Source organism: Priestia sp. YIM B13552 (assembly GCF_042787775.1).
Classification (GTDB): domain Bacteria; phylum Bacillota; class Bacilli; order Bacillales; family Bacillaceae_H; genus Priestia; species Priestia megaterium_E.
The window spans coordinates 971,825-1,029,495 of the sequence record NZ_JBHZOU010000002.1 but is presented as its reverse complement, the minus strand read 5'-3'; the positions used below and the strand labels follow the sequence as shown (position 1 = coordinate 1,029,495).

The 57,671-nt window shown below is 39.2% G+C and carries 58 protein-coding genes, 1 tRNA gene, 1 riboswitch and 3 other annotated features (2 of these 63 running past the window's edge); of the genes, 53 read left to right on the top strand and 6 right to left on the bottom strand.

All coding sequences use genetic code 11. From position 1 onward, the window contains the following. From thrS to ACFX40_RS11350, 5 genes are all read left to right on the top strand, one after another. On the top strand, positions 1 to 1,380 hold the 3' portion of the coding sequence (gene thrS, locus ACFX40_RS11370; RefSeq protein WP_153253804.1) for a threonine--tRNA ligase. Its footprint begins 579 nt before the window's first position; only the last 1,380 of its 1,959 coding nucleotides appear in the window; its start codon lies beyond the left edge, outside the window; the stop codon is at positions 1,378 to 1,380. Positions 1,381 to 1,551: 171 nt separating this feature from the next. Beyond that, positions 1,552 to 1,674 (top strand) — a sequence feature (ribosomal protein L20 leader region). 69 nt (positions 1,675 to 1,743) lie between these two features. Then, positions 1,744 to 2,247, top strand: a complete 504-nt coding sequence (gene infC / locus ACFX40_RS11365; RefSeq protein WP_013059427.1) for a translation initiation factor IF-3 — start codon at positions 1,744 to 1,746, stop codon at positions 2,245 to 2,247. Between the two features lie 21 nt (positions 2,248 to 2,268). Further along, the gene (gene rpmI, locus ACFX40_RS11360) at positions 2,269 to 2,469 is read left to right on the top strand and encodes a 50S ribosomal protein L35 (protein ID WP_013059426.1); all 201 of its coding nucleotides are present in this window, start codon (positions 2,269 to 2,271) and stop codon (positions 2,467 to 2,469) included. Between the two features lie 39 nt (positions 2,470 to 2,508). Continuing rightward, positions 2,509 to 2,868 carry a 50S ribosomal protein L20 gene (gene rplT / locus ACFX40_RS11355; RefSeq protein ID WP_013059425.1) on the top strand — a complete coding sequence of 120 codons (360 nt, stop codon included), beginning with the start codon at positions 2,509 to 2,511 and terminating at the stop codon, positions 2,866 to 2,868. 60 nt (positions 2,869 to 2,928) lie between these two features. Further along, complete coding sequence (locus ACFX40_RS11350; protein ID WP_028410530.1) at positions 2,929 to 3,189, top strand: DUF1294 domain-containing protein; 261 nt, start codon at positions 2,929 to 2,931, stop codon at positions 3,187 to 3,189. A gap of 18 nt (positions 3,190 to 3,207) precedes the next feature. Here the strand turns inward: ACFX40_RS11350 and ACFX40_RS11345 are convergent, their stop codons facing one another. Beyond that, a complete protein-coding gene (locus tag ACFX40_RS11345; protein WP_016765696.1) occupies positions 3,208 to 3,585 on the bottom strand; it encodes a hypothetical protein in 378 nt (125 codons plus the stop codon). Between the two features lie 132 nt (positions 3,586 to 3,717). Here ACFX40_RS11345 and ACFX40_RS11340 point away from each other — a divergent pair, with 132 nt between their 5' ends. Continuing rightward, positions 3,718 to 4,206: a dUTP diphosphatase gene (locus tag ACFX40_RS11340; RefSeq protein WP_028410531.1), complete on the top strand. Its 489-nt coding sequence runs from the start codon at positions 3,718 to 3,720 to the stop codon at positions 4,204 to 4,206. 77 nt (positions 4,207 to 4,283) lie between these two features. Beyond that, complete coding sequence (locus ACFX40_RS11335) at positions 4,284 to 5,369, top strand: M42 family metallopeptidase (protein ID WP_028410532.1); 1,086 nt, start codon at positions 4,284 to 4,286, stop codon at positions 5,367 to 5,369. A gap of 57 nt (positions 5,370 to 5,426) precedes the next feature. Here ACFX40_RS11335 and sspI read toward each other — a convergent pair whose 3' ends face one another. Then, positions 5,427 to 5,633, bottom strand: coding sequence for a small acid-soluble spore protein SspI (sspI, locus tag ACFX40_RS11330; RefSeq protein WP_013059420.1), 207 nt, complete (start codon positions 5,631 to 5,633; stop codon positions 5,427 to 5,429). A gap of 140 nt (positions 5,634 to 5,773) precedes the next feature. On the opposite strand from sspI, the gene ACFX40_RS11325 reads away from it, so the two are divergent. The 3 genes from ACFX40_RS11325 (at position 5,774) to pheT (ending at position 10,339) form a co-directional block, all read left to right on the top strand. Next, complete coding sequence (locus tag ACFX40_RS11325; protein ID WP_176526108.1) at positions 5,774 to 6,538, top strand: TrmH family RNA methyltransferase; 765 nt, start codon at positions 5,774 to 5,776, stop codon at positions 6,536 to 6,538. A gap of 48 nt (positions 6,539 to 6,586) precedes the next feature. Then, positions 6,587 to 6,822, top strand: a binding site (T-box leader). Between the two features lie 54 nt (positions 6,823 to 6,876). Next, positions 6,877 to 7,911: a phenylalanine--tRNA ligase subunit alpha gene (pheS, locus tag ACFX40_RS11320; RefSeq protein ID WP_014458064.1), complete on the top strand. Its 1,035-nt coding sequence runs from the start codon at positions 6,877 to 6,879 to the stop codon at positions 7,909 to 7,911. A 13-nt stretch (positions 7,912 to 7,924) separates the two neighbouring features. Then, positions 7,925 to 10,339: a phenylalanine--tRNA ligase subunit beta gene (pheT, locus tag ACFX40_RS11315; RefSeq protein ID WP_028410534.1), complete on the top strand. Its 2,415-nt coding sequence runs from the start codon at positions 7,925 to 7,927 to the stop codon at positions 10,337 to 10,339. 33 nt (positions 10,340 to 10,372) lie between these two features. Here the strand turns inward: pheT and rnhC are convergent, their stop codons facing one another. Next, positions 10,373 to 11,287, bottom strand: coding sequence for a ribonuclease HIII (gene rnhC, locus ACFX40_RS11310; RefSeq protein WP_182003617.1), 915 nt, complete (start codon positions 11,285 to 11,287; stop codon positions 10,373 to 10,375). Between the two features lie 143 nt (positions 11,288 to 11,430). Between rnhC and zapA the strand changes: the two genes are divergently transcribed. The 5 genes from zapA (at position 11,431) to ACFX40_RS11285 (ending at position 17,128) form a co-directional block, all read left to right on the top strand. Then, positions 11,431 to 11,691, top strand: a complete 261-nt coding sequence (gene zapA, locus ACFX40_RS11305) for a cell division protein ZapA (RefSeq protein WP_013059415.1) — start codon at positions 11,431 to 11,433, stop codon at positions 11,689 to 11,691. Next, a complete protein-coding gene (locus tag ACFX40_RS11300) occupies positions 11,688 to 12,245 on the top strand; it encodes a CvpA family protein (protein ID WP_014458067.1) in 558 nt (185 codons plus the stop codon). The genes zapA and ACFX40_RS11300 overlap by 4 nt, the downstream gene beginning before the upstream one ends. A 198-nt stretch (positions 12,246 to 12,443) precedes the next feature. Then, positions 12,444 to 14,156, top strand: coding sequence for a DNA polymerase/3'-5' exonuclease PolX (gene polX / locus ACFX40_RS11295; protein ID WP_377254948.1), 1,713 nt, complete (start codon positions 12,444 to 12,446; stop codon positions 14,154 to 14,156). A gap of 19 nt (positions 14,157 to 14,175) precedes the next feature. Continuing rightward, positions 14,176 to 16,539: an endonuclease MutS2 gene (locus ACFX40_RS11290; protein WP_060745468.1), complete on the top strand. Its 2,364-nt coding sequence runs from the start codon at positions 14,176 to 14,178 to the stop codon at positions 16,537 to 16,539. Between the two features lie 181 nt (positions 16,540 to 16,720). Continuing rightward, positions 16,721 to 17,128, top strand: coding sequence for a DUF350 domain-containing protein (locus ACFX40_RS11285; RefSeq protein WP_013059411.1), 408 nt, complete (start codon positions 16,721 to 16,723; stop codon positions 17,126 to 17,128). Positions 17,129 to 17,279: 151 nt separating this feature from the next. On the opposite strand, the gene ACFX40_RS11280 is transcribed toward ACFX40_RS11285, so the two are convergent. Beyond that, positions 17,280 to 18,386: a 5-methyltetrahydropteroyltriglutamate--homocysteine S-methyltransferase gene (locus ACFX40_RS11280; RefSeq protein WP_377254945.1), complete on the bottom strand. Its 1,107-nt coding sequence runs from the start codon at positions 18,384 to 18,386 to the stop codon at positions 17,280 to 17,282. A 219-nt stretch (positions 18,387 to 18,605) separates the two neighbouring features. On the opposite strand from ACFX40_RS11280, the gene ACFX40_RS11275 reads away from it, so the two are divergent. The 8 genes from ACFX40_RS11275 (at position 18,606) to ACFX40_RS11240 (ending at position 27,989) form a co-directional block, all read left to right on the top strand. Further along, positions 18,606 to 20,297 carry an AMP-binding protein gene (locus ACFX40_RS11275; RefSeq protein ID WP_098433352.1) on the top strand — a complete coding sequence of 564 codons (1,692 nt, stop codon included), beginning with the start codon at positions 18,606 to 18,608 and terminating at the stop codon, positions 20,295 to 20,297. Positions 20,298 to 20,409: 112 nt separating this feature from the next. Next, positions 20,410 to 20,994: a fatty acid metabolism transcriptional regulator FadR gene (locus ACFX40_RS11270; protein WP_013059408.1), complete on the top strand. Its 585-nt coding sequence runs from the start codon at positions 20,410 to 20,412 to the stop codon at positions 20,992 to 20,994. 80 nt (positions 20,995 to 21,074) lie between these two features. Then, the gene (locus tag ACFX40_RS11265) at positions 21,075 to 21,848 is read left to right on the top strand and encodes an enoyl-CoA hydratase (RefSeq protein WP_013059407.1); all 774 of its coding nucleotides are present in this window, start codon (positions 21,075 to 21,077) and stop codon (positions 21,846 to 21,848) included. Positions 21,849 to 21,866: 18 nt separating this feature from the next. After that, positions 21,867 to 22,640, top strand: coding sequence for an electron transfer flavoprotein subunit beta/FixA family protein (locus ACFX40_RS11260; protein WP_098331521.1), 774 nt, complete (start codon positions 21,867 to 21,869; stop codon positions 22,638 to 22,640). Positions 22,641 to 22,673: 33 nt separating this feature from the next. Next, positions 22,674 to 23,654 (top strand): electron transfer flavoprotein subunit alpha/FixB family protein, encoded by a 981-nt coding sequence (locus ACFX40_RS11255; protein WP_028410542.1) that lies wholly within the window; start codon positions 22,674 to 22,676, stop codon positions 23,652 to 23,654. Between the two features lie 412 nt (positions 23,655 to 24,066). Then, entirely contained in the window at positions 24,067 to 24,381 is a 315-nt protein-coding gene (trxA, locus tag ACFX40_RS11250) for a thioredoxin (protein ID WP_013059404.1), read from the top strand. 224 nt (positions 24,382 to 24,605) lie between these two features. Further along, positions 24,606 to 26,372, top strand: a complete 1,767-nt coding sequence (uvrC, locus tag ACFX40_RS11245) for an excinuclease ABC subunit UvrC (RefSeq protein ID WP_060745466.1) — start codon at positions 24,606 to 24,608, stop codon at positions 26,370 to 26,372. A 65-nt stretch (positions 26,373 to 26,437) separates the two neighbouring features. Beyond that, a riboswitch (Lysine riboswitch) is annotated at positions 26,438 to 26,615 on the top strand. A gap of 141 nt (positions 26,616 to 26,756) precedes the next feature. Next, positions 26,757 to 27,989 (top strand): aspartate kinase, encoded by a 1,233-nt coding sequence (locus ACFX40_RS11240; RefSeq protein ID WP_028410544.1) that lies wholly within the window; start codon positions 26,757 to 26,759, stop codon positions 27,987 to 27,989. 51 nt (positions 27,990 to 28,040) lie between these two features. On the opposite strand, the gene ACFX40_RS11235 is transcribed toward ACFX40_RS11240, so the two are convergent. Next, on the bottom strand, positions 28,041 to 28,568 hold the full coding sequence (locus tag ACFX40_RS11235; protein WP_013059401.1) for a YslB family protein: 528 nt from the start codon (positions 28,566 to 28,568) through the stop codon (positions 28,041 to 28,043). A gap of 489 nt (positions 28,569 to 29,057) precedes the next feature. Here ACFX40_RS11235 and ACFX40_RS11230 point away from each other — a divergent pair, with 489 nt between their 5' ends. From ACFX40_RS11230 to ssuD, 13 genes are all read left to right on the top strand, one after another. Continuing rightward, positions 29,058 to 29,666 (top strand): succinate dehydrogenase cytochrome b558 subunit, encoded by a 609-nt coding sequence (locus ACFX40_RS11230; protein WP_013059400.1) that lies wholly within the window; start codon positions 29,058 to 29,060, stop codon positions 29,664 to 29,666. Between the two features lie 29 nt (positions 29,667 to 29,695). Further along, positions 29,696 to 31,483 (top strand): succinate dehydrogenase flavoprotein subunit, encoded by a 1,788-nt coding sequence (gene sdhA, locus ACFX40_RS11225; RefSeq protein WP_013059399.1) that lies wholly within the window; start codon positions 29,696 to 29,698, stop codon positions 31,481 to 31,483. A 3-nt stretch (positions 31,484 to 31,486) separates the two neighbouring features. Further along, positions 31,487 to 32,260: a succinate dehydrogenase iron-sulfur subunit gene (gene sdhB / locus ACFX40_RS11220; RefSeq protein WP_013059398.1), complete on the top strand. Its 774-nt coding sequence runs from the start codon at positions 31,487 to 31,489 to the stop codon at positions 32,258 to 32,260. Positions 32,261 to 32,323: 63 nt separating this feature from the next. Next, positions 32,324 to 32,773 (top strand): acyl-CoA thioesterase, encoded by a 450-nt coding sequence (locus tag ACFX40_RS11215; RefSeq protein ID WP_028410545.1) that lies wholly within the window; start codon positions 32,324 to 32,326, stop codon positions 32,771 to 32,773. Between the two features lie 173 nt (positions 32,774 to 32,946). Next, the gene (gene gerE, locus ACFX40_RS11210; protein WP_013059396.1) at positions 32,947 to 33,171 is read left to right on the top strand and encodes a spore germination transcription factor GerE; all 225 of its coding nucleotides are present in this window, start codon (positions 32,947 to 32,949) and stop codon (positions 33,169 to 33,171) included. A 200-nt stretch (positions 33,172 to 33,371) separates the two neighbouring features. Next, a complete protein-coding gene (locus ACFX40_RS11205) occupies positions 33,372 to 33,701 on the top strand; it encodes a hypothetical protein (protein ID WP_253351894.1) in 330 nt (109 codons plus the stop codon). A 148-nt stretch (positions 33,702 to 33,849) separates the two neighbouring features. After that, positions 33,850 to 34,350 carry a cation:proton antiporter regulatory subunit gene (locus ACFX40_RS11200; RefSeq protein WP_013085158.1) on the top strand — a complete coding sequence of 167 codons (501 nt, stop codon included), beginning with the start codon at positions 33,850 to 33,852 and terminating at the stop codon, positions 34,348 to 34,350. Beyond that, positions 34,351 to 35,562: a cation:proton antiporter gene (locus ACFX40_RS11195; protein WP_025750630.1), complete on the top strand. Its 1,212-nt coding sequence runs from the start codon at positions 34,351 to 34,353 to the stop codon at positions 35,560 to 35,562. 190 nt (positions 35,563 to 35,752) lie between these two features. After that, a complete protein-coding gene (locus ACFX40_RS11190; RefSeq protein ID WP_377255026.1) occupies positions 35,753 to 36,496 on the top strand; it encodes an ABC transporter ATP-binding protein in 744 nt (247 codons plus the stop codon). 33 nt (positions 36,497 to 36,529) lie between these two features. Further along, positions 36,530 to 37,516 carry an aliphatic sulfonate ABC transporter substrate-binding protein gene (locus tag ACFX40_RS11185; RefSeq protein WP_217598420.1) on the top strand — a complete coding sequence of 329 codons (987 nt, stop codon included), beginning with the start codon at positions 36,530 to 36,532 and terminating at the stop codon, positions 37,514 to 37,516. A gap of 10 nt (positions 37,517 to 37,526) precedes the next feature. Continuing rightward, positions 37,527 to 38,381: an ABC transporter permease gene (locus ACFX40_RS11180; protein WP_050688585.1), complete on the top strand. Its 855-nt coding sequence runs from the start codon at positions 37,527 to 37,529 to the stop codon at positions 38,379 to 38,381. 69 nt (positions 38,382 to 38,450) lie between these two features. Further along, positions 38,451 to 39,005, top strand: a complete 555-nt coding sequence (gene ssuE / locus ACFX40_RS11175) for an NADPH-dependent FMN reductase (RefSeq protein ID WP_098333395.1) — start codon at positions 38,451 to 38,453, stop codon at positions 39,003 to 39,005. After that, positions 39,002 to 40,126: an FMNH2-dependent alkanesulfonate monooxygenase gene (gene ssuD / locus ACFX40_RS11170; RefSeq protein ID WP_377254942.1), complete on the top strand. Its 1,125-nt coding sequence runs from the start codon at positions 39,002 to 39,004 to the stop codon at positions 40,124 to 40,126. Before ssuE ends, ssuD begins: the two co-directional genes overlap by 4 nt. A 66-nt stretch (positions 40,127 to 40,192) precedes the next feature. Here the strand turns inward: ssuD and ACFX40_RS11165 are convergent, their stop codons facing one another. Further along, positions 40,193 to 40,399, bottom strand: coding sequence for a hypothetical protein (locus ACFX40_RS11165; RefSeq protein ID WP_013059387.1), 207 nt, complete (start codon positions 40,397 to 40,399; stop codon positions 40,193 to 40,195). Positions 40,400 to 40,639: 240 nt separating this feature from the next. Between ACFX40_RS11165 and ACFX40_RS11160 the strand changes: the two genes are divergently transcribed. From ACFX40_RS11160 to leuC, 17 genes are all read left to right on the top strand, one after another. Beyond that, on the top strand, positions 40,640 to 42,658 hold the full coding sequence (locus ACFX40_RS11160) for a penicillin-binding transpeptidase domain-containing protein (RefSeq protein WP_377254939.1): 2,019 nt from the start codon (positions 40,640 to 40,642) through the stop codon (positions 42,656 to 42,658). Between the two features lie 442 nt (positions 42,659 to 43,100). Continuing rightward, positions 43,101 to 43,733, top strand: a complete 633-nt coding sequence (locus ACFX40_RS11155) for a DUF47 domain-containing protein (RefSeq protein WP_218039679.1) — start codon at positions 43,101 to 43,103, stop codon at positions 43,731 to 43,733. 15 nt (positions 43,734 to 43,748) lie between these two features. Then, entirely contained in the window at positions 43,749 to 44,747 is a 999-nt protein-coding gene (locus ACFX40_RS11150; protein ID WP_013059384.1) for an inorganic phosphate transporter, read from the top strand. Positions 44,748 to 44,861: 114 nt separating this feature from the next. Continuing rightward, complete coding sequence (locus tag ACFX40_RS11145; RefSeq protein ID WP_013059383.1) at positions 44,862 to 45,476, top strand: PH domain-containing protein; 615 nt, start codon at positions 44,862 to 44,864, stop codon at positions 45,474 to 45,476. A 211-nt stretch (positions 45,477 to 45,687) separates the two neighbouring features. After that, a complete protein-coding gene (locus tag ACFX40_RS11140) occupies positions 45,688 to 46,131 on the top strand; it encodes a MarR family winged helix-turn-helix transcriptional regulator (RefSeq protein WP_013059382.1) in 444 nt (147 codons plus the stop codon). 10 nt (positions 46,132 to 46,141) lie between these two features. After that, positions 46,142 to 46,936: a glutamate racemase gene (gene racE, locus ACFX40_RS11135; RefSeq protein WP_025601441.1), complete on the top strand. Its 795-nt coding sequence runs from the start codon at positions 46,142 to 46,144 to the stop codon at positions 46,934 to 46,936. 113 nt (positions 46,937 to 47,049) lie between these two features. Next, entirely contained in the window at positions 47,050 to 48,135 is a 1,086-nt protein-coding gene (locus tag ACFX40_RS11130) for a GerMN domain-containing protein (RefSeq protein ID WP_025601439.1), read from the top strand. A 134-nt stretch (positions 48,136 to 48,269) separates the two neighbouring features. Further along, positions 48,270 to 49,016 (top strand): ribonuclease PH, encoded by a 747-nt coding sequence (gene rph, locus ACFX40_RS11125; protein ID WP_013059379.1) that lies wholly within the window; start codon positions 48,270 to 48,272, stop codon positions 49,014 to 49,016. 9 nt (positions 49,017 to 49,025) lie between these two features. After that, entirely contained in the window at positions 49,026 to 49,619 is a 594-nt protein-coding gene (locus ACFX40_RS11120) for an XTP/dITP diphosphatase (protein WP_025601437.1), read from the top strand. Between the two features lie 15 nt (positions 49,620 to 49,634). Further along, positions 49,635 to 50,147 (top strand): metallophosphoesterase, encoded by a 513-nt coding sequence (locus ACFX40_RS11115; RefSeq protein ID WP_013059377.1) that lies wholly within the window; start codon positions 49,635 to 49,637, stop codon positions 50,145 to 50,147. 125 nt (positions 50,148 to 50,272) lie between these two features. After that, positions 50,273 to 50,346, top strand: a tRNA-Arg gene (locus ACFX40_RS11110). Between the two features lie 324 nt (positions 50,347 to 50,670). Beyond that, positions 50,671 to 50,924 (top strand) — a binding site (T-box leader). Positions 50,925 to 50,992: 68 nt separating this feature from the next. Further along, on the top strand, positions 50,993 to 52,720 hold the full coding sequence (ilvB, locus tag ACFX40_RS11105; protein WP_153254654.1) for an acetolactate synthase large subunit: 1,728 nt from the start codon (positions 50,993 to 50,995) through the stop codon (positions 52,718 to 52,720). Continuing rightward, positions 52,717 to 53,229, top strand: a complete 513-nt coding sequence (ilvN, locus tag ACFX40_RS11100) for an acetolactate synthase small subunit (RefSeq protein WP_013059375.1) — start codon at positions 52,717 to 52,719, stop codon at positions 53,227 to 53,229. The genes ilvB and ilvN overlap by 4 nt, the downstream gene beginning before the upstream one ends. A 64-nt stretch (positions 53,230 to 53,293) precedes the next feature. Next, complete coding sequence (gene ilvC / locus ACFX40_RS11095) at positions 53,294 to 54,319, top strand: ketol-acid reductoisomerase (RefSeq protein ID WP_013085141.1); 1,026 nt, start codon at positions 53,294 to 53,296, stop codon at positions 54,317 to 54,319. Further along, positions 54,306 to 55,841, top strand: a complete 1,536-nt coding sequence (locus ACFX40_RS11090; RefSeq protein WP_025750618.1) for a 2-isopropylmalate synthase — start codon at positions 54,306 to 54,308, stop codon at positions 55,839 to 55,841. Before ilvC ends, ACFX40_RS11090 begins: the two co-directional genes overlap by 14 nt. Before the next feature lie 19 nt (positions 55,842 to 55,860). Then, positions 55,861 to 56,970, top strand: a complete 1,110-nt coding sequence (gene leuB / locus ACFX40_RS11085; RefSeq protein ID WP_013059372.1) for a 3-isopropylmalate dehydrogenase — start codon at positions 55,861 to 55,863, stop codon at positions 56,968 to 56,970. Positions 56,971 to 57,028: 58 nt separating this feature from the next. Continuing rightward, a protein-coding gene (gene leuC / locus ACFX40_RS11080; protein ID WP_013059371.1) for a 3-isopropylmalate dehydratase large subunit crosses the window boundary here: on the top strand, positions 57,029 to 57,671 show its beginning. Its footprint extends 773 nt past the window's final position; 643 of the gene's 1,416 nt are visible here — the first part of the coding sequence; its start codon is at positions 57,029 to 57,031; its stop codon lies beyond the right edge, outside the window.

The following is a 57,671-nucleotide window of genomic DNA, read 5'->3' as shown; positions in this document are numbered from 1 at the left end:
CGAGGCGTGCACGTGCCGTCAACAGGTAAAATTAAAGAATTTAAACTATTAAGCGTGGCGGGTGCTTATTGGCGCGGAGACAGCGATAACCAAATGCTGCAGCGTATTTATGGTACAGCATTCTTTACAAAAGCAGATTTAGACGAGCATCTTCGTCTTCTTGAAGAAGCAAAAGAACGTGATCACCGTAAACTTGGTAAAGAGCTAAACTTATTTACAAATTCTCAAAAAGTAGGACAAGGTCTGCCTTTATGGCTTCCAAAAGGTGCGACAATCCGCCGTATTATCGAGCGTTATATCGTAGATAAAGAAGTAAGCCTTGGTTATCAGCACGTTTACACTCCAGTGCTCGGAAGTGTAGAACTTTACAAAACGTCTGGTCACTGGGAGCACTACCAAGATGACATGTTCCCTGCAATGGAAATGGATAACGAAGACCTTGTGCTTCGTCCAATGAACTGTCCTCATCACATGATGGTTTACAAACAAGGTATTCACAGCTATCGTGAGCTTCCAATCCGTATTGCTGAGCTTGGAACGATGCACCGCTACGAAATGTCAGGAGCATTATCAGGACTTCAGCGTGTTCGAGGCATGACGCTAAATGATGCGCATATCTTTGTACGTCCGGATCAAATCAAAGAAGAATTTATTCGTGTGGTTCGCTTAGTTGAAGCGGTTTATAAAGATTTTGGGTTTGAAAATTATTCATTCCGTCTATCTTACCGTGACCCTGAAGATACAGAAAAATACTTTGACGATGATGCAATGTGGGAAAAAGCACAAAGCATGTTAAAAGACGCAATGGATGAGCTTGACCTTGATTATTATGAAGCTGAAGGCGAAGCGGCATTCTACGGTCCAAAATTAGACGTTCAAGTTAAAACGGCTCTTGGTAAAGAAGAGACGCTATCTACGGTTCAACTGGATTTCTTACTTCCTGAACGATTTGATTTAACGTATGTAGGGGAAGACGGAAAACAACATCGACCGGTTGTTATTCACCGCGGCGTGGTGTCAACAATGGAACGTTTTGTAGCTTTCTTAATCGAAGAATACAAAGGAGCTTTCCCAACGTGGTTAGCACCTGTACAAGTTCAAGTGATTCCGGTATCACCTACGGTTCACCTTGAGTATGCAAAAGAAGTACAAGAACAGCTTCAGCTTGCCGGTATTCGTGTGGAACTTGATTCTCGCGATGAGAAAATTGGCTATAAAATCCGTGAGGCTCAAATGCAAAAAATTCCTTATATGCTTGTTGTAGGGGATAAAGAAGTAGAGGATAAAGCAGTAAACGTACGTAAATATGGTGAGCAGAATTCAGAAACAGTGGATTTCCAAGCCTTTTTACAAAATGTAAAAGCAGAAGCATCTCGTTAATGAAGAAAGCAGAGAATTGAAATTCTCTGCTTTTTTATCTAACATTTATAAAAAACTGTTGCATAAATGTTTTTCCTTTGATACAATAACTTTTGTTGTGAAAAAAGAACGAAATCATTGACTTTTGTCTTTGTTGATACTATAATAGCTTAAGTAATTGAATACTTGTTTATACAGAAGAAGAAGCACCCGCTTCTCACCTGAGTGACGCATAGAGCAGTTAGCAGGTACATCGTATCTTAATTAAAACGATAGAAGTGTGGGTGCAGTATGTACTCACACTTTTTTGTGTGAGTTAATAATCGGTCTAAGCAAGCGTATTCGCTCATTAAACCTTGGAGGTGGCTACTTATTAGCAAGGACATGATGGTAAACGAGGGCATTCGAGCTCGCGAAGTTCGTCTAATTGATCAAAACGGTGAACAATTAGGAATTAAATCAAAAAATGAAGCATTAGAAATTGCTTCACGAGTAAATCTTGACTTAGTAATGGTTGCTGCAAATGCGAAACCGCCGGTATGTCGTATTATGGACTACGGTAAATTCCGCTATGAGCAACAACGTAAAGAAAGAGAAGCTCGTAAAAACCAAAAAGTTGTAAACTTAAAAGAAGTTCGTTTAAGTCCAACAATTGATGAACATGATTTTAACACTAAACTTCGTAACGCACGCAAGTTCCTTGAAAAAGGTGACAAAGTGAAAGCGTCTATTCGCTTTAAAGGTCGTGCCATTACTCATAAAGGGATTGGCCAAAAAGTACTTGAACGTTTTTCACAAGCTTGCGAAGATGTAAGTTCAGTTGAATCGGCTCCTAAAATGGAAGGCCGCAGCATGTTCTTAGTCTTGGCACCTAAAAACGAAAAGTAATAGAACGAGGAGGAACACCCCATGCCAAAAATGAAAACACATCGTGGCGCTGCAAAGCGTTTCAAAAAGACTGGAAGCGGTAAATTAAAACGTGCTCGTGCTTACACAAGCCATTTATTCGCTAACAAATCTACAAAACAAAAGCGTAAATTACGTAAAGGTTCTTTAGTAAGCAAAGGTGACTTCAAACGTATCCGTCACTTATTAGATAACATTAAGTAATTTGGGTTGAGATAGAAACAATACAGGAGGTAAACAATTATGCCACGCGTAAAAGGCGGTACAGTAACACGCAAACGTCGTAAAAAAGTTTTAAAATTAGCTAAAGGTTTCTTCGGTTCGAAGCATAGATTATATAAAGTTGCTAATCAGCAAGTTATGAAATCTCACATGTATGCTTATCGTGACCGTCGTCAGAAAAAACGTGACTTCCGTAAATTATGGATCACACGTATTAATGCAGCTGCTCGTATGAACGGTCTTTCTTACAGCCGTTTAATGCACGGTTTAAAATTAGCAGGTATTGAAGTTAACCGCAAAATGCTTGCTGACTTAGCTGTAGCTGATGAAAAAGCATTTGCTGAATTAGCAACTGCTGCTAAAAAAGGCTTAGATAAGTAATGAATATAAAGTCTCGTCATCTTTAGATGATGAGGCTTTTTTGCTATTGGAGGACATATCATGAATGAACTGCTGCTTACCTATTTTATTATTATTAATATCGTAGGGGTAGGAATGATGTATAGAGATAAACAAAAAGCGAAAAGACATGAGTGGCGAATTGCCGAAAGCACACTGTGGACGGTAGCTGCTATCGGAGGAGCTCTTGGAGGACTGATTGGTATGTATTGCTATCGTCATAAAACGAAGCACACATCGTTTACAGTAGGTTTTCCTATTCTTGCTGCTCTTGACTTACTTTTCTTTTTTGTTATCAGCTGAGCACAAATGATTTTGTGCTCAGTGTAAAAATTCTCGAACGGGGCTTTTCCAGCGAATAGGAGCATTTGGATACATGTCGTGTACGTGGCTTTCCAGCAGCTTGAAATCTTGTTTTTGCAGTTCGTGTAACCGAGATGGATCTGTTAACACCATTGTAATTGACAAAGATTCTGGTTCATTGGGATTGCTGTATTTTTCTCCTTCAAATAAAATACCTTTATACGTTAGTAGAAAATTTTTGCGGATATTCGTTTTTTCATCAACGACAAAAAATTGCTGATGTTCCTGAGCTGCTACAAGCTTCCGCTTTGGACTGCGAAAATGCTGAACCAGCTTTAATAGTGTGTAAGCAACAAGCGCGAAAATGAACACGCGAACGATAACAATAACAAACATAACGCTCCCTCCTTTACAAGGCACAGTTTTCTTACTTTACGTTCGAGTTTCTAAAAAGTTTCATGATTTTTGATATAATTTCTTTATTGGTTTAAAAAGAAGAAGATATACATAATTACAGGAGTGATTACATTGAATTTACAACAGCTATTTACCATGCAGCGCCAGCTGGATCAGCATATAGAGGATAAGCATGAGCTTCATAAGGAAGATTTGATTCCGAGAAAGCTTTTAGCACTGCTTGTCGAAATCGGAGAGCTGGCAAACGAAACACGCTGCTTCAAATTTTGGAGCGTCAAACCTCCGGCTGAAGATGCTGTTATTTTAGAAGAATTTGTGGACGGCGTACATTTTATCCTTTCTTTAGGGATTGAAAAAGGATACGATGATTTAACTGAGTTACCAAATGCAAAAGCAAGTGATTCAAAAACAGCACAATTTTTACAGGTATTTGCACAAGTTGCAGCTTTCGAGCAGGATCAGTCGAAAGAAAACTATGTGGACATGTTTGTATCTTACATGACGCTTGGCGATATGTTTGGTTTTTCCGCTGAACATATTGAAGAAGCATACATCTCAAAAAATGAAGTGAATTTTAAACGCCAAGAACAAGGATACTAGAAATAAAGGGATGGGAAATTTTACTTCAACCTCTTTTTAGCTATAATAGAGGTATACATATGAAAGGGGTAATCCATATGACAAAGTTAGATGAAACATTGACAATGCTTAAGGCACTAACAGATGCAAAAGGAATTCCTGGAAATGAGCGTGAACCGCGTGAGGTTATGAAGAAATATATTGCACCTTATGCAGATGAAGTAACGACGGATGGGCTAGGCAGTTTGATTGCAAAAAAAGTAGGCAACGAACAAGGGCCTAAAATTATGGTAGCCGGTCACTTAGATGAAGTAGGCTTTATGGTAACTCAAATTGATGAACGCGGCTTTATTCGTTTTCAAACGGTCGGCGGATGGTGGTCTCAAGTGATGCTTGCTCAACGCGTAACCATCGTTACATCTAAAGGAGAAGTAACGGGGATTATTGGCTCAAAGCCTCCTCATATCCTGCCTCCAGAAGTTCGTAAAAAGCCAGTTGATATTAAAGATATGTTCATCGATATTGGTGCTTCTAGCAGAGAAGAAGTAGCGGAGTGGGGAGTGAAACCTGGTGATCAGGTTGTGCCTTATTTCGAATTTACGGTTATGAACAACGAAAAGATGCTGCTAGCGAAAGCTTGGGATAATCGTATTGGCTGTGCAATCGCTATTGATGTATTAAAAGCTTTAAAAAATGAAAAACATGAAAATGTTGTGTATGGTGTAGGAACGGTGCAAGAAGAAGTTGGACTTCGAGGTGCAAAAACATCCGCTAACTTTATTGAACCGGATATTGCATTTGCTGTTGATGTCGGAATCGCTGGAGATACACCTGGTGTTTCTGATAAAGAAGCATCTTCTAAAATGGGAGATGGTCCGCAAATCATTTTATATGATGCTTCCATGGTTTCGCATAAAGGACTTCGAGATACAGTGGTAGATGTGGCAGATGAATTAAATATTCCATATCAATTTGATGCAATCGCTGGAGGCGGTACGGACTCAGGTTCTATCCATATTTCAGCTAACGGGGTTCCAGCACTTTCAATTACGATCGCAACTCGTTATATCCATTCTCATGCAGCGATGCTTCATCGTGATGATTATGAAAATGCAGTCAAATTAATTGCCGAAGTAATTAAACGCTTAGACCGAAATACGGTTAACGCAATTACGTATAATTAAAAAAAAGCTCATTCTCCTAGGAGAATGAGCTTTTTGCTGTACAGAGGAAAAGGCTATTTATTTTAAACCGTTTTCAAGTGTTGTCAAAATTTCTTCTTTTTCTGATTCTGGAGACTTTTCCCAAAGCACCTCAAATAAAACACCAAGTCCAGGGAGCATTTTTTCTTCGCCGCTTTGAATAGCGTCAGAAATTGTAGCTTCAAGCTCTTCTTTTGAGTTTCCTGAAACGTTTGCAATAACAGCATTTCGTAAATTAAGATCCATCATTTTCACCTCAGCTATCGTAAAGTTACCAATAGTTTTTGTTTTCTTTGCGATTTCTATGTACAATAAAGTGAAACTTATCTAATGATTATTGAGCAAAATGTAATCGAACTATTTATTTTTATATAGATAAAGGAGTTATGTTTGTGAAACAAATTGATTCAGTTAAAAATCCGCAGGTAAAAGCGTGGAAAAAGCTGCATAATAAAAAAGACCGTGATAAACAGGGCCTTTTTATGGTAGAAGGCTTTCATTTAGTCGAAGAAGCTATCAAAAATGAGGGTTGCGTAAAGGAACTAATTATACGCCAATCGATCGAAGTGCCAGCACAGTGGAACATAGACGGTATTGAAATAACCGTTGTCAACGAAGCAATAATCAAATTATTATCTGACACCGAAACACCTCAAGGAATTATCGCTGTGTGTTTTCAAACGAAGCATGCAGAAATCATTCATACAGCACAGAAAGTATTGCTTTTAGATGCGGTGCAAGATCCAGGTAACCTAGGTACGATTATTCGAACCGCTGATGCTGCCGGAGTGGACGCTATTATCGTTGGAGAGGGCAGCGTGGATGTGTACAACCCAAAAGTCGTTCGGTCAACGCAAGGAGCGATTTTTCATCTTCCAATTGTAAAAGGTGATTTACTCGAAATGATTTCACTGTTAAAAGAAAGAGGAATAGCAGTTTATGGCACGTCGCTACAAAATGGAAAGGTCTATACACACATAAAACCTTCAAACGAATTTGCGCTGATTGTAGGAAATGAAGGAAACGGCGTAAGCGAGAAAGTGCTGGAACAAACGGATCAGAATCTGTACATTCCCATCTATGGAAAGAGCGAGTCGCTAAATGTTGCCATCGCTTCTGGAATCTTACTTTATTATTTACGCGGAATGTAGTTGCATCGAGAACGTGTTTTCACTATAATAATACAATAGTTACATATGTAAAAAACGATGAAAGAGAGCAGTAGCTTATGTCCGTTTATGCAGGGAGAAAATGCCGTGACTGAAAGCATTTTTATAAATGTAATAAGTGAATTCACCTCTTGAGTTGACACTTAGACCATCTTACATAGATGTAAAGGTGTTCCGGAGATTCCGTTAACTTGAATGAAGTGAACTGTATACGTCTGCGTATATAGTTAACAAGGGTGGTAACGCGACTAATCCTCGTCCCTTTTTTGGGAGGAGGTTTTTTTATTTGTCATTTTTTACGTTAAAAGGAGGAATAAGTGATGAAAGAACGTTTACAAGAACTTCAACAAGAAGCAATTGCAAAAGTCGAAGCAGCAAGTGCTTTAAAAGAATTAAACGACGTACGCGTAGCTTATTTAGGAAAGAAAGGCCCTATCACAGAAGTACTTCGCGGTATGGGAAAACTTTCAGCTGAAGAGCGTCCTGTAATGGGAGCACTTGCAAATGAAGTGCGTGAAGCTATTGCATCTAAAATTGAAGAAAAACAAACGGCGTTAGAAGCAGCTGAGGTAGAGCGTAAACTTGCTTCAGAAACAATCGACGTAACGCTGCCAGGACGCCCTGTTAAAGCAGGTACGCATCACCCGCTAACAAGCGTGGTTGAAGAAGTAGAAGATTTATTCTTAGGAATGGGCTATGAAGTAGCAGAAGGACCGGAAGTAGAGCAGGACTACTATAATTTCGAAGCGCTGAACTTGCCAAAAGGTCACCCAGCACGTGATATGCAAGATACGTTCTATATTACGGAAGAAACACTTCTTCGTACGCATACATCAACTGTTCAAGCTCGTGTTATGAACAAGAATGAAGGCAAAGGACCTGTTAAAATTATTTGCCCGGGTAAAGTGTACCGCCGCGATGACGATGATGCTACGCATTCTCATCAATTCATGCAAATTGAAGGTCTTGTAGTAGACGAAAACATTCGTATGAGCGATTTAAAAGGCACGCTTGAAGTATTTGTGAAAAAGATGTTCGGTGCAGACCGTGAAATTCGTCTTCGTCCAAGTTTCTTCCCGTTCACTGAGCCGTCTGTAGAAGTAGACGTATCGTGTGCAAAATGTGGAGGTAAAGGCTGTAATGTATGTAAACAAACAGGCTGGATTGAAATTTTAGGAGCAGGCATGGTTCATCCAAATGTCCTTGAAATGGCTGGATACGATTCAACTAAATATCGTGGTTTTGCTTTTGGAATCGGTGTAGAGCGTATTGCTATGTTAAAACACGGCGTGGATGATATTCGTCACTTCTATACAAATGATGTTCGTTTCTTAGATCAATTTAAACAAGTATAAAGGAGGGGCTACGATGTTTGTATCTTATCGTTGGTTACAAGAGTATGTTGACTTATCAGGCGTAACGGCAGAAGAGTTAGCAGATAAAATCACAAAAAGTGGAATTGAAGTTGAAGGTGTAGAAAACTTAAATAAAGGCATCAGCGGAGTGGTAATTGGTCACGTTGTAGAACGTGAACAGCATCCAAATGCTGATAAATTAAGCCGCTGTCAAGTAGATCTTGGCGGAGGAGAAATCGTTCAAATCGTGTGCGGAGCACCAAACGTGGCACAAGGTCAAAAAGTAGCGGTTGCAAAAGTGGGAGCTGTACTTCCAGGTAACTTTAAAATCAAGCGTGCTAAGCTTCGCGGTGAAGAATCGAACGGTATGATTTGTTCTCTTCAAGAGCTTGGCATTGAAAGCAAGCTTGTGGCAAAAGATTATCAAGAAGGCATCTTCGTGTTCCCAAGCGATGCTGAAGTAGGAGCGGATGCACTAGATGCATTAAACTTAAACGATGAAGTATTAGAACTAGGGCTAACACCAAACCGTTCAGACTGCTTAAGTATGTTAGGCGTAGCACATGAAGTGGCTGCTATTTTACGTCGTGAAGTGAAGTATCCGTCAGTAAACGTGCAAACGTCTGATGAGCAAGCAGCTGATTATCTTTCCGTTAAAGTAGAGGCAAAAGAAGACAATCCGCTTTACGTAGCGCGCGTTGTGAAAAACGTAAAAATTGCTCCGTCACCATTATGGATGCAAACGCGTTTAATGGCAGCTGGTATTCGACCTCATAACAACGTTGTTGATATTACCAACTATATTTTGCTTGAATACGGCCAGCCGCTGCATGCTTTTGACTATGATCGTCTTGGTTCAAAAGAAATTGTTGTACGTCACGCGTCAGAAGGCGAAAAGTTTGTAACACTTGATGATCAAGAGCGCGTATTAAAAGGCAATCAGCTTGTCATTACAAACGGCAGTGAGCCGGTAGCTCTTGCAGGTGTAATGGGCGGAGCGAACTCCGAAGTAAAAGACGATACGGTAAATGTTCTCATTGAATCAGCTTACTTCAAAGGCTTAACGGTTCGCCAAGCTTCAAAAGACCACGGTCTTCGCAGTGAGGCAAGCGCTCGTTTTGAAAAAGGAATTGATCCTAACCGTACGCGTGTAGCTGCTGACCGCGCAGCAGAATTAATGGCTGAATACGCTTCAGGTGAAGTGGTAAGCGGTACTGTAGAAGTAGATACACTAACTGTGGAACCTGCTGTTGTAGCTGTGTCACTTGGCCGTATTAACGATGTGCTTGGTACAGAGCTATCAATGGAAGAAGTACAAGACATTATGAACCGTCTTCAATTTGAAAACAAAGTGGAAGACGAAACCATTGTTGTAACAGTGCCAACTCGTAGAGGCGATATTACAATTGAAGAAGATATCGTCGAGGAAGTAGCGCGTATGTATGGCTATGACAACCTTCCTACAACGCTTCCTGTAACAGTGGCAACTCCAGGAAAACTAACAGAGTATCAGCTTGGACGCCGTAAAGTTCGCCGTTTCTTAGAAGGTGCGGGACTAGCACAAACAACAACATATTCGCTAACGAGCGCTGAAAAAGCTACTCAGTTTGCACTAAATGCAACAAGTACGATTGGTCTAGCAATGCCGATGAGTGAAGATCGCAGCATCCTTCGTCAAAGCTTAGTGCCTCATTTGCTAGAAGCAGTGAAGCATAATAATGCTCGCCAGTCGGATTCTATTGCACTATACGAAACAGGCTCAGTGTTCTTATCTAAAGGTGAAGGAGAATTACCGGATGAGCAGGAGCGCGTAGCTGGTGCAATCACGGGTCTATGGCATGCTCACGGCTGGCAAGGTGAAAAGAAAGTCGTTGATTTCTATGTGATTAAAGGTGTACTAGAAGGGTTATTTGCACAGCTTGGTTTAGAGAAACGAATCTCATATGCTCCTGTTAAAAAAGACGGTATGCACCCTGGACGTACAGCGGCTGTATGGTTAGATGAAAAAGAAATTGGATACGTAGGTCAAGTTCATCCTATTGCTCAGAAACAGTATGGTCTTCGTGAAACATACGTATTTGAATTACACCTTCAAGAGTTATTAGCTGCAGATGTCGAAGAAGTTCGTTATTCAGCTATTCCAAGATTCCCATCTATTACACGTGATATTGCACTTGTGGTAGATAAAAACGTTCTTGCAGGAGAAGTTCAGCGCGTCATCTATACGACGGGCGGAGAACTTTTAAAAGACGTGACGGTATTTGATCTATATGAAGGCGAGCGTATGGAAGAAGGCAAGAAATCTGTAGCTTTCTCTTTACGATACTTAGATCCTGAACGTACATTAACTGATGAAGAAGTAGCAAAAGCACATGGTGCAGTGTTAGAGGCTGTAGAAAAAGAATTTGGTGCAACGCTTCGTTCATAAGAATAAAAAAAGAGATGTGGATTTCCACATCTCTTATTTTTTAGCTAATTTTAAAGCTTTTTCCGTATTAGCAAAATGAATTTTAGCTAAGGAGTTCAGCGCATTCACGCCATGTTTCTTAATGATTTTAGCAGCGGCGATATCAACTTGTGCGCCAGCTCCCCGAGGAATAACCATCCCGGTCTTTTCCGTCAGCAAATCCATTTGTTTTAAAAATGCGTATCTGGCAATAATGGAAGCAGCAGCTACAGATAAATGAACGCTTTCTCCTTTTGTGCTGAAAAAGACATTTTCTTTGATAATTTCTTTTTCCTTTACCACGTGTTTATAATAGGTGTTTTTTTCGACAAACTGGTCAATTAAAATGGCATCGGGTTTTTCAGGATCCAATTTTTTTAACACGTTGGATAAAGCTTTGTTATGCAACAGAGCTTTCATTTTACCTTGTGACATGCCTTTTTCTTGAAATGCATTATACTTTTCGTTATGTAAAACAAGCAAACTATAGGGAATAAACGAAACAAGCTGCTTGGCAATTTCAATAATTTTAGCATCCGTTAACTCTTTTGAATCTCGTACTCCTAATTCTTTTAATAAAGGAAGCTGCTCTTTTTGAACATAGGCAGCAACTACGGTCATAGGACCAAAATAATCTCCCGTTCCTACCTCGTCAGAACCGATGACCGATAGTGAGCTGAAGTTTGATGGGAGGTGTGAGACAGGAGCCTTTTTCGCAGCATCTAAAGGACCTCCCCACTTAGCCGCTTCTGTTTCAGCTTCTTTTCCTTGAAAAAGTACTTTTCCAGAGCGGTACGCAGTGATAGAACAGCCTGGAGTTTTAGCTGCAAAAATACTTCCCTGCGGAAGTTTGGGCTGTAGATAGGATGTGTAATGAAGCTTCATTTTAGCCATTTGATCAGCTGATACTTTAATAACAGCATGTGACATAATGCTTCACTCCTTTCGGGGTATTTTAGTTTACTTTATAAGCACTATCCCTTATGATAGCTTAAATATAGATATGTTTCCATTGAAGTCTTCTTCGTGGTATGATAGGGATTAGGATTTTTCGTGGAACGGAGGATTTTCTCGTGTCAAGACAAGATAAAACACGTGCGACAGTTGACATCTTTGGTCAGCAGTACAGCATCGTCGGTAGCGAAAGTACAAGCCATATTCGACTTGTCGCCTCTATAGTGGATGAAAAAATGCGTGAAATCAGTACTAAAAACCCTTCTTTAGATATCAATAAATTAGCAGTATTAACAGCCGTGAATGCTGTACACGAATATATAAAACTGAAAGAAGACTATGAGAGACTTGAACAAAAACTTTATGGAAAAGAGGAATGACTGAGTCAATGCTTAATATCATTTTAATTATATTGCTTCTTTTAGGCTTTGTAACAGGTCTTAAAAGAGGATTTATTTTGCAGCTCATTCATATTGTCAGTTTTGCGGTTTCGTTTATCGTCGCTTATATGTTTAGTGGAGATTTGGCAAGCCGACTTCGCTTGCTGATTCCGTTTCCGGACAATATTCAGCAGCAAAGTGTCGCATCGTTTGTATTTGATTCTGGAACGATAGAAGACGCTTTTTATCGAATGATTGCATTTGCGATTTTATTTTTTGCTACTCACATTGTACTTCGCCTTGCAGGCTCTGTTTTAACGGCTTTAACCGAACTGCCAATTCTGCGCCAGTTAAATAAATGGGGCGGAGGTGCACTTGGATTCGTTGAAGTGTATATCATCGTTTTTATTTTGTTATACATTGGAGCCGTGATTCCTGTAAGTGAAATTCAAACGCCAATTCAACAGTCTTCAATTGCAATCAATATCGTACAAAATACTCCATACTTATCGTCTGCGATTCAAGATTTGTGGACTCAGTATGGTGTAATGTAATGAAATTACAATAGCTTGTTGAGAGGGTGTGTCGAAAGTGTCATAATACTTTTGAGATACCCTCTTTTTTTATCGCAGTCTGACCTGCGGTTTTCATGAGGATAAAAATATGTCTAGATGAAAATTTGGGAGAGTACATATGTCACTCATCATGTTTTTGAAAGTTTCGTTATTATGATAATAGGCTGGTGAAAAGAGATGAATAAAAAGGATATTATTAAATTGTTAGAAACAATTGCTACATATATGGAATTAAAGGGAGATAACCCTTTTAAAATTTCCGCTTTTCGAAAAGCAGCTGCAGCGCTAGAAACGGACGAAAGAACGCTGACAGAGATTGAGGATTTTACCAAGCTCCAAGGGATTGGAAAAGGAACGGCTGCAGTCATTACAGAGTATATGGAAACAAATGAGTCAAGCGTATTAGAAGAACTAAAGCAAGAAGTTCCTGAAGGACTTATTCCTTTGCTTAAGCTGCCGGGGCTTGGAGGTAAAAAAATCGCTAAATTATATAAAGAGCTAGATATTCGAGATATGGAATCACTGCATCAGGCCTGTATGGAAGATCGAGTGCAGGGACTAAGCGGTTTTGGTAAAAAGACGGAAGAAAAAATTATCGCTGCCATTGAAGAGTTTGGGAAGCGTCCTGATCGTTTGCCTCTTGCTTTTATGCTTCCAATAGCGGAAGAAATTTTAGAAGCCCTTAAACAGATGCATAGCATTGAGCGTTTTTCTCAAGCAGGGAGCATTCGCCGCATGAGGGAGACCGTAAAAGATCTTGATTTTATTATTTCAACAGCTGAGCCTCATGCTGTCCGTGAACAGCTAGTATCGCTGCCAAATGTGAAGGATATCATTGCAAATGGAGATACAAAAGTATCGGTAACGTTAGCCTATGAGTACGATGTGTCTGTGGATTTTCGTCTTGTAGAAGATAAAGCGTTTGCCACAACGCTTCACCATTTTACAGGATCAAAAGATCATAATGTGCGTATGCGTCAATTAGCAAAAGAACGCGGTGAAAAAATTAGCGAGTATGGCGTTGAAAATGCGGAGACAGGCGAAGTTATGACTTTTGAGTCTGAACAAGCATTCTATGAACATTTTGGCCTGTCTTTTATTCCGCCTGAACTTCGTGAAGATGGAACGGAAGTAGATGCATTTATAAAGCCTCAAACCCTTGTGACCTACGGTGCCGTAAAAGGTGATTTGCATATGCACTCCACGTGGAGCGACGGGGCGTATTCGATTGAAGAAATGGCGGAAGCATGTCGCGCGCGAGGCTATGAGTACATGGCGATTACAGACCATTCTCAGTATTTAAAAGTAGCTAACGGTCTAACGCCTGAACGCATTCGTAAACAGCGTGAAGAAATTAATCGTTTAAACGCACAGTTCGATGATTTTACAATACTAGCAGGAATTGAAATGGATATTTTGCCTGATGCAACACTTGATTATGATGATGAAATGCTAGCTGAGCTAGATTTTGTTATTGCGTCCATTCACTCTAGTTTTTCGCAATCACGCGAAGAAATTATGAATCGCTTAAAGCAAGCGTTAAACAATGTTCATGTAGATTTAATCGCTCATCCGACGGGTCGTTTGATTGGTCGCCGCAACGGATATGATGTAGATATTGATATGCTAATTGAATTAGCTAAAGAAACAAAAACGGCTCTTGAACTAAACGCGAATCCAAACCGTTTAGATTTAGCCGCTGAACACATAAAAAAAGCCCAAGAGGCAGGAGTTAAAATTGCTATTAATACAGATGCTCACAATCTAGACATGCTAGAGCATATGGAAATTGGAATATCTACGGGAATTAAAGGCTGGCTTAAACCAGAAACGGTATTAAATACGTATAGTCTCAAAGAATTAACCGCCTTTTTAAATCGACATAAATAAGCAACAGGAGGAATCAGTTTTGCAATCACGTATTTTTCATGTACTAGAGTTTAATAAAGTTAAGGAACAGCTTCAGAAAAAAGTAGCTTCTTCTTTAGGCCGAGAAAAAGTAGCGAATTTGATTCCCTCGACTCAGTATGAAGAAGTAGTCAAATGGCAGGAAGCAACAGATGAAGCGACAACCGTGCTGCGATTGCGTGGCAACGTACCGCTAGGGGGCATTTTTGACGTTCGACCTAGCGTGAAGCGTGCTGAAATTGGGGGAACGCTAAGCTCTAATGAACTTCTTGATGTAGCAAGCACTATTTATGCTGCAAGACAAGTCAAGCAATTTATCGAGCAAGTAGTGGAAGACGAAGATTTACAGCTTCCAATTATAACTGAACATATCGAAAAACTAATGCCTCTTCCTGAGGTAGAACAAACAATTAAAATGAGTATTGATGAGAATGGCACAGTGCTGGACGGTGCAAGCGACCAGCTAAGAGGCATTCGTCAAAAACTTCGCTCAACGGAGTCTCGTATTCGCGAAAAGCTAGAGAGCCTTATTCGCTCCTCGTCTGCTCAAAAAATGTTGTCAGATGCAATTGTTACCATTCGAAACGAACGTTTCGTTATTCCTGTTAAGCAAGAATATCGCAGTGCGTATGGAGGCATTGTGCACGATCAGTCTTCATCCGGAGCAACTTTATTTATTGAGCCTCAGGCGATTGTGACGTTAAACAATGAGCTTCAAGAAGCAAAGGTAAAAGAAAAACAAGAAATTGAGCGTATTCTCATTGCTTTAACCGTTCAGGTAGCGGAAGTGGCAAATGAACTCCGTCAAAACGTGTATCTGTTAGGTGAGCTGGACTTCATGTTTGCTAAAGGACGCTATAGCCATGAGCTAAAAGCTTCAAAACCTAAAATGAACGACCGAGGCTATATTAAGTTAGTGAAGGCAAAACATCCTCTTATTGCACAGGAAGACGTCGTTGCGAATGATATTGAGCTAGGTGATCAATATACGTCTATCGTTATTACAGGACCAAATACCGGCGGTAAAACCGTAACGTTAAAAACACTTGGATTATTTACGTTAATGGCTCAAGCGGGTTTGCAGATTCCTGCGCTGGATGGATCGGAAATGGCTGTGTTTAAGCACGTATTTGCTGATATTGGAGATGAGCAGTCGATTGAACAAAGTTTGAGTACCTTTTCATCTCATATGGTCAACATTGTAGATATTTTACAAAAAGTAGATCACGAAAGTCTGGTCTTGTTCGATGAATTGGGAGCAGGAACGGATCCTCAAGAAGGTGCAGCGCTTGCGATTTCGATTTTAGATCAAGTATATGAAAAAGGAGCTCGCGTAGTTGCGACTACTCACTATCCTGAATTAAAGGCGTACGGCTATAACCGTGAAGGAGTGGTCAATGCTAGCGTAGAGTTTGATATTGAAACATTGAGCCCTACTTACAAGCTGCTGATTGGTGTACCGGGTCGAAGCAATGCTTTTGAGATTTCAAAACGTTTAGGTTTAAGTGCTGAAGTAATTGAACGTGCCAAAGGCTATATTGGCTCAGAAACAAATAAAGTAGAAAATATGATTGCCTCTCTTGAAGATAGCCGCCGTCAATCTGAACACGAGCTAGAAGAAGCTGAAGAGCTAAGAAAAGAGGCTCAGAAGCTTCATAAAGAATTACAGAGTCAGATTATTGAGTTTAATGAAAAACGAGATAAGCTGTACGAAAAAGCTGAAGAAAAAGCTCAAGCCACAGTTAAAGCAGCATCTGAAGAAGCAGAGAAAATCATTAGCGATTTGCGTAAAATGAGTCAAAAAAATCATGCGCTTGTAAAAGAGCATGAATTGATTGAAGCGCGTAAACGTCTAGAAGATGCAGTTCCAACTCTTGAAAAAAGTAAAAAGAAACCGGCTGCGCCGAAAAAACAAGAGCGCACTCTTCAAGCTGGAGATGAAGTGAAAGTCTTAAGCTGGGGACAAAAAGGAACGCTTGTAGAACGAGTAAGCAATAATGAATGGCAAGTACAAATGGGGATCATGAAAATGAAGGTGAAAGAAAAAGATCTCGAATATATCAGTTCTCCAAAACCTGTAGAAACCAAGCCGCTTGCTACGGTAAAGGGAAAAGATTATCATGTAAATCTAGAATTGGATTTAAGAGGAGAGCGCTATGAAAATGCGCTGATTCGAGTTGAAAAATATATTGATGATGCTTTGTTAGCCAACTATCCGCGCGTTTCGATTATCCACGGTAAAGGAACTGGAGCTCTTCGTAAAGGCGTACAGGAATATTTGAAAAATCATCGTTCTGTTAAAAATATTCGTTTCGGAGAGGCTTCTGAAGGAGGTTCTGGCGTTACGGTTGTGGAATTTAAATAAAAGAACGCTGAAATAAAGGTGTCAGTCGATGCGCTGAACAAGCATATATGAAGATAGAAAATCCGACATGGCTCATGGACTATGCTGGGTTTTTTATCTCTTTTAAGAACGATACAAGTAAAGGAAAGAGACCTGTCAGTTCATTACGTAGAGCGTAATATAAATTAGGAGTGATGCAAAAATGAGGGATTTTTGGAAAGACCCGTATATTGAATCCGCCGCTTATTACAGCGTGGTTGTCTTGAGCATTGTCGTCTTTCTTGTTGTGTTTGAGCTCGTTACTAAGTATAAGAATTGGGAAGAGATTCAAAAAGGAAATATGGCTGTTGCGATGGCAACAGGTGGGAAAATATTTGGATTAGCTAATATTTTTCGCTATTCGATTGAGCATAACGACAATTTGTTAAGAATGCTCGGATGGGGAATATATGGGTTCGTTCTTTTACTAGTCAGCTATTTTATTTTCGAATTTTTGACGCCAAAATTTCGAATCGATGATGAAATTGAACAAGATAACAGAGCCGTTGGGTTTATTTCACTTGTTATTTCAATCGGTATGTCCTATGTAATAGGAGCAGGGATAGGATAGGAGAGAGTGATGGAGAAGTTAGCGAAAATTTTACTCGTTTTATGCGGAGTGTTTATGCTTATTGGTCTTATCTATTTATCTATATAGCTTTTCCTAACATTATGATGACAGCAAAAAAGCTGACCTTAAAGCAGGTCAGCTTTTTTAATGATTACTTCCATACGTCTTCAGCAATTGAAATCACGTGCTTTACTTTATCCCACTGCTGCTCTTCAGTAAGTAAATTTCCTTCTTCTGTAGAAGCAAATCCGCACTGGGGACTTAAACAAATTTGATCAAGAGAAACAAATTCTGCCGCTTTAGCAATTCGTTTTTTCACTGCTTCAGGATCTTCTAAATCTCCAAATTTTGATGTGATAAGACCAAGGACAATCTGAAGATCATCTCGCTTTACATGTCGAAGAGGTTCGAATCCTCCTGAGCGTTCATCATCAAATTCTAAAAATAGTCCATCTACGTTTAACTGACTGAAAATAGCTTTTGACGCATTTTCATATCCGCCGCTTGCTGTATAAGTAGACTGGAAATTCCCTCTGCAAATATGCATTGTAATGACCATATCACCTGGCTTATGCGCAATGGATTCATTGATCGCATCCGTAAAACGTTTCAGTAATTCTTGGGGCGTGAAACCTTTTGAAGCGATTTGTTCTTGTCCTTTTTCTGAGAAAAAGACTGCCCACGCAGTATCATCTAACTGTAAATAGCGGCATCCGGCATCATAAAATGCTTGAATGGCTTTTTGATATGTTTTAACTAAATCAGCAAAAAATACATCCGTATCCGAATAAGCAGACTCTTCAATATGACCTCTGAAAAACAGCATATTGGGACTTGGAATGGTGAACTTAGCTACGTGTTCTTTTCCAGCAGCTTGATGAAGAAATTTATAATCTTCAATCATAGGGTGGTGATTAAAATCTAGTTTTCCAGTCACTTTTATACCGTGAGCTTTTGTTTGGACCCCGTGAAACTGAATTCCTGAGTCTGCTTCGTAAAGTTCTACGCCAACAAGCTCTGACAGAAAATCAAAGTGCCACCACGCACGGCGAAACTCACCGTCTGTGACGGCTTTTAATCCAATTTGCTTTTGCTTTTCTACGAGCTTACGAATTTCTTCATCTTCAATTGCTCGAAGCTGTTTATTTGTCATTTCCCCGTTTTCCACTTGTAATCGTGCTTGCTTGATACGCTCAGGACGCAAAAAGCTTCCAACGTGATCTGCTTTAAACGGTCCTTTAGTCAATGTTGTTGTCAATTCATACAGCTCCTTAAAAAAAATCTAATTTTTATTATATACAAAAAATTCGGATAATGTACAGGGGTAAATCCAATTTTTATTTATTACGCTGCAGGATGAAAGAGTGATTAGGTAGGAAAGAGAACATTCAATAACGATTGCATCTAAAAAAAGAATGAACTATAATTTTAATTAGAAAATTCTAATTTTTTATTTTTTTTGAGGGAGAGGATACGTGTGGAATCCACCGAAAAGATATGGCTTTCTCAATATCCAGATGAAATACCTGCTAGGCTTCATTATGAACAAAAAAATTTAGCACAGCTTTTTGAAGAGGCAGTTCAAAAGGATCCTAAAAAAAGCGCAATCTATTTTCTAGGGAAAAAAATGACGTTTTCCCAGCTGCATCAAGATTCTCTAAAGCTGTCATCTTACCTTATTGAACTGGGATTAAAAAGAGGGGATAGAGTAGCCATTATGCTTCCAAATTGCCCTCAAGCAGTCATTTCCTTTTATGCGGTTCTTCTTGCCGGAGGAGTAGTCGTTCAAACAAATCCTTTGTATACGGAAAGAGAGTTAGAGTATCAGCTTAATGATTCAGAAGCGGCCATGATTATTGCACTCGATTTGCTATATCCGCGTGTAGTAAAAATGAAAGCGTTAACAAAAGTAAAGCACGTAGTCATCACCTCTATTCAAGATTATCTCCCATTTCCCAAAAACATAATGTATCCATTTATTCAGCGCAAGCAGCAGAAGATAAGCGTGGATGTGAGTCATACGGAGACTACTCATTTATTTAAACGTATTATAAATGAATCCTCTCCAGCAGTATGTAACGCTGAGGGAATTTCAGACGAAGATATCGCGATTTTACAATATACCGGGGGAACAACAGGTTTTCCAAAAGGAGTCATGCTTACTCATAAAAACTTGGTAGCCAATGCAACGATGTGTGCACATTGGTTATACCGCTGCAAGCACGGAGAAGAAAAAGTGCTTGGAATTATCCCATTTTTTCATGTGTATGGTTTAACAACAGTTCTTGTTCTATCGGTTTTGCAAAATTATGAGATGGTTCTTCTGCCTAAATTTGATGCAAAAACGACGCTCAAAACCATTCATAAGCAGCAGCCTACTTTATTTCCAGGTGCTCCGACAATTTACATCGCATTATTAAATCATCCTGATTTAGCAAAATACAACCTATCTTCCATTGATTCATGTATGAGCGGTTCGGCTCCCCTTCCTGTAGAAGTGCAGGAGCAGTTTGAAAAGATCACCGGAGGTAAACTGGTAGAAGGATATGGATTAACAGAAACCTCTCCTGTGACTCATGCTAATTTTCTTTGGGAAGAGAGAATACCAGGAAGCATTGGAGTACCTTGGCCAGACACGGATGCCAAAATTCTCTCGTTTGAAACAGGTAAAGAAGCTGCTGTAAGCGAAGTAGGAGAAATTGCGGTTAAAGGTCCTCAGGTCATGAAAGGATATTGGAAGCAGCCTGAAGAAACGGAGGCTGTTATGCGAGACGGATGGTTGCTAACAGGTGATGTTGGCTATATGGATGATAAAGGTTATTTTTATGTAGTAGACCGAAAGAAAGATATTATTATTGCCGGGGGATATAATATCTATCCTCGAGAAGTTGAAGAAGTATTATATGAGCATGAAAAAATTCAAGAAGCTGTAGTAGTAGGTGTTCCTGACCCATATAGAGGAGAAACGGTGAAGGCTTACATTGTATTAAAAAATGGTGTAAGATGTACTGAAGAAGAGCTAAATGAGTTTTCCAGAAAGTATTTAGCTGCTTATAAAGTTCCGCGCCTTTATGAATTTCGAAATGAGCTTCCCAAAACAGCGGTCGGTAAGATTCTGCGACGAGCGCTGATTGATGAAGAAAATGAAAAGCATAAAAAGGCGACGTAATCGATCGTCGCCTTTGATTTTTTTACTGAAACATAATTGACAGATACTTGCGGTTTCTTTATTATAAAGATATGAATGAATAATCATTCATATTTTAAAGGAGCGTATAAGATTGAGAAGAAATAAGCCAAAGTATAAACAGATTATCGATGCAGCTGTAGTAGTAATAGCAGAAAACGGATACCACAATGCTCAGGTGTCTAAAATTGCTAAGCAGGCTGGAGTTGCAGACGGTACGATATATTTATATTTTAAAAACAAAGAAGATGTCTTAATTTCCTTGTTTCAAGAGAAGATGGGACAATTTGTAGAAAAAATTTATGAAGAACTGGCGGGAATTGAAACCGCGGCAGAAAAACTTCATGTGTTAATTGACAAACATTTTTCGTTTCTAGCAGAGGATCATCATTTAGCTACAGTGACACAGCTCGAACTGCGTCAATCGAACAAAGATTTAAGATTGAAAATTAACGATGTATTAAAAGATTATCTGACTCTCATTGATTCTATTTTGCAGACAGGAATTGAAACGGGTGAGTTTTCTGAAAATATAGATATTCGTCTTGCGCGACAGATGATTTTTGGAACGATTGATGAAACTGTCACAACATGGGTAATGAACGATCATCGATATGGTCTAATAGAATCGGTAGATAAAGTCCATTCCCTGCTGTTAAACGGCTGCAGCGGCTCATAATCGTAAGTGAGCCTGCTGCTCCCCTGCGAGGGGAAAAAGCGCAAGGTAATGAAAATAGAAAGAAAGGGTGGCGTAAACAAATGGAGATTATCCAGGTTGAAACTGTTGATGCAATAAGCTTCATTACGTTAAATAGACAACCTGCTAACGCTTTGTCTCAAGATTTATTAAAAGATCTTTCAAGTGTTTTGAAACATTTGGAAGATAGTAAAGAGACAAGGGTTATCGTTATTAAAGGTGAAGGGAAATTCTTTTGTGCCGGAGCTGATATAAAAGAATTCACATCGCTTCAGCAGGAAAAAGAATACGAGAAGCTTGCTGTTAACGGTCAAGAGCTCTTTGAGTATATTGAAAATTACCCAAAACCAGTGATTGCAGCTATTCATGGAGCTGCTTTAGGCGGAGGGTTGGAGCTTGCTATGAGCTGCCATATCCGTTTGGTAACGGAAAACGCTAAGCTGGGCTTGCCTGAGCTGCAGTTAGGAATTATACCAGGGTTTGGAGGAACTCAGCGATTGCCTCGTTATGTAGGAGTTCATAAGGCTTGTGAGATGATGCTGACCAGTGATCCAATATCCGGAAGCGAGGCAGTGGAGTTAGGATTGGCAAATGCAGCTTTTGAAGAAAGTCAGCTTATCAATGAAACATTTTTACTTGCTAGAAAAATTGCCAAAAAAAGCCCGATTTCTGTTAAAGCTACCTTGCAGCTGCTTCAGCATGTAAAAACAGATGCTTACTACAGCGGCATTAAAAAAGAAGCGCAGTTTTTTGGAAGCGTATTCAAAAGCCGGGATGCTCAAGAAGGCGTAGCCGCTTTTATTGAAAAGCGCCAGCCTAAATTTTTAGGAAAATAAGCTTAGGAGGGGAATTGAATGAATATTTACGTGTTAGTGAAAAGAACATTCGATACAGAGGAGAAACTTTCATTAAAAAATGGTCAAATTGTTGAAGATGGGGCTGAATTTATTATTAATCCTTACGATGAGTATGCAGTTGAAGAAGCTATTCAGCTAAAGGAAAAGCATGGCGGGGAGATTACGGTCGTGAGTGTAGGAGGGGAAGAATCAGAAAAAGAACTCCGAACAGCTTTGGCTATGGGAGCAGATAAAGCGGTTTTAATCAATACGGAAGATGACATAGAAGATGGCGATCAGTACACGACTTCTAGGCTGCTGGCACATTACTTAAAAGAACAATCTCCTGACTTGATTTTGGCAGGAAACGTAGCGATTGACGGAGGTTCGGGCCAAGTGGGACCGCGCGTAGCAGAACAGTTAGAAATCCCTTATATTACGACGATTACAAAATTGGATATCGAAGGTGAAAAAGTGACTGTTGTACGCGATGTGGAAGGTGATTCTGAGGTTATCGAAACGTCGCTTCCTCTTTTAGTAACAGCTCAGCAGGGACTTAACGAACCTCGCTATCCATCTCTTCCAGGGATTATGAAAGCGAAGAAGAAACCGTTGGTTGAAGTGGAATTGGATGATTTAGATTTAGATGAAGATGATGTAGAAGCAAAAACAAAGACTATTGAAATTTATTTGCCTCCGAAAAAAGACGCAGGACGCGTATTACAAGGAGATATAAAAGATCAAGTGACAGAACTGGTCAATTTACTGCATAAGGAAGCAAAAGTCATTTAATAAGTCAAAAGTCAAAACAATGGGGGTATTGCAATGGGACGCAAAGTGTTAGTTCTAGGAGAAGCACGTGATGGGGGATTACGAAACGTATCGTTTGAAGCGATTTCCGCAGCGTCTACTGTAGCTGACGGTGGAGAAATTGTTGCAGCGTTAGTAGGAAAGAACGTAAAAGCTTTAAGTGAAGAGCTTATTGCGTACGGAGCGAATAAAGTTGTTGTGACGGAGCATGAAGATTTAGCTGCTTATACATCGGATGGCTACGCTCAGGCGTTATTAGCCATCATTGAAAGTGAACAGCCTGAAGCTATCGTATTTGGCCATACGGCTCTTGGCAAAGACCTAGCGCCAAAACTGGCAGCTCGCTTAGACAAAGGACTTATTTCCGATGTGACGGATGTAGAAGTTGGAGGGGATCAAGTAGTCTTCACCCGCCCAATTTATTCTGGTAAAGCATTTGAAAAGAAAATCATGACCGATGCTTTTACGTTTGTCACAATTCGTCCAAATAATATTTCACCGCTTGCAAAAGACGACGGACGTACAGGTGATGTAGAGGATTTAAATGTTGAAATCAAAAACCTGCGTACAGTTGTAAAAGAAGTTGTACGTAAAGCAACGCAAGGGGTTGATTTATCCGAAGCAAAAGTCGTGATTGCAGGTGGTCGAGGTGTAAAAAGCACGGAAGGTTTTGGACCTCTCCAAGAACTAGCGGACGTGTTAAATGGAGCTGTTGGGGCGTCTCGCGGAGCATGCGATGCAGATTACTGCGACTATTCTCTTCAGATCGGTCAGACGGGCAAAGTAGTCACACCAGATTTATACATTGCCTGCGGAATCTCAGGAGCCATTCAGCATTTGGCCGGCATGTCAAATTCAAAAATTATTGTTGCTATTAACAAAGATCCTGAGGCTAATATTTTTAAAGTAGCTGATTACGGAATCGTTGGAGATTTATTTGAAGTGGTGCCTCTGCTAACGGAAGAATTTAAAAAGCTGAAAGTACAGTCTGCGTAAGAGGCTGGGACAAAAGTATTTTAGACGAAGTGAAGAACGAACTATTGATCAAGATGTTTGATTAGTGGTTCGTTTTTTTGTTGGGGTAAACTTTATGTGTGTGGGTCTTTCTAGCAGCAGTTGATTTCTGTGCAAGACTCCTGCAGAAAGAGAAGTCTTGCACAGAAATCAACTGCGGTGGCACAAGCGGTTCAGTCTTTGCATACTATTTGTTCACCTTTAGATGGAATTCATTTCGTTATGTCTCAACCTCACGGAAAACGAAATTTTCTACGTATGTTTTTATGTAAATTGTACAAACTAGAGCGAAGAATAAACAGTATAAATGTAAGCAAAAAGTTAGCAAACCTTATTTGAAGGTGATATACTGTGAGTAGAATTTGGATATTGCATATATTTAGGAGGAATTAAAATGGCTATTGCACATGCTACAGATAAAAACTTTACAGATGAAATTAAATCAGGCCTAGTGCTTGTTGACTTTTGGGCACCATGGTGTGGCCCTTGTAAAATGATTGCTCCAGTTCTTGAAGAAATTGATGGTGAACTTAACGATAAAGTTAAAATCGTGAAAGTAGACGTTGATGAAAACCAAGAAACAGCTGGAAAATTTGGTGTTATGAGTATCCCAACTTTAGTATTATTTAAAGATGGAGAGAAAGTTGATCAAGTAGTTGGTTTCCAACCAAAAGAAGCATTAACAGAATTAATTAATAAACACGCGTAAGTCAAAACCTAGCTCAGGCTAGGTTTTTTCTTTTTCTCCACTTTTTCTCTTTTGGGAATACTTTTATTTAGCGAATATGCGTTCGTTTGTTTTATACTAGATGTAAGGAACACCGTCACAAATCCGGCTTATGTGCATGTATTGTAAAGCAGAAAAGAATGTAGGTTACGCTTCATAAGCGAATGTATAGATGGACAGAGTAAGAGAAGAGGAAGGAGAAAAGTATGAATGATTATTTAAAAGAAAAGCTGGCTATTTTACCGGATCAGCCCGGCTGCTACTTGATGAAAGATAAATATGGAACGGTCATTTACGTAGGAAAAGCAAAAGTATTAAAAAATCGAGTGCGCTCCTACTTTACCGGATCTCATGACGGAAAGACGCTTCGACTTGTAAACGACATTGTCGATTTTGAATATATCGTCACATCTTCTAATTTAGAAGCGCTTATTTTAGAAATGAATTTAATTAAAAAGCATGATCCAAAATACAATATCATGCTTAAAGATGATAAGGGCTATCCCTTTATTAAGATTACAGCTGAAAAACAGCCCCGGCTTGTTATTACAAGAAAAATAAAAAAAGATAAAGGGAAATACTTCGGTCCTTATCCTAACGTTCAAGCTGCAAATGAAACCAAGCGGCTTCTTGATCGCATTTATCCACTAAGAAAGTGCTCTACCATGCCAGACAGACCTTGTTTGTATTACCATATCGGGCAATGTCTAGCTCCTTGCGTAAAAGAAGTAAAAGAAGAGCAAAACAAACAAATTATTGAAAATATCACGCGGTTTTTAAATGGTGGATATGAGCATGTCAAAACAGAGTTAACTGAAAAAATGTTAAAAGCTTCAGAAGAACTTGACTTTGAAAGGGCTAAAGAATATCGAGATCAAATTGCTCATATTGAAGCGACAATGGAAAAGCAAAAAGTAACGTTTAATGATTTTGTTAATCGAGATGTGTTTGGCTATTCTTATGATAAAGGCTGGATGTGTGTTCAAGTTTTCTTTATTCGCCAAGGGAAATTAATTGAGCGAGAAGTTTCTATGTTTCCTTTTTATAAAGAGCCAGAAGAAGATTTCTTAACTTTTATCGGTCAGTTTTATGCCAAAAATATTAAGCCAAAAGAAGTGCTGGTTCCAGCAACGATTGATGCAGAGTTAGCTGAGAAATTAGTAGAAGTAGAGGTTCAGCATCCAAAGCGAGGCAAAAAGAAAGAATTAGTAGAACTTGCGTGTAAAAATGCAAAAATTGCGCTCGGTGAAAAATTCTATTTAATTGAACGAGATGAAGAGCGCACGGTTGGCGCAGTTGAACGGTTAGGAGAAGAGCTTGGAATTGCAGCGCCTTACCGGATTGAAGCATTTGATAACTCAAATATTCAAGGGACAGATCCCGTTTCTGCGATGATTGTTTTTGTTGATGGGAAACCGGAAAAGAAAGAATATCGCAAATATAAAATTAAGACCGTAAAGGGACCAGATGATTACAGTTCCATGAGAGAAGTCGTTCGCAGACGGTATTCCAGAGCGTTAAAAGAAGGTCTTCCGCTTCCAGATTTAATTGTTGTAGATGGAGGCAAAGGGCATTTAGCTGCAGTACAGGACGTTCTCGAAAATGAATTGGGACTTTTAGTGCCTACAGCAGGTCTTGTCAAAGATGATAAGCACAGAACCTCCAACCTGATGATTGGTGAGCCTCCTCAAATCATACCGCTTGAACGCAATAGTCAAGAATTTTATTTGCTTCAGCGAATTCAAGATGAAGTTCACCGATTTGCGATTACTTTCCACCGTCAAGTGCGCTCTAAGTCCGCTTTTCAGTCTGTTCTGGACGACATTCCGGGAGTGGGAGAAAAGCGTAAAAAAGCTTTGTTAAAGTATTTTGGTTCGGTGAAAAAATTGAAAGAAGCAACGGTTGATGATATTCGAAATTCAGGTGTTCCTCAAAACATTGCTGAAAAAATTTATGAAACATTACAAAAATAGTCTTGAAATAATAGAAAATATTTGATAAGCTATTAACTAATTTCATACGACACTTCATCAAATGAAGTGAAGATAGAGGTGCAAATTTAATCAGTACGTATCAGGAAGGGTATGAGCCCTTATGAATGAGACGGAAAGGGAAATTTGCCGAAGTGAACATTACCTCATAGTAATGATTGCTGGTTCTGCGTTGAATAAACGTAGGATTGTCAAGATGTAGATTCTTGGAGAGCTATCTCACGGCAGTGGACGGTTATGTTTTATAATTTTCGTTCGTTAAGCAATGAGAGCTCATCTCATTGCTTTTTTTATTGTCTGAGTAAAAAAATTTAGCTTCTCATCATCCTGCATATGCAAATTTATTGAAAAGGAATGAACAAAATTATGGCATTAATCGTTCAAAAATTTGGTGGAACATCTGTTGGTTCTGTTGAACGTATCCAACATGTAGCAAACCGTGTTATTCAAGAAGCAGAGCGCGGTAACCAAGTAGTTGTTGTTGTATCGGCAATGGGCAAAACGACAGATGCACTGGTGAAATTAGCAAGTGATATTACGGACAGTCCAAGCAAACGCGAAATGGATATGCTTCTTACAACTGGAGAACAAGTAACGATTTCCCTGTTAACAATGGCCCTTCAATATAAAGGGTATGAAGCAACTTCGCTAACAGGTTGGCAAGCTGGTATCCAGACGGAAGCAGTTCACAGCAATGCACGAATCCAGCACATTGACACGACTCGTATTCAAAGCCAATTAGATAGAGGCCGAATCGTAGTAGTAGCTGGATTCCAAGGCTGTTCAGAAGATGGAAGCATTACAACATTAGGTCGAGGCGGCTCTGACACTACGGCAGTAGCTCTTGCCGCAGCATTAAAAGCTGCAAAATGTGATATTTATACAGACGTAACAGGAGTGTTTACGACAGATCCGCGCTATGTAGAAGATGCTCGTAAGCTTCACTCTATTTCATATGACGAAATGTTAGAATTAGCTAATTTGGGAGCAGGGGTGCTGCATCCGCGCGCTGTTGAGTTTGCAAAAAATTATCAGATACCGCTAGAAGTGCGTTCAAGCTTAGAAAACGAGAATGGAACGATTGTTGAGGAGGAAGTTTCAATGGAACAAAACTTAGTCGTAAGAGGAATTGCGTTTGAAGATAATATTTCACGAGTGACAATTGAAGGGTTAAACAATGAGTTGCAAACTCTTTCTACTATTTTTACAGCATTAGCAAAAGAACAGTTAAATGTGGACATTATTATTCAAAACGTAACGGCTAATAATCGTCTCTCTATCTCATTTTCTATTAAAACCGTAGACGTAGATGCCGCTCTTGCCGTCTTAAAAGAGTATAAATCTACTTTAGGATATACGCGTATTGAACATGAAAGCGGTCTGGCTAAAGTATCAATTGTCGGCTCTGGCATGATTTCTAATCCAGGCGTTGCAGCCGAAATGTTTGAAGTGCTGGCAGGGGAGAAAATTGAAGTGAAGATGGTCAGCACGTCTGAAATTAAAGTATCTACAGTTGTACCGCACGCTGATATGGTAAAAGCTGTTGAGACGCTTCACGTAGCATTTGAATTAGAAGAGCAGCAAGCAGTGCACGTATAAAGAAGAGAAAAAAGACGTGGTATCTCCACGTCTTTTATATATACGTATTTCCTACTTTTTATAGCGCTCCGCGCGTGTTTCGGTAGGTAAGATATCTTTTCGGTCCCACTGCACGGAAATCAGCACTTTTCCGTTCTTTTCTTTATGTGTTAAGTAGGCTTCTGTTAGGCAGTTGTTTTGACGCTGAATCTGTTCAGCCACAAATCCTGACTCAAGATGAAACGAACAAGTTTCCTGCTGAAATCTTTTGCTGACCACATCACCTGATAACTCAAGCTCGAGTGAATATTTATCTTTTTTTGCAAGCGTCAGTGTTCCCCAGGAAGCTGCTTTAAAAAAAGCGACGATTTCATCCATTGTATTTAATGGGTATTTCCGCGCAAGGTGTTTTCCTGCCCAGTATGAAATGGTATTTGTTTCGTCTCCAAGAAGCTCTGGAATTAACACGTCACGCAAAAGGCTGTATCCGAAATATGAAACGTGATCAAGAGTTCTCTCTGTTTCAGCTGTGACGTTAGGTTCTGATGTTTCCATCGTCTCTTCAAGTTCTTGCTGTGATTCTGTTTGTAAATTGCTCATGCTTTCCCCTCTTTCTTTACTACTATTATATACAAATCTAAAAAACCTCTCACGCATTTTTTTAATAAAATGTAAGAGGATCTTTATTATGGTAAAAAGAGTTAGATGTAAAGATGAAAAATCCATAATATACCTTTTAAAAAGGTACTTTTACCTGTGTAAATGTTTTGTGAACTTGTTTACAATAAAAGCATAAAGTAAACGCTTACTTATTTGTGGCAAGCAATATTATAATAGAAAGAAAAAATCTGTAACATCAATACAGTAAGCGTTAACAAATATAAAATTTTATAAATTTATATTTTATAGAAGATTTAAACATCTTGCCTTGACGCTCTTAATCGATGGGAGTAAAATTAACCTGTCACATACTTTATTAGGAAATGCAAAGGTTTTCATTTCCTGTATTCACGATTAATCTATTTGTCTAGTGGGAGTAAGAAAGTTCTTCACAAACTATGTTCATTTAACTAAGGGGGGTCTACGCAGATGGCGGCAAACAGAGAGTTTCAATATCGGAGAATCCATTCATTACTTGGGGTAATACCAATCGGGATTTTCTTAACACAGCATTTAGTTGTGAATCATTTCGCGACAAAGGGAGAAGAATCATTTAATCAAGCAGCTCACTTCATGGAGAGCTTACCTTTCCGCTATGCTCTAGAAATTTTCATTATTTTCTTACCAATCGTTTTTCACGCAATATACGGTCTTTACATCGCATTCACTGCTAAAACAAACGTTAACAACTACGGTTTTTTCCGTAACTGGATGTTTATCCTTCAGCGTGTTTCAGGTGTAATCACACTTATCTTCATCACATGGCACGTATGGGAAACCAGAATACAAGCTGCGCTTGGAAAAGAAGTAGATTTTCAAATGATGGAACGAATTTTAAGCAACCCGGCAATGCTTGCATTCTACATAGTTGGTGTTGTATCTACGATCTTCCACTTTGCAAACGGTCTATGGTCATTTGGAGTTAGCTGGGGGTTAACTGTAACACCACGTTCTCAAAGAATTTCAACTTATGTGACATTAGCAATCTTCTTAGCACTTACATTTGTAGGTGTTCGTACATTATTCGCATTTGCATAAAATTAAGGTTTTGAAGGAGTGGGGTTCCGATGAGTAACGGAAAAATCATCGTAGTCGGTGGCGGTTTAGCTGGCTTGATGGCAACAATAAAAATTGCTGAGTCTGGCAAGCAAGTAGATTTATTTTCACTAGTTCCGGTAAAAAGATCTCACTCAGTTTGCGCGCAAGGTGGAATCAACGGAGCCGTAAACACGAAAGGTGAAGGGGATTCACCATGGGAACACTTTGATGACACAGTGTACGGCGGAGACTTTTTAGCCAACCAGCCACCTGTAAAAGCAATGTGTGAAGCAGCTCCTGGTATTATTCACTTACTTGACCGCATGGGTGTTATGTTTAACCGTACTCCTGAGGGTTTGTTAGACTTCAGACGATTTGGCGGGACGCAGCATCACCGTACGGCTTTTGCTGGAGCAACAACGGGTCAACAATTATTGTACGCATTAGATGAGCAGGTTCGTCGCTATGAAGTTGCCGGACTTGTGACAAAGTACGAAGGATGGGAATTCTTAGGTGCTGTTCTTGACGATGAGCGCAGCTGTCGCGGAATTTCTGCACAGAATTTAAAATCAATGGAAATTAAAACGTTCCCAGCTGACGCGGTTATTATGGCTACAGGTGGACCTGGGATTGTCTTTGGAAAATCGACGAACTCAGTTATTAATACCGGTTCAGCGGCATCTATCGTGTATCAGCAAGGTGCATACTATTCAAACGGAGAGTTTATTCAAATTCATCCAACTGCTATCCCAGGAGATGATAAGCTTCGTCTTATGAGTGAATCTGCTCGTGGAGAAGGCGGACGCGTTTGGACATATAAAGACGGTAAACCTTGGTATTTCTTAGAGGAAAAATATCCTGCGTACGGTAACTTAGTACCTCGTGATATTGCCACTCGTGAAATTTTTGACGTCTGCGTAGCCCAGAAGTTAGGAATTAACGGAGAGAACATGGTTTATCTGGACCTTTCACATAAAGATCCAAAAGAGCTAGACATTAAACTTGGAGGTATCATCGAAATCTATGAAAAATTCATGGGCGATGATCCGCGCAAGGTACCAATGAAGATTTTCCCAGCCGTACACTATTCAATGGGCGGTTTATGGGTGGATTACGATCAAATGACAAATATTCCTGGCTTGTTCGCAGCTGGTGAGTGTGATTATTCACAGCACGGAGCGAACCGTTTAGGAGCAAACTCCTTATTATCAGCTATTTATGGTGGTATGGTTGCTGGTCCTAAAGCCGTTGAATACATCAATGGTTTAGAAAAGAGCGCAGATGCTATTTCTTCAAGCGTATATGATCGTCATGTGAAAGAAGAAGAAGAGAAATGGAACAATATCATGAATCTTCAAGGCACAGAAAATGCATACGTTCTTCATAAAGAGCTAGGGGAATGGATGACTGACAACGTGACAGTCGTACGATACAATGACAAACTGTTAAAAACAGATGAAAAAATTCAAGAATTAATTGAACGCTATGATCGTATTAACATTAATGATACGGCTAAATGGAGTAATCAAGCGGCAACATTTACTCGTCAGCTGCAAAACATGCTTCAGCTTTCACGTGTTGTAACGCTAGGAGCTTACAACCGTAACGAAAGTCGCGGTGCCCATTATAAGCCAGATTTCCCAGATCGTAACGATGAAGAATTCTTAAAAACAACAATGGCATCTTTTGTGGATAAGAAAACGGCTCCTTCTTTCCATTATGAAGAGGTAGACGTATCGTTAATCAAACCGCGTAAGCGCGACTACACAAAGAAAAAAGATGAAAAACCAAAAAAACAACAAGAGGGGGTTCGTTAATCAATGAGTGAACAACAAACAGTCCAAAAGACAGTGCGCTTCATTATTACACGTCAAGATTCAGCTGAATCTGCTCCTTACAATCAGGAGTTTGAAATTCCGTATCGTCCGAATATGAACGTTATTTCAGCACTGATGGAAATCAGACGTAACCCTGTTGATGCTTCAGGTAAAGAGGTTGCACCGATAAACTGGGAAATGAACTGTTTAGAGGAAGTATGCGGAGCCTGTTCAATGGTCATCAACGGTAAACCTCGTCAGTCATGTACGGCTCTTGTTGATAAACTAGAACAGCCAATTCGCTTACAGCCAATGAAAACATTTCCGGTGGTTCGTGACTTGCAAGTAGACCGCAGCCGTATGTTTGATTCACTAAAAAAAGTAAAAGCCTGGGTTCCAATCGATGGCACATACGATTTAGGGCCAGGACCGCGTATGCCTGAAAAGAAACGTCAGTGGGCCTACGAGTTATCCAAATGTATGACATGTGGCGTTTGCTTAGAAGCTTGTCCAAACGTAAACGACAAGTCAAACTTCATCGGTCCAGCACCGCTTTCTCAAGTTCGCTTGTTTAATGCCCATCCAACCGGTGCGTTAAATAAAGGAGAACGTTTAGAGACGATTATGGGTGATGGAGGACTAGCGAACTGCGGGAACTCTCAAAACTGCGTTCAATCATGTCCAAAAGGAATTCCATTGACTACTTCAATCGCAGCTTTGAACCGCGATACAACAATTCAAGCATTCAGAAGTTTCTTTGGTAGCGATCAAGTATAATCACTCAAAACCTCTCCACGCGGAGAGGTTTTATTTTGTCTATGACGAACGGAGGAAATACAGATGAATAATATTTCGTATATTGAAGACATGGATCATTGGAAAGAGTCATTTTCGTTTAAGCAGGAGATCAAGGTAAGATTTTCAGAAACAGATATGTTTGGGCATTTAAATAATACGGTTCCTTTTGTTTATTTTGAACAAATACGTACGGAATTCTTTCACCATATTGGCTTTATGCAAAAGTGGACGAGTGAGCATGAGGGAACGATACCGGTGGTGGCTGATTTGCAGTGCGATTATGTCAAACAAGTGTATTTTGGCAACGTGCTATCTGTTTTTGTAAAAGCTCATAGAATTGGACGTTCGTCGGTTGATTTACACTATATGATTCAAAATAAGCAAAAAGAGGTTGTGCTCACCGGGAGAGGAACAATGGTGCAAATTTCTAAAGAAACAGGAAAAAGCGTGCCTTGGGATGAAGAGATGAAAAGGTGTTTATCAAATATATGAAAATGGCTTGAAGGCTCTTTCTTCAGGCTTTTTTCTTTTTTAAAGGTAAAAAAGAGTTTTTTGCATATTTTTTCTAAAACTAGTAACCGCGTAGGCATACCGCACATAAGATATGTTGACTAAATTTACACCCATCCGATAGTTCAACTCAGGATCAGGCAAGGAGGGTTACATTGAAAGAAAAAGAGTTTCAACCTAAACCGCTACTTACAAAGCGTGAACGAGAAGTATTCGAGCTTTTAGTACAGGACAAAACAACAAAAGAAATCGCGAGTGAACTATTCATTAGCGAAAAAACAGTTCGAAATCATATTTCTAATGCGATGCAAAAGCTTGGAGTCAAGGGGCGTTCTCAAGCAGTCGTAGAACTCCTTCGAATGGGAGAACTTGAACTATAACATGAGCTGGCTTTCTTCTTAGAAAGCCAGCTTTTTGTATATTTTTTTAAGTGTCGCATACATATCTAAAAAGAATGGCGTTAAGAAAATATTATAAAAAAGGTAAATCTTTATAAAAAAAACTTATTGCTTGAAATTGAATTTCAGAGTACGTATACTTTTAAGTAAGGAGATACTAGTTCAGAAGAAAGAGAGGTGAGATGATGAAAAATGTATGGATGAGCTTATTGTTATGCATGATATTCTGTTTGCCTTTTGCGAGTTTGCCAGATAAATTTATTGATAACGACTTTGAAAAAGTGAAGGTCACAAAAAGTTCGGTTCAGCATTACACCGATATTGTGCACATGTCTCCAGGAGCTAAGCACAGCGTTAAACAAATAGGATCCCTCATACAAAGCGCGATAGTAACTTTTGCTTTAGTATGGACGAGTGCCAAACTCATCATTCCAACGCATCAAATTGCGTATTTTATCCTCAAGAAAACACTTTTTTATCCGAAAATCTTTCAATCAAGTTACCTCAATTAAATAAAAAAGGTTGAAATTTCAACAGCCTTTTCTTCAAACCTAAAATTACCAACTATTCTTAGGCTTATTTGCTATGCGGATTTTCTATGCAGATAACGCGACAAAATTAAAAAATTCTTTTTAAAAACTTTATAGGAGTGATCATTCGATGATGATTAAAGAAACGGAGTTACCAGGAATCGGCCGTAAATTTGAAATTGAGACAAGCGGAGGAAACCGCGTAGTCGTTATCATTCATGATGATGGACGACGTGAAATCTACCACTTCGATCAAAAAGATTTAGAAGAAAGCATTTTTGACATTACGTTAACAGATACGGAATCAAGACAGCTAGCGGCAATTTTAGGCGGCATGATTTACAAGCCAAAAGCAATGGAAACCATTGAAGTGGCATTCAATGACTTAGTTATTGAATGGTACAAAGTTGAAAAACAAGCGAAAGCTCACAGTAAAACAATTGGTGAAATTGACGTTCGCAGCAACTATGATGTCACTATCATCGCCGTCATTAAAAACACGCAAAAAAAATTATCCACACCAGGACCAGATACGTTAATTGAAGAAGGAGATACGCTTGTCATCTCTGGTGAAAGAGGAAATTTAAAAACGCTCATTAAAGAATTGCTTTCACAAGGAGGTAGTTCATAATTGGATCATTTAGTATTTGAAGTTGGGACAGCTTTGTTACTAGTTGCTTTAGCGGCTATACTAGCACATAAATTTAAATTTACGATTATTCCATTCCTCATTCTTTTGGGCATGGCGGTTGGTCCCCATGCTCCTGAGTTTGGCTCATTCAGTTTAAAGTTTATTGAAAGCCAAGAGATTATTGAATTTATGGGGAGAATTGGAGTTCTCTTTTTACTGTTTTATTTAGGATTAGAATTTTCAGTTGGAAAGCTAATTAAATCAGGTAGGTCCATCGCGGTGGGAGGATCTATTTATATTTTAATTAACTTTACTTTAGGATTATTGTATGGATACCTGACAGGAAATCCTCTTCTTGAAGTGCTGATTATCGCTGGAATTATTACGATTTCGTCCAGCGCAATTGTCGCAAAAGTATTGGTTGATTTAAAACGAACAGCGAATCCAGAAACGGAACTGATATTAGGGATCATCATGTTTGAAGATATTTTCTTAGCCGTTTATCTTTCTGTCGTTTCAGGGTTGGTGCTTGGAGACCACGGATCGCTTGCTGGATCTTTAACATCTATTTTAATTGCGTTTGGCTATATGATGCTGTTCTTTATCATTGCTCGAAAAGCCACGCCGCTACTAAATAAACTTTTAAATATTTCATCAAACGAAATCTTTATAATCGTCGTGTTTGCGGTATTGTTTTTTGTGGCAGGCTTCTCAGAAACAATTCACGTGGCAGAAGCAATTGGTGCGTTATTGCTTGGACTTGTCTTTTCTGAAACGGAACATCGCGATCGTATTGAACATCTTGTCGTACCATTTCGTGATTTCTTTGGAGCTATCTTTTTCTTCAGCTTCGGGTTAAGTATTGATCCTCTCACACTGTGGGATGCAGGCTGGCTTGCGCTTGGCGCAGTTGCGCTTACGATAATTGGTAACTTTACAGCCGGTATGATTTCAGGAAGAAAAAGCGGGCTGTCACATAAGGCCTCTACCAACATTGGGTTAACGATTATGTCACGAGGCGAGTTTTCGATCATTATGGCTAACATTGGAATTGAAGGAGGATTATCTGCAATTCTTCAGCCATTCGCCGCGCTTTATGTACTGATTTTAGCTATTATTGGCCCTTTGTTAACGAAGGAGTCTAAGCATATATACGGATTTTTAAACTCGGTATTTAAATGGAAAAAACCAAATCCTCAAGAATCAAAGTGATAAAATATATAAAACACAGTTGACAAATCGGATTAATATGATAAAATTCAAAATAATCCAATAACAAATCAGTTAAATATAGCAACGGGCTGATCGGTCAACCGAAAGCTCCTACCTTTTTCAGGTAGGAGCTTTTGTGTTTTTAGATGAACGAGCTTTTGATTTAAAAATTCAAGGAGGAGGAACTGCTGTGAATGTTGTCATTCAATCTGTTAACAGATCATTTCAAAAAGGAGAACAAGTAACTCAAGCATTGCGAAATGTAAATCTTACGATTAATAAAGGTGAATTTATAACCGTTATTGGTCCGAGCGGATGTGGAAAAAGTACGCTGCTTAAAATGATTGCAGGACTTGATATGGATTATGAAGGGCGTATTGAAATAAACGGGAAGCACATAGGCGGACCTAGCATTAAACAAGGAATGATCTTTCAAGAACACCGCTTGTTCCCATGGCTTAATGTGGAGCAAAATATAGCGGCTGACTTATCGCTGAAAGATTCGAACGTTCGGCGCCGCGTAGATGAGTTAATTGATATTGTCAGGCTGAAAGGATTTGAAAAAGCTTATCCTCGAGAATTATCTGGAGGGATGTCTCAACGAGTCGCTATTGCGCGTGCTCTTTTAAGAAATCCAGAAGTTTTATTGTTAGATGAACCCTTCGGTGCATTAGATGCTTTCACTCGCACTCATTTGCAAGATGTGCTGCTAGACATATGGAAAAAAGAAAAAACAACCATGATTTTTGTTACCCATGATTTAGACGAATCCATTTACTTGGGTACTAAAATTGTGATTATGAGTGCCAGACCAGGAGAAATTAGCCGGGTCGTTCCAGTAGAAATTAGTCATCCGCGAAAAAAGACAGAACCACCTTTTCAGCAGCTGAGGCAGCAAGTACTGAAAGAATTTGAAGAAGCAGGAGAACATTAAAGATTCAATAAGACAGAGAAGGAGACAGAACAGATGAAAAAGCTACTTTTAACTGCAGCTATTGTACTTGTTCTCGCATTGGCTGGGTGCGGGACGAAAGAAAAAGCGAGCGGAGAAGATTCAAAAAACGTTACGATTAATATTGGTATCCAACAAAGCTTAGGTCCTTTAATGCTGGCACAAAACCAAAAATGGTTTGAAAAAGAATTTAAAAAAATAGGTGTAAATGTCAAATGGACAGAGTTTCAAAGCGGTCCTCCGCAATTTGAAGGTATAGCATCTGGACACTTGGATTTCGGCCAAGTTGGAAATTCACCGGTTATTTCTGGTCAAGGGGCAGACATTCCGTTTTTAGAAATTGCTAATTCCAGCGACGGGTTGAAAGGAAACGCTATTTTAGTAGGGAAAAACAGCAAGATTAAAAGCATAAAAGATTTAAAAGGTAAAAAGATCGCGGTTGCGAAAGGAAGCAGCGGTTTTAATTTATTGTACAGAGCTCTTGACCAAAATGGGTTGAAGCCAAGTGATGTAAAGATTATTCAGCTTCAGCCAGACGAAGCTCAGCCAGCATTTGAAAATGGGTCAGTGGATGCATGGTCAATCTGGGAACCGTTTATCTCACTGCAAAACTTAAAAAATGAAGCTCGTATTTTAGCAGACGGCGATTCATTAAAGGTTGCTTCACCAGGTTTTACTATTGTAAGAGAAGGCTTTGCAAAAGATCATCCAGAGTTAGTCGTTAAGTTTTTACAAGTTTATCAAAAAGCGCTTGAATGGCAAAACGAACATTTTGAAGAATCTGTGGATATTTTAGCAAAGCAAAAAAATCTAGATAAAGACGTAGTAAGACAAGTGTTAAAAAATAATCCTGCCTATAATCGCCCAACTTCTAAAGAAATTATTGCAGAACAACAGCGAACAGCTGATTTTCAACAATCTTTAGGCGTTATTAAAAAGAAAATTGATACTGGAGATGTTGTTGATAATTCATTTATTGAAAAAGCATTAAAAGAAAAATGAGGTGATGAAAATGAGTAAAACATCTGTGGTTTCAGGACACGTCCAGTCTTCAGCAGCTCACTTGCAAAAAGTGAAAAAAAGAAAGGAAGAAGTGAAAAATAAGCAGGGAATTTTCCTTCGTTCTCTTGTCGTGCCACTTCTGCTTATCGTGGTGTGGCAAATCATTGGTTCCGCGGGCTATGTATCTAAAACTGTTCTTCCTACACCTGTTGATATTGTACTTTCTTTTAAACAACTCATCGTATCGGGGGAACTTGGAGCTAATCTTCAAATCAGTATTTTGCGTGCCGCCATAGGTTTTGCCGTTGGAGCTGGACTAGGGTTACTATTTGGTGTAATTGTCGGTTTCTCAAAGAAAACGGAGCACTATATGGATCCATCTATTCAAATGCTTAGAACTGTTCCACACCTTGCATTGGCCCCTTTATTTATCTTATGGTTTGGCTTTGGTGAAATTTCAAAGATATTGCTAATCGCAAACGGTGCATTTTTCCCAATCTATGTTAATACGTATCTAGGCATTCGCGGCGTTGATTCGAAATTATTTGATGTTGCTCGTGTTCTTCAATTTAGTAAATGGAAACAAATCACAAAACTTATTTTACCAGCTGCTCTTCCTAATATTTTACTTGGTGTCCGGTTATCTTTAGGTATTGCATGGCTCGGACTGGTAGTTGCTGAATTAATGGGAGCAAGTGAAGGTGTAGGATACATGATTATGGATGCTAGACAGTTTTCTCAAACGGACGTAGTTTTTGTCGGAATTATCATTTTTGCTGTTGTAGGCAAATTAACCGATTCATTTGTTCGAGTATTAGAAAAGCGTCTTCTTAAATGGAGAGACAGCTACGCAGGTGAAAAATAAAAGAAGGATTTATACACGTATTAATCCTTGTAAATCTATCAGTTTTATAAGCGAAAAGGAGAGATGATAATGAGCCAGGTTACAATTATTACAGGAAGCCCTTCAAAGCAATCAAGGTCAGCTGCTTTAAGCGAGTATATTGCAGCATATCTACAAGATGAAAAATATGAAGTGAAAACCGTGCATGTCCGTGACTTGCCCGCTGAAGACTTAGTATATGCTAACTTTTCTAGCCCTGCGATTCAAGAAGCTCAAAAGAAAGTCGCAGATGCTGATGCCGTTATTATTGTCAGCCCAATCTATAAAGCTAGCTACACAGGAATTTTAAAAACATTTTTAGATTTAATACCTGAAAAAGGTTTTCACAATAAAACCGTGCTGCCGATAGCTACAGGGGGAACCATTGCTCACCTACTGGCTCTTGATTATGTATTTAAGCCGACTTTATCCGTTTTAGGGGCTACTGCTCTTATTCATGGAGTTTATATTGTTGATTCTGAGGCGGCTTATACGAAAGAAAATGAAATTGAGTTTATTGCGGAAGAAGCAGAAGCGAGAATTAAACGTTCATTAAAAGAGCTGGGATATCATCTAGAACAAACGAAAAGGAGTGTTGAATCATGAAAATACTATGGTTTATTCCTTCCCATGGAGATGGAAGATATTTAGGGACAAATCGAGGAGGTCGTTCAGCAGACTATTCATATTTTCGGCAAGTTGCTCAAGCAGCTGACCGTTTAGGGTTTGAAGGAGTTTTGATTCCAACGGGGAAATCATGCGAAGACCCTTGGCTATTAGCTGCTTCACTTATACCTGAAACAGAGCGTTTGAAATTTTTAGTAGCTGTACGTCCCGGCATTATGGCCCCTTCCGTGGCAGCGCGCATGACCTCGACTCTTGATCGAATTTCAAACGGTCGTTTACTAGTTAATGTAGTAGCAGGAGGAGATCCGGCAGAATTAGCGGGAGATGGCCTTTTCTTATCACATGATGAACGTTATGAAGCTGCGGATGAATTTTTAGATGTGTGGAAAGGGTTATTGGCTGGAGATACGGTTAATTATGAAGGAAAACATATTCATGTAGAGAACAGTGAGCTGTTGTATCCACCTGTTCAAAAACCTTCTCCACCTATTTATTTTGGCGGATCTTCACCCGCCGGACAAAAAGTTGCAGCAAAACATTCTGACGTGTATTTAACATGGGGCGAACCTCCTGAACAAGTAAGAGAAAAAATAGCGGCTGTGAGAAAGCAAGCAGAAGCAGAAGGCAGAACCGTTAAGTTTGGGATTCGTTTGCATATTATTGTACGGGAAACCGAAGAAGAAGCTTGGCAAGCAGCCGATCGATTAATTCAGCATTTGGACGAAGACACGATTCAAGCAGCACAGCGTACTTTTGCTAGGTATGACTCAGTCGGGCAGCAGCGAATGGCGAGCCTTCATAGAGGAACCCGAGAAGAACTTACGATTAGCCCTAACTTATGGTCAGGTGTAGGGCTCGTCCGGGGAGGTGCAGGAACTGCACTAGTAGGCAGTGCTGAAAATGTAGCGAAACGAATAAAAGAATATGAAGCTTTAGGAATTGAATCTTTTATTTTATCAGGCTATCCGCATTTAGAGGAAGCTTATCACGTAGGAGAGTTATTGTTCCCGCTTTTAAATATTGATGACGGTGAAGGAAAGAGTAAAAGCATCGGTGAGATTATTGCAAACGATAGGTTTCCAAAAGCTTCAACATCGTAAAAGAAGAACCGGTGAAAAATTCACCGGTTCTTCTTTTACATTCATCTCAGCCGAGAGACGAGTTCGTTAAATTGTTGGTTTAGGTTTTTCAGGTGCAGCTTGTTTATCTTTTCGACTTTCTTGAATATATACTTTAAATAGAAAAATATTTAAACAGCCCAGTGTGAGGAATAACGGTGCAAAATAATATTCTTGAGACATAAGTAGGACGAAAACGCTTCCAAAACAGAACAGAGAACTAAACATAAAGTAAAACTGTAAGAATCTTCTCATTTTAGTCGCCTCCTATTCTTTTTCTTCTTACAATTATTATATCAAATACTTTCCAAAAAAGACACAAAATATTCACAAAATGTTCAATTTTTTTCTTGTTTACCTATTGATTTTTTTGTCGATATGTAAATTTAGTGGGTTGTAATACCAATTAATTCCTGATCATAACTTTCCGATGGAAAGTTTATGTAAAATTTTATATGATAGAGAAATGGTATTGAAAAAAGGGGGAAAATCATCATGAGACGAATTGGGTGGCTATTTTTTACTATGGCAATTCTCTTATTAATAACTGCCGGTTGCTCAAATGATCAACAGAAAGCACAGGATCGATTTGATAAATATGTAGCCATGTGGAATAAAGAAGATTTTAAAGGCATGTATGGATACTTGTCTAAAGATGCTAAAAAGACGATTTCAGAAAAAAATTTTATAAATCGATATAAAAATATCTATGATGCAATTGAAGCGGACAAGCTTAAAGTGAAGGCAAGTAAAATAGAAGACTTAGAAATAAAAGACCATAAAGCTGTTTTACCTTTTGAAGTAAACATGGACTCTGTAGCCGGTGAAATCTCATTTAAAGAAAATGCTGCTGTGGTTCAAGAAAAACAAGGGGATACAGAGAATTGGTATATTAATTGGAAGCCTAATATGATTTTTAAAGGACTTAAGCAAGGAGAGCAAGTGAGAGTAGCTGCTCAGTCAGCTGTGCGTGGAGAAATTATGGATCGTTCAGGGAAATATTTAGCTCAAAATGGAGAAGCGATTCAAGTTGGAGTTGTTCCCCAGCAGTTTTCTAAAGGCGGCGAGCAAGCTATACAACAATTAAGCAAGACTCTTGCTCTTTCAGAAAAAAGTATTAATCAAGCACTGAGCGCTTCTTGGGTGAAAAACAATCAATTTGTTCCTATTAAAACAGTTAGTCAAAAAGACGCCTCTAATTTAGAGAATTCTTTGAAAAAAGTAGAAGGCATTCAACAAAAAAAGGTAAATGCGCGCGTATATCCTTGTGAAGAAGCGTGTGCCCATTTAGTTGGATACGTTGCGCCTGTCACAGCGGAATATTTAAAAGAGCATAAAGATGAAGGCTATAATGCTCAGTCTAAAGCTGGAATGATTGGCTTAGAGTCTTTATATGAAGATAAGCTTCGTGCTCGAGACGGCGTCACGATTTATACAGTAGATAAAGATGGCAATAAAAAGAATGAAATTGCAAAAGTGAATCCAAAAGACGGGGAAAGCATTCAAGTTACGATAGACACGAATGTTCAAAAATCCCTTTATGAACAGTTAAAAGATGAAAAAGGAGTAGCTACTGCTCTTCAACCTAAAACGGGAGAAATATTAGGTCTTGTAAGCACGCCAGCTTTTGATCCGAATTCTTTTTCTTTTGGAATCGATGCTAATACGTACCAATCCCTTTCAACGAATCCCGATAAGCCGTTAATGAATCGCTTTACCAAAACGTATTCTCCGGGATCTACATTTAAGTTAGTCACGGGAGCTTTAGCGGTTGATGAAGACGTGGTAAATCCAAACGAAAGTATATCAATCAGCGGGAAGAAATGGCAAAAAGATAAAAGCTGGGGGAATTTCTACGTAACACGAGTGGGAAGCAAGCCGAATGTTAATTTACGTGATGCTTATGTTACATCTGATAATATTTATTTTGCGCAGACTGCTTTGAAGCTAGGTTTAGACAAATTTAACAGTGGTTTAAAACAGTTTGGGTTCAATCAAAAAATGCCTGTTAATTATCCTTTTGAAACGTCTAAAATTGCAGGTGATCAAGATATTAAAGATGAGGGAGTATTAGCAAACTCTGGCTATGGCCAGGGGAAACTGCAAGTGAATCCTCTCCACTTGGCATTGATGTATACATCGATTGTAAACGATGGAAACATAGTAAAGCCTATTCTTATGAACAGTGATGAGAGTGGGATATGGAAAAAACAAGTAATATCTAAAGAAACGGCGCAATTAATTCAAAATGATTTAGTTGATGTCATTGAAGATAAAAACGGTACGGGTCATGCTGCAAAGATAGATGGGTTAACCCTGGCTGGAAAAACTGGAACGGCAGAATTAAAGAAAACTCAAGGTGAAAAAGGGCAGGAAAACGGCTGGTTTGTAGCTGTGGATACAAAACAGAAAAACCTACTCGTTTCAATGATGATTGAAGGAGTAGAAGATAAAGGCGGAAGTCATTACGTCGTGCCGAAAGTAAAAAATGTATTTCAGCAATATAATAAGTAAATAATAAAAGCCAGTTCTAAAGGAGCTGGCTTTTATTATTTACACAAGAGGAGTAATGTTAAGTTTTTGTAAATCCCAGTTTTATACAAACTCTGAAAACCCTTATTTTAAAGGGAATGAACGTATTATTGTTAATGTATTGTAAAGAGACCTAAAAAAATGTGTTTGAAAAGTTATTGACAATTAACAATAATAGGAGTAATTTTTGACTTGGCGTAAAAAAATGAATCGCATAACCTATAAGTAAAAGAACCATCTTTTGGGACTTTTGCTCTGGTAAACGTTTGTTTTTTTCGAATTTTTTGATACACAAGAGAGGTGGTTTCTCTCGTTATAGTAATGAACAGCTAAGTTTTATCCATTACTTTAAATGAAAAAAGAAACTAGAACACATATAAAAAGATAGAGAGAAAAAACGAGTGGTAAAGTTTCGATAAATTGGATGGAGGATTGCAACGTGATCAAAAGAAAAAAAGACAAGTTTTCTGAAATGTTAATGGACATTGCCCAAAATATTAAGGACTCAGCAGATTTTTTAGGCAGCTTTGAACTTCAAAATGTATCTGACCTAAAGGAATTTGCCAATGTTTTAAAAGCGTATGAATCAAAAGGTGATAAATACGTGCATACAGTGATTACTGAGTTGAACAAAGCATTTATTACTCCAATTGAGCGTGAAGATATTTTACAGCTAGCAATGAGCATGGATGATGTACTTGATGGCATCGACAGCTTTGCTGCTTTAATGGAAATTCATTCAATTACGACATTTGATGAATATGTAGCTGAATTTGTTAAAAATATTCAAGGCTGTGCTGAAGAGATTTTAATTACTATTAATTTGTTGTCTGAGAAAAAGCTTCTTCAAATTAGTGAGCATGCAATTAAAATTAAAGAGTATGAGTCACATTGTGATACATTATATCGTCGTGCATTAAAACAATTATTCGCAACATGTAAAGATCCAATTAAAGTTATTCAATATAAAGAAATTTATGAAACGCTAGAAGAAATCGCGGATTACTGTCAAACGGTTGCAAACAACTTAGAATCAGTTATTATGAAGAATGCGTAACGGGGCTATATTATAATGGATTCGATGCTAATATTAACTATTCTAATTGTAGTTGGTGCACTTGGTTTTGACTTTATCAACGGATTTCACGATACAGCTAATGCCATTGCGACTTCTGTTTCAACCAAAGCTTTAAAACCGCGACATGCAATTCTTTTAGCCGCAACCATGAACTTTGTCGGTGCTATGACGTTTACGGGCGTAGCCAAAACGATTACAAAGGATATCGTTGATCCTTATACGCTTCAAAACGGTTCTGTCGTTATTTTAGCAGCATTAATTTCTGCTATCGCGTGGAACCTAATCACATGGTATTTCGGTATCCCGAGTAGTTCTTCTCATGCAATTATTGGATCGATTGCAGGAGCAGCTATTGCAGCTGCTGGATTTGGTGCTTTAAATTACAAAGGTTTCATCAAAATCATTGAAGCCCTTCTAATTTCACCAGTTCTAGCCTTTGTAGTAGGTTATATTGTCTATACGATTATCAAACTAACGTTTAAAAACCATAACTTGACGAAAACGAATAAGCGTTTTCGACGCGTTCAAATCCTGACTGCAGCCCTACAATCTTACACACACGGTACGAATGATGCGCAAAAAGCAATGGGTATCATTACGCTAGCGCTTATTGCTAACAATATGCAAAGCGGTACTGAGATTCAGTGGTGGGTACAGCTGGCTTGTGCGGTCGCAATGGGGCTTGGAACGTCAATTGGTGGATGGAAAATCATTAAAACCGTCGGCGGTAAAATTATGAAAATTCGTCCTGTTAATGGAGTAGCTGCGGACTTAACAGGGGCTGCCATTATCTTTGGAGCAACGTTTATTCATCTACCTGTCAGTACTACTCATGTTATTTCATCTTCTATCTTAGGTGTAGGTTCTGCTCACCGAGTGAAAGGTGTAAAATGGGGAACTGCACAGCGCATGGTGATTACATGGGTTATCACATTGCCAATTTCAGCTTCATTAGCTGCACTTATCTATATGATTTTAAATTTGTTATTTTAATAAATGTGGAGCTTCTTTTTAAGAAGCTCCTTTTTTTTATTTACATCCCCTCATTTGCACAGTACACTTAAAACATGAAAATAACACAATTGTTTTTAAAAGGGAGATGGGGAAATGTTTGGAAAAGTGGCTGCTGATGTATTGGGGCTAAGTGATATTGGTTCTGTTATTAAGCCGGTTGATTATGACAAGGTAGATGCAGACGATTACGTTATGCATGAAGAACAAGAAAAAATTTATTTTCTAATCAAATCAAAGTCAGATGAATATTGCTTTACCAATAAAGCGCTCATTCATCTTGATGGAACAAGTGCTACAAGCAAAAAGCGAATGCTTCGCCGCTATAACTACAGCACAAATCACATTTCAAACGTGATGCTAGAAACGGCTGGAACTGTCGATTTAGATGTGGAAATTAAATTTAAAATTGGCTCGGAGACTTTTTCTATCGATGTACACAAAAAGCATATAGAAGAGGTAAAAGATTTATATAAAGCGCTGTTTAAAATGTCTGAAATAACGCGTGAAAATGAAATTGCGCTCGATTTTGCTAAACAAAGCATTCAGCTAGCTTCTTCTACGCTAAGCAGTACACGAAATACAAGTGGAAGTGTTGCTGGTGAATTTAAAGAAATTAACGAAGCCGCGTTTTCTTGGTTATTAGATAAAAAAACAGCCTACACAACAAAAGATTTCAGCTCAGTTTTCGAGCTGTATATCAATAATTAATAGAAACAGCTGCTCCTTTTATGGAGCAGCTGTTTTTTAATACTGAATGAGAGTATGTAGACTTATGATGAACGTTGTAGAATCCTCATGTTAACCTTGAAAAATCACTGAAAAAAGAGCACAATATAAAATAGAAAAGAGAAACAATAGAGACGGGTTTAACTGAAAGAAATAATAGAAAATAAGACTTATAGGTGGAAAGGATTACGGTATGACAGCAAAAAATAATGAGGATACAGTGGCAGAATTAGAGAAGTCACTTCGACATATTGCAGCGATTGTGAAACAAAAAGGAAGAGAAATTTTAGAAGACTATACGATTACGCCACCTCAGTTTATTGCTTTGCAGTGGCTGTTTGAACGTGGAGATATGACGATTGGCGATTTATCAAATCGGATTTTTCTCGCTTGTAGTACAACGACAGATTTAGTAGATCGTATGGAAAAAAATAAGTTGGTGGTTCGGGTGAAAGATCCAAAAGACCGCCGCGTAGTGCGTATTCATTTGCTTCCTGAAGGAGCACGTGTTATCGAAGAAGTAATTGAAAAGCGACAAACGTATTTAAATGGCGTACTGGCAAACTTCTCTCCGAGTGAAACGGAAGTTTTACGAGTAACGTTACGAAAATTGCATGATGAAATGAAAGAAAAATGAGGCGATTGTTTTGAGTAGACCAATTGGTGTTATAGATTCAGGTGTGGGCGGATTAACGGTAGCAAAGGAAATTATGAGACAGCTTCCGAAAGAACAAATTATGTATATTGGAGATACAGCCCGCTGCCCATACGGTCCTCGTCCTAGTGAAGAAGTACGAGCTTTCACGTGGGAGATGACTAATTATTTAGTAGATAAAGATATTAAAATGCTTGTTATTGCGTGTAATACGGCTACGGCAGTTGTGCTGGATGAAATTCAAGAACAGCTCGATATTCCGGTTATAGGCGTCATTGAACCAGGATCACGCGCTGCGCTTAAAGTAACTAAAAATCATAAAATAGGCGTAATCGGCACAAATGGAACCGTGAAAAGTCAAGCCTATACACATGCACTCCGCGCTCTTCATACGAGAGTGGAAGTGGAAAATTTGGCATGCCCTTTGTTTGTACCTCTTGTAGAGAGCGGTAATTATGAAGGACCGGAAGCGCAGCGAATTGTAAAAGAAACATTAAAACCTTTTTATCATACAGATATGGATACCCTTATTTTAGGATGTACGCATTATCCGTTATTAAAGCCAGTTATTCAAGAAGCAATTGGGCCTCGAGTTCAGTTAATCAGTTCTGGCGAAGAAACGGCAATAGAGGTAAGTGCCATTCTTTCTTATAGCAATTTACTCGCTCCTAGAAACATGGAGCCTGAACACTACTTCTTTACAACAGGATCAACAGAACTGTTTCAATCTATTGCATCTAAATGGTTTGAGCACCCTGTATATAATGTTGAACATATCAAGCTTTAAAACCGTGCATATTATGCTCGGTTTTTTTTGTGGACAAAAACTTTTTTGAGCTGGTCTAAAATGCAAAAAAGCTCGTATACATAGTAGTACAAACAGTCTGAGGAGGGAAAGGAATGTCCAAAAAGACCCAACTTGTTCTCATATCCGCCGTGGTGACCACATCTGTATTGTTATCCGGCTGTGGACTTTTCGGAGGGGATAACGCAGCAAAGGAAATTGATCCGCCAAAGGATGTCACCTATGTGAAAGATGAAAAATCATTAGCGACTGAAGCGAAAGTAACGGAAGCTAATAAAAAACAAAGTAAAGCGGCAGAAACATCTGCGCCTACCAAAAGAGAACTCTACTTAATTGATAAAAACGGGTACGTTGTTCCCCAGACGCTTGAAATTCCTAAATCAAAAGGTGTCGCTAAACAGTCTCTTGAATATTTAGTAGAGGGTGGACCAGTCACAAACTTATTGCCAAATAATTTCCGAGCGGTTCTTCCTGCTGATACAAGAGTTTTAGGGACAAAGCTGGAAAGTGACGGGACGATGGTAGCAGATTTTTCACCTGAATTTGCTGAATATAAAAAAGAAGATGAACTCCGTATCCTGCAGGCCGTCACTTGGACGCTGACGCAGTTTGAAGGCGTAAATAAAGTTAAAATTCGCATTAACGGCTATGATAAAGATGAGATGCCTGTAAATCATACGCCAATCAGTAAAGGGTTGAGCAGAGCAGATGGCATTAACTTTGATAATACTGGAGTAGTTGACGTAACTCAAACAAAGCCAGTTACGATTTATTACTTAGCTCAAGAGGGCAAACAAACTTACTATGTTCCTGTCACAAAACGAATTGCTTCTGATGACAAGGATATGTACACTGCAATTGTGAACGAACTTGTAGAAGGACCTGCGCCTGCATCAGGTTTAGTGACAGATTTTAATCCCGATGCAAAGCTCGTAGCAGCTCCAAAGTATGCGGACGGTGAGTTAACGCTTAACTTTAATAAAAACATCTTTGGAAATTTAAAAGGCACGGAAATTTCTCAGCATGTTCTTGACTCCTTGGTGTTATCGCTGACAGAACAAAAAGCCGTAGATAGCGTTGCCATTAAGGTGAATGGCAAAAAAACGCTAAAAGATGAAAAAGGGAAAAAATTGACGGAACCAGTTTCAAGACCGAAAAATGTGAACACAGGTAGTTTTTAAAAACAAATTTTTGTTATACTAGTAAAGGACTAAGTAGAAAGAGGTCTGCTGAAATAGCGACCTCTTTCCGCTGTTTTATAGTTAAAATGGAAGAGACTATTACATATAAATGAATTTATAGGAGGACATGCTTAATGCGTTTGGACGGTAGGGAATTTAATGAATTGAGACCTGTATCTCTTCATACTTCATACTTAAAGCATCCAGAAGGATCTGTATTAATCTCGGTGGGAGACACAAAGGTTATTTGTACAGCAAGCATAGACGACAGAGTGCCTCCTTTTATGCGTGGACAAGGAAAAGGATGGATTACAGCTGAATATTCTATGCTGCCTCGAGCTACGGCACAAAGAAATATACGTGAATCATCAAAAGGTAAAGTCACAGGACGAACAATGGAAATTCAGCGTCTAATCGGACGAGCTCTTCGTTCTGTAGTCGATCTGGAAAAGGTCGGAGAAAAGACAATTTGGATTGATTGTGATGTTATTCAAGCTGATGGAGGCACAAGAACAGCATCGATTACAGGTGCTTTTGTGGCTATGGTTTTAGCGTTTGGAAAGCTGGTTGAAGAGAACAAGCTAACAGAAATCCCTATTCGTGACTACTTAGCTGCGACTTCAGTAGGTATTCATGGAGAAAATTCGATTTTAGATTTAAATTATGAAGAAGATTCGACAGCGGAAGTTGACATGAATATTGTGATGACAGGAAGCGGACAGTTTGTAGAATTACAGGGAACGGGAGAGGAATCGACGTTTTCGAGAGAACAGTTAAACCATCTTCTAGATTTGGGAGAAAAAGGTGTTTATCAATTGATTGAACAGCAAAAGGAAGTTCTTGATCACCTGGCTGCTTACATTCCGGTTAAAGAAAGGTAAGGGATTGACGTGCGTGAAATCATTATTGCAACTAAAAATGCAGGCAAAGTAAAAGATTTTGAAACACTTTTCTCGCCAAAGGGATTTAAAGTAAAATCGCTTCTTGATTTTCCTGAGATTGAAGACGTGGAAGAAACGGGCGTTACATTTGCAGAGAATGCGACACTAAAAGCAGAGGCCATTTCATCCGCATTAAATAAGCCGGTCATTGCCGATGACTCCGGGCTTGCTATTGACGCCTTAAACGGGGAGCCAGGCGTTTATTCCGCGCGTTATGCTGGTGAAAATAAAGATGATAATGCTAATATAGAGAAGGTACTTCAAAAGTTAAATGACGTGCCGTTTGAAAAGCGCACGGCACGCTTTCATTGTGCTCTTGCTATTGCAGTGCCTGGAAAGAGAACCGAAATTGTAGAAGGCACGTGTGAAGGGCACATCTTGGAGGAAAAAAGAGGGGAAAACGGTTTTGGGTACGATCCCATTTTCTTTGTAGAAAAATGGAGATGCTCCATGGCAGAATTGACCAAAGAGCAAAAAAATCAAATTAGTCACCGAGCAAATGCGTTAAAAAAACTAGCACCGCTAATTGATGCGCAATTTTAGAAGGAGTGATGACGTGTGAAACTATTAATTGTAAGCGATAGCCACGGGTTACAAGAAGAACTGCTCACTATCAGAGAGAGACATGCTGATGTAGATAAGATGATCCATTGTGGGGACTCTGAGTTGCCGCAAGACAGCAAAGAAATGTCTGCTTTTTTAGGCGTTCGAGGAAATTGTGACTACGATGCATCTTACGTTAATGATCGAGTAGAGTCGCTTGGAGAAGCTACGTGTCTGGTTACACACGGTCACTTATATAATGTTAAAATGTCTATGATGAATCTGCATTACAAAGCGAGAGAAGTCGGGGCAAACGTTGTTTGCTTTGGGCATTCTCACATAGCGGGAGCTGAGCTCATGGACGGAGTGTTATTTATCAATCCAGGAAGTATGTTACTTCCTCGTATGAGAAAAGAACGTACGTATGCTATACTAGTAATGGATGGTACAGAAGCTACCGTGCAGTTTTACGATATAAGCGGTAAACATATTCCTAGCATGCAGTTAACCTGTACACTTTCAGCATAATATAGCCAAATATAGGGAGAAGAGAAGGTTTTTTACCTCTCTTCTCATAAAATTTCAAAAAAACGTTGACTTTTAAATTATATTTGAATATAATAAGTATTGTCTTTGGTACACTTTAACATTATGTCCCAGTAGCTCAGCAGGATAGAGCAACGGCCTTCTAAGCCGTCGGTCGGGAGTTCGAATCTCTCCTGGGACGTCCGGAAAAAACCGGCTTTTACTTTTTAGTAAAAGCCGGTTTTTTTATTTATCTTAAAAGTGAATGTTTGTTCATTCAGTGTGTACAAATGAACGTTTCACAAAAACTTTTTGAACTGCTGTAAACCCTTATTAAATCAATAATGAAAACGCATTCAAATATTCTGTTTAGTCTAAATTGTCTAAAAAAATCTTGAAAAGTGGTTGACTATGCATAGAAATGGGCGTAAGATAGTCCTCAAATATAAGTTTTCTAAAAATTTTAATTAATTGTAATTAATTTAAAATATGATGTGTAAAGCATTTTTCAAAAAGCATATAGCGTTTTAAAACGTTGAAGAGGATAAGTAGTTTTGATGTTTAGGTATCAACAGAGAGTCGGGTTGCTGGAAGCCGACGTTACCAACTCAAAATGAACTCACCTCAGAGTGTCACCCTGAAATTCAGTAAGGGCGACCGAGTGTACTTCCAAAGCACTCGTTATCAAAAAGAATGTACAGTATACATTCATAAGGTAATCATTACGATTACAAACGAGGGTGGTACCGCGTAAAGTACAAAAGACTTTTCGCCCCTTGACCTATATCATTTGATAGGGTCTATTTAGGGGTGAGAAGTCTTTTTTCTTTTATCTAGAAAACGAAAGGATGAGAAAAGTGGGAGCCAATATGCAAACGAAAGAACCTGTAAGCACTGGGGCACAAATGAATGGAGCTGACATGTTGATTGAATCTCTAAGAAGAGAAAATGTTGACGTCATCTTCGGTTACCCAGGGGGAGCCGTTTTACCGATTTACGATAAGCTATATGGTTCAGGAATGTTTCACGTACTTGCTCGTCACGAACAAGGTGGAATTCACGCAGCAGAAGGGTACGCAAGAATTTCAGGCAAACCCGGTGTAGTTATCGCAACAAGTGGTCCTGGTGCAACAAATATCGTAACAGGTTTGGCAGATGCGATGATTGACTCACTTCCTTTAGTTGTTTTTACTGGTCAAGTAGCTTCAAGTGTAATTGGTTCTGACGCGTTCCAAGAAGCAGATGTATTAGGGATCACAATGCCAATTACAAAACATAGCTATCAAGTACGCAATATCAGCGATATGCCGAGAATCATCAAAGAGGCATTTCATATTGCGACAACAGGAAGACCTGGTCCAGTCTTAATCGACATTCCAAAAGATATGGCACAGGGTGATGGAACATTTAATTACGAAGGAGAAATTGATTTACCTGGCTATCAGCCAACTTATTTTCCAAATCAGCTGCAGGTTAAAAAATTAACAGACGCAGTAGCAGCTGCAAAACAACCTGTTATTCTAGCAGGTGCGGGAGTGTTATTGAGTAAAGGTTCAGAAGAATTAAAAAATTATGCTGAACGTCAAAATATTCCGGTTATTAATACGCTTTTAGGGTTGGGCTGTTTTCCTGCAGATCATCCGCTTCATTTAGGAATGGCTGGCATGCACGGAACCTACACAGCAAACATGGCAATTTATGAGAGTGATCTTCTCATTAGTATCGGTGCACGCTTTGATGACCGAGTAACAGGTAACTTAAAGCATTTTGCACCAAATGCAAAAATTGCTCACATTGACATCGACCCAGCGGAAATTGGAAAGAATGTTCCAACCAAGATTCCAATTGTTGGAGATGCGAAAGAAGTATTGAAGCAATTGCTTCTGCAAGAAGGAGAAGTTGGAGATTATACGAAATGGCATGAGAAATTAGCGGCGTGGAAGCAAGAATATCCATTATGGTATCAGAACTCAGGGGATGTGTTAAAGCCACAAAAAGTAGTTGAGTTGCTTCACAAGTATACAAATGGAGATGCCGTTGTTACAACGGACGTTGGGCAACATCAAATGTGGGTAGCTCAATACTACACATTTAATAATCCAGATCGATGGGTAACTTCAGGTGGTCTTGGCACTATGGGCTTTGGATTACCTTCTGCAATCGGCGCTCAGCTGGCAAACAAAGATAAAACAGTTGTAGCAGTCGTTGGTGACGGTGGATTTCAAATGACGCTTCAAGAATTAGGAGTTATTAGAGAATTAAATTTACCTGTAAAAGTGGTTGTACTTAACAATCAGTCGCTTGGTATGGTTCGTCAGTGGCAGGAAATCTTCTATGAAGAACGCTACTCACACTCTTTAATTCCGAATCAGCCTAATTTAATGAAGCTTGCAGAAGCTTATGATATCAAAGGTTTACAAGCTTCTACTGAAGAAGAAGCGCATGCGGCTTTGAAAGAAGCAATGGAAACAGATGGACCTGTTCTACTAAATTTCTTTGTCGCACCTAAAGAAAACGTATATCCAATGGTTGCACCTGGAAAAGGATTACATGAAATGGTAGGGGTGAAACCATGAAGCGAATTATTACAGCAACTGTATTAAACCGTGCGGGCGTATTAAATCGCGTGACGGGGTTATTTACAAAAAGAAATTTCAATATTGAGAGTATTTCGGTAGGTCACACTGAATCTGAAGATGTATCACGCATGACGTTTGTTGTGAACGTAGAGCATGATAACGCTGCTGAACAAGTGATTAAGCAGTTAAATAAGCAGATTGACGTGTTAAAGGTTCAAGATATTACGGATCAAGCGGTGGTATCAAGAGAGCTTGCTTTAATGAAAGTAGCCTCTACGCCAGCGAGCCGTAACGAACTTTATGCAGTAATTGAGCCTTTCCGTGCAACCATCATTGATGTAAGCCGCGACAGCTTAATTATTCAAGTAACAGGTGAATCCAGCAAGATTGAAGCGATGATTGATCTGCTTCAGCCTTATGGATTAAAAGAAGTAACGCGCACGGGTACAGTAGCTGTTCCGCGCGGTACGCAAAAAGCAGCAGCCAAACTTTCATCAATCATTTAATTCTAGCTAGTTACTAACCAAGTAAACTATATAAAACTATATAAACTAAGAGGAGAGATTTATTATGACAAAGGTATATTATAACGGAGATGCAAAGGATCAATTATTACAAGGTAAAACAGTAGCAATCGTAGGCTATGGTTCACAAGGTCACGCCCATGCACAAAACTTACGCGACAGCGGAGTAAACGTGGTAGTAGGATTACGTAAAGGTAAATCATGGGACCAAGCAGAGCAAGACGGTTTCACTGTATTATCTGTAAAAGATGCAGTTCAACAAGCAGAAGTAGTAATGGTATTACTTCCAGATGAGTATCAGCCAAAAGTTTATAACGAAGAAATTCTTCCAGGACTAAAACCAGGAAAATCTTTAGTATTTGCTCACGGTTTCAACATTCACTTTAACCAAATCGTAGCACCTGAATTCGTTGACGTATTCTTAGTAGCTCCAAAAGGCCCTGGTCACCTTGTAAGAAGAACGTATGAAGAAGGAGCTGGCGTACCGGCGTTATTCGCAGTATTCCAAGATGTAACTGGAGAAGCAAAAGACGTAGCGTTAGCTTATGCTAAAGCAATCGGTTCAGCTCGTGCGGGTGTGTTAGAAACAACATTTAAAGAAGAAACAGAAACAGATCTTTTCGGTGAGCAAGCAGTACTTTGCGGTGGGTTAACTTCATTAGTTAAAGCTGGTTTTGAAACGCTTGTAGAAGCTGGCTACCAACCGGAAGTTGCATATTTTGAGTGTTTACACGAATTAAAATTAATTGTTGACCTTATGTATGAAGGCGGAATGGAAGGCATGCGTTATTCAATCTCTGATACAGCTCAATGGGGTGACTTCGTTTCAGGACCACGCGTTGTAGATGAGCGTTCAAAAGAGCAAATGAAAAAAGTGCTTGAAGATATCCAAACAGGTAAATTTGCAAAAGGCTGGATCCTAGAAAACCAAGCAAATCGTCCGGAATTTACAGCTATCAATAACCGTGAAAACGAACATTTAATTGAAAAAGTTGGCGCTCAATTACGTGAAATGATGCCATTTGTTAAAAAACAAAAGAAAGAAGCGGTGATCGCTAGTGCAAAAAATTAAACTATTTGACACGACGCTACGCGATGGTGAACAGTCACCTGGAGTCAATTTGAACCTACAAGAAAAGCTTGAAATTGCTAAGCAGTTAGAGCGATTAGGTATCGACATCATTGAAGCCGGATTTCCCGCTTCTTCAAAAGGTGATTTTCAATCCGTAAAAGAAATTGCGTCTATTGTCAAAAATTCTTCTGTAACAGGCCTTGCAAGGTCTGTTACAAAAGATATTGACATTGCATGGGAAGCGTTAAAAGAAAGTGCAGAACCAAGACTGCATGTTTTTATCGCTACTTCCGAAATTCATATGCAGCATAAATTGAAAAAAACACCTGATGAAGTACTTGAAACAGCAGTGGAAATGGTGAAGTACGCAAGTAAAAAATTCCCGGTTGTTCAATGGTCTGCTGAAGATGCATGTCGAACAGATTTACCGTTTTTAGCTAGAATTGTAGAAGCCGTTATTGATGCTGGTGCAAAAGTCGTTAATATTCCAGATACAGTAGGATTTATCACTCCTGGCGACTATCAATCAGTATTTAATTACTTAAAAGAACATGTGTCAAATATTCATAAAGTTGATTTGTCAGCTCACTGTCACGATGACTTAGGGCTAGCTGTGGCCAATTCAATGGCTGCGATTGAAGCAGGAGCTACTCAAATTGAAGGAACGATTAACGGAATCGGAGAACGTGCGGGTAACGCAGCTCTTGAAGAAGTAGCACTTGCGCTTCATGTCCGTCAAGATTTCTATCAAGCGAGCACAGGTCTTATCTTGCCTGAAATTAAGCGTACGAGTGACATTATCAGTAAGCTTACCGGAATGAATATTGCACCAAATAAAGCAATTGTAGGAAAGAATGCTTTTGCTCATGAATCAGGTATTCACCAAGATGGCGTCTTAAAAAATCCGTTAACATATGAGATTATTTCCCCAGAACTTGTGGGTGTTAAACAAAATCCAATTGTGCTTGGTAAACACTCAGGCCGTCATGCGTTCCGTACACGCTTAGTAGAGCTTGGATTCACATTGGAAGATACAGAAGCAAACGTACTTTTTGAGAAGTTTAAAGACTTAGCAGATAAGAAAAAAGACATTACCGATGATGATTTATTGGCATTAGTCATTCAAAAGCAAGTTAGCAAAGACAGTGAATATAAGCTTGAAAGTCTGCAAGTTCAGTATGGTACGAACAATATTCCAACGGCTACGATTACGCTTCGCAAAGAAAACGGCGAAGAGATTCAAGAAGCAGCTACGGGATCTGGAAGCGTGGAAGCTATCTATAATACGCTGCAGCGCTGTGTTGAACAAGATGTAAAACTATTAGACTATCGTATTCAGTCTATTAACGGTGGGCCGGACGCACTGGCTGAAGTATTTGTGAAGGTTGAAAGCGAAGGAACTGAAGCAAGCGGACGCGGAGTAGCATTTGATGTATTAGAATCGTCAGCGAAAGCATATCTGAACGCCATTAATCGTTTAATTGCTATTCAGCAGCATCGTACAAAGCAAGAAGTAATGTGAACTGAAGGGAGAGACCACCATGACAAAAAAAGTCGCTGTATTACCGGGTGACGGCGTAGGAACAGAAGTAACCAAGGGCGCTGTTGCCGTTTTAAAAGCAATTGGAGAGCGCTTTGATCATCAATTTGAGTTTACGTATGGACTAATTGGCGGAGCTGCAATTGATGAGGCGGGCACACCTCTTCCAGAAAGTACAATTGAGACTTGTAAGCAGGCAGATGCTGTATTACTTGGATCGGTTGGAGGGCCAAAATGGGATCGTAACCCTTCACATTTGCGACCGGAAAAAGGTTTGCTAGCTATTCGAAAAGAACTGGATTTATATGCTAATCTTCGTCCGGTGACGTTTTATGATAGCTTAGCGGATGCCTCTCCTCTGAAAAAAGAATACATTGAAGGTGTTGACTTCATTATCGTCCGCGAGCTAACAGGAGGCTTATATTTTGGTAAGCCTAGCGAGCGCCGAACAGAAGGAAATGAAGAAACAGTTGTCGACACATTATTTTATAAGCGTACAGAAATAGAAAGAATTATTCGTCAAGCATTTGACACGGCTGTAAATCGACGTAAAAAAGTAACGTCTGTTGATAAAGCGAATGTGCTTGAGTCTAGTAGAGTGTGGCGTGAAGTAGCTGAAGAAGTAGCAAAAGACTACCCGGATGTAGAGCTTGAGCATATGCTTGTAGATTCAGCTGCTATGCAGTTAATTCGTAATCCGAAGTATTTTGATGTAGTGGTAACTGAAAATATGTTTGGTGATATTTTGAGTGATGAGGCTTCTATGCTGACAGGATCGTTAGGAATGTTGCCATCTGCCAGCTTAACGGCTGATGGTCCATCTTTATACGAACCGGTTCACGGTTCTGCACCAGATATTGCTGGTCAAAACAAAGCTAATCCGATTGCTGCTATTTTATCTGCAGCAATGTTGCTTAGACATTCATTTGGATTAGAAAAAGAAGCAGCAGTGATTGAACAAGCGGTTGAAAGTGTATTACATGCAGGTCATCGAACAGCTGACTTAGCAGACGGTAATCATTATTTAGGTACCGATAAAATGGTGGAGGCGATAACTGCGGTAATTGCCAATGATTCTGCCATTTCAAGCATTATGACAGCTTACAGTTAATCATGCGTTTCTCACGTTTTGTGAGAAACGTTTTTCATAATCAGAAAGGAGGAGCAGTATGAAACCAAAAACAATTATTGATAAGCTTTGGGAACAACATGTTGTACGTCGAGAAGAGGGGAAGCCGGACTTATTATATATCGATCTTCATCTTATTCATGAAGTAACGTCTCCTCAAGCATTTGAAGGTCTTCGCGTGGCAAATCGCCAAGTGAAGCGTCCAGACTTAACGTTTGCTACAATGGATCATAACATTCCAACGGTTGACCGTTTTAATATTAAAGATCCGATTGCAAAGAAACAAGTAGACAAACTATCTGAAAACTGTCATGAGTTTGGTGTGAAGCTTTTAGATTTAACAAGTGAAGAGCAAGGAATTGTGCATATCATTGGACCGGAATTAGGATTAACTCAGCCTGGAAAAACCATTGTGTGCGGAGATAGTCATACATCTACTCACGGTGCATTTGGAGCGCTTGCTTTTGGGATAGGAACTAGTGAGGTAGAGCATGTTTTAGCAACACAAACGCTATGGCAAGCGAAACCAAAAACGCTACAAGTGAAAGTAAATGGCAAAAAGCAGCCTGGCGTTTATGCTAAGGACATTGTATTAGCAATAATTCAAAAATTCGGCGTGAATTTTGGAACGGGTTCAATCGTAGAATTTACGGGCGAATGTATTCGCGATCTTTCAATGGAAG

Coding starts and splice junctions, on each gene's coding strand:
- uvrC (WP_060745466.1), top strand. CDS start 24,606: ATGAATGATTATTTAAAAGAAAAGCTGGCTATTTTACCGGATCAGCCC.
- ACFX40_RS11260 (WP_098331521.1), top strand. CDS start 21,867: ATGAATATTTACGTGTTAGTGAAAAGAACATTCGATACAGAGGAGAAA.
- ilvC (WP_013085141.1), top strand. CDS start 53,294: ATGACAAAGGTATATTATAACGGAGATGCAAAGGATCAATTATTACAA.
- ACFX40_RS11140 (WP_013059382.1), top strand. CDS start 45,688: ATGACAGCAAAAAATAATGAGGATACAGTGGCAGAATTAGAGAAGTCA.
- ACFX40_RS11350 (WP_028410530.1), top strand. CDS start 2,929: ATGAATGAACTGCTGCTTACCTATTTTATTATTATTAATATCGTAGGG.
- ACFX40_RS11240 (WP_028410544.1), top strand. CDS start 26,757: ATGGCATTAATCGTTCAAAAATTTGGTGGAACATCTGTTGGTTCTGTT.
- rplT (WP_013059425.1), top strand. CDS start 2,509: ATGCCACGCGTAAAAGGCGGTACAGTAACACGCAAACGTCGTAAAAAA.
- ACFX40_RS11205 (WP_253351894.1), top strand. CDS start 33,372: ATGATGAAAAATGTATGGATGAGCTTATTGTTATGCATGATATTCTGT.
- ACFX40_RS11200 (WP_013085158.1), top strand. CDS start 33,850: ATGATGATTAAAGAAACGGAGTTACCAGGAATCGGCCGTAAATTTGAA.
- ACFX40_RS11335 (WP_028410532.1), top strand. CDS start 4,284: ATGACAAAGTTAGATGAAACATTGACAATGCTTAAGGCACTAACAGAT.
- ACFX40_RS11165 (WP_013059387.1), bottom strand. CDS start 40,399: ATGAGAAGATTCTTACAGTTTTACTTTATGTTTAGTTCTCTGTTCTGT.
- ACFX40_RS11215 (WP_028410545.1), top strand. CDS start 32,324: ATGAATAATATTTCGTATATTGAAGACATGGATCATTGGAAAGAGTCA.
- ACFX40_RS11235 (WP_013059401.1), bottom strand. CDS start 28,568: ATGAGCAATTTACAAACAGAATCACAGCAAGAACTTGAAGAGACGATG.
- ilvB (WP_153254654.1), top strand. CDS start 50,993: ATGAGAAAAGTGGGAGCCAATATGCAAACGAAAGAACCTGTAAGCACT.
- trxA (WP_013059404.1), top strand. CDS start 24,067: ATGGCTATTGCACATGCTACAGATAAAAACTTTACAGATGAAATTAAA.
- ACFX40_RS11255 (WP_028410542.1), top strand. CDS start 22,674: ATGGGACGCAAAGTGTTAGTTCTAGGAGAAGCACGTGATGGGGGATTA.
- rph (WP_013059379.1), top strand. CDS start 48,270: ATGCGTTTGGACGGTAGGGAATTTAATGAATTGAGACCTGTATCTCTT.
- ACFX40_RS11230 (WP_013059400.1), top strand. CDS start 29,058: ATGGCGGCAAACAGAGAGTTTCAATATCGGAGAATCCATTCATTACTT.
- pheT (WP_028410534.1), top strand. CDS start 7,925: ATGTTTGTATCTTATCGTTGGTTACAAGAGTATGTTGACTTATCAGGC.
- polX (WP_377254948.1), top strand. CDS start 12,444: ATGAATAAAAAGGATATTATTAAATTGTTAGAAACAATTGCTACATAT.
- ACFX40_RS11155 (WP_218039679.1), top strand. CDS start 43,101: ATGGAGGATTGCAACGTGATCAAAAGAAAAAAAGACAAGTTTTCTGAA.
- ACFX40_RS11285 (WP_013059411.1), top strand. CDS start 16,721: ATGAGGGATTTTTGGAAAGACCCGTATATTGAATCCGCCGCTTATTAC.
- ACFX40_RS11160 (WP_377254939.1), top strand. CDS start 40,640: ATGAGACGAATTGGGTGGCTATTTTTTACTATGGCAATTCTCTTATTA.
- ssuE (WP_098333395.1), top strand. CDS start 38,451: ATGAGCCAGGTTACAATTATTACAGGAAGCCCTTCAAAGCAATCAAGG.
- leuB (WP_013059372.1), top strand. CDS start 55,861: ATGACAAAAAAAGTCGCTGTATTACCGGGTGACGGCGTAGGAACAGAA.
- ACFX40_RS11300 (WP_014458067.1), top strand. CDS start 11,688: ATGACTGAGTCAATGCTTAATATCATTTTAATTATATTGCTTCTTTTA.
- ssuD (WP_377254942.1), top strand. CDS start 39,002: ATGAAAATACTATGGTTTATTCCTTCCCATGGAGATGGAAGATATTTA.
- pheS (WP_014458064.1), top strand. CDS start 6,877: ATGAAAGAACGTTTACAAGAACTTCAACAAGAAGCAATTGCAAAAGTC.
- ACFX40_RS11150 (WP_013059384.1), top strand. CDS start 43,749: ATGGATTCGATGCTAATATTAACTATTCTAATTGTAGTTGGTGCACTT.
- sdhA (WP_013059399.1), top strand. CDS start 29,696: ATGAGTAACGGAAAAATCATCGTAGTCGGTGGCGGTTTAGCTGGCTTG.
- ACFX40_RS11145 (WP_013059383.1), top strand. CDS start 44,862: ATGTTTGGAAAAGTGGCTGCTGATGTATTGGGGCTAAGTGATATTGGT.
- ACFX40_RS11265 (WP_013059407.1), top strand. CDS start 21,075: ATGGAGATTATCCAGGTTGAAACTGTTGATGCAATAAGCTTCATTACG.
- ACFX40_RS11325 (WP_176526108.1), top strand. CDS start 5,774: ATGTTTGTGAAACAAATTGATTCAGTTAAAAATCCGCAGGTAAAAGCG.
- rnhC (WP_182003617.1), bottom strand. CDS start 11,287: ATGTCACATGCTGTTATTAAAGTATCAGCTGATCAAATGGCTAAAATG.
- infC (WP_013059427.1), top strand. CDS start 1,744: ATGATGGTAAACGAGGGCATTCGAGCTCGCGAAGTTCGTCTAATTGAT.
- ACFX40_RS11345 (WP_016765696.1), bottom strand. CDS start 3,585: ATGTTTGTTATTGTTATCGTTCGCGTGTTCATTTTCGCGCTTGTTGCT.
- sdhB (WP_013059398.1), top strand. CDS start 31,487: ATGAGTGAACAACAAACAGTCCAAAAGACAGTGCGCTTCATTATTACA.
- ilvN (WP_013059375.1), top strand. CDS start 52,717: ATGAAGCGAATTATTACAGCAACTGTATTAAACCGTGCGGGCGTATTA.
- rpmI (WP_013059426.1), top strand. CDS start 2,269: ATGCCAAAAATGAAAACACATCGTGGCGCTGCAAAGCGTTTCAAAAAG.
- ACFX40_RS11130 (WP_025601439.1), top strand. CDS start 47,050: ATGTCCAAAAAGACCCAACTTGTTCTCATATCCGCCGTGGTGACCACA.
- ACFX40_RS11185 (WP_217598420.1), top strand. CDS start 36,530: ATGAAAAAGCTACTTTTAACTGCAGCTATTGTACTTGTTCTCGCATTG.
- sspI (WP_013059420.1), bottom strand. CDS start 5,633: ATGGATCTTAATTTACGAAATGCTGTTATTGCAAACGTTTCAGGAAAC.
- ACFX40_RS11180 (WP_050688585.1), top strand. CDS start 37,527: ATGAGTAAAACATCTGTGGTTTCAGGACACGTCCAGTCTTCAGCAGCT.